At 62.1% G+C, this 46,174-nt stretch carries 33 protein-coding genes and 1 tRNA gene; 16 read left to right on the top strand and 18 right to left on the bottom strand.

Annotated features, from left to right (window positions below; genetic code table 11):
* From AB6O04_RS18985 to AB6O04_RS18960, 6 genes are all read right to left on the bottom strand, one after another.
* On the bottom strand, positions 1 to 203 hold a 203-nt coding region (locus AB6O04_RS18985; RefSeq protein WP_368565916.1), incomplete at its 3' end, for a transposase.
* 161 nt (positions 204 to 364) lie between these two features.
* Positions 365 to 670, bottom strand: coding sequence for a hypothetical protein (locus tag AB6O04_RS18980; protein ID WP_368565914.1), 306 nt, complete (start codon positions 668 to 670; stop codon positions 365 to 367).
* Positions 671 to 814: 144 nt separating this feature from the next.
* Positions 815 to 949 carry a hypothetical protein gene (locus AB6O04_RS18975; RefSeq protein ID WP_368565912.1) on the bottom strand — a complete coding sequence of 45 codons (135 nt, stop codon included), beginning with the start codon at positions 947 to 949 and terminating at the stop codon, positions 815 to 817.
* A 109-nt stretch (positions 950 to 1,058) separates the two neighbouring features.
* Positions 1,059 to 3,812: a TonB-dependent receptor gene (locus tag AB6O04_RS18970; RefSeq protein WP_368565909.1), complete on the bottom strand. Its 2,754-nt coding sequence runs from the start codon at positions 3,810 to 3,812 to the stop codon at positions 1,059 to 1,061.
* Between the two features lie 439 nt (positions 3,813 to 4,251).
* The gene (locus AB6O04_RS18965) at positions 4,252 to 5,154 is read right to left on the bottom strand and encodes an alpha/beta hydrolase (RefSeq protein ID WP_368565908.1); all 903 of its coding nucleotides are present in this window, start codon (positions 5,152 to 5,154) and stop codon (positions 4,252 to 4,254) included.
* A 118-nt stretch (positions 5,155 to 5,272) separates the two neighbouring features.
* Complete coding sequence (locus AB6O04_RS18960) at positions 5,273 to 6,889, bottom strand: alpha-glucosidase (RefSeq protein WP_368565906.1); 1,617 nt, start codon at positions 6,887 to 6,889, stop codon at positions 5,273 to 5,275.
* A 369-nt stretch (positions 6,890 to 7,258) separates the two neighbouring features.
* Here AB6O04_RS18960 and AB6O04_RS18955 point away from each other — a divergent pair, with 369 nt between their 5' ends.
* Together AB6O04_RS18955 and AB6O04_RS18950 are read left to right on the top strand one after the other, a co-directional pair.
* Positions 7,259 to 8,746 (top strand): MFS transporter, encoded by a 1,488-nt coding sequence (locus AB6O04_RS18955; RefSeq protein WP_368565905.1) that lies wholly within the window; start codon positions 7,259 to 7,261, stop codon positions 8,744 to 8,746.
* Positions 8,747 to 8,949: 203 nt separating this feature from the next.
* The gene (locus AB6O04_RS18950) at positions 8,950 to 10,611 is read left to right on the top strand and encodes an alpha-amylase family glycosyl hydrolase (protein WP_368565904.1); all 1,662 of its coding nucleotides are present in this window, start codon (positions 8,950 to 8,952) and stop codon (positions 10,609 to 10,611) included.
* Between the two features lie 90 nt (positions 10,612 to 10,701).
* Here the strand turns inward: AB6O04_RS18950 and AB6O04_RS18945 are convergent, their stop codons facing one another.
* The 7 genes from AB6O04_RS18945 to AB6O04_RS18915 all read right to left on the bottom strand — a co-directional run bounded on the left by AB6O04_RS18945 (position 10,702) and on the right by AB6O04_RS18915 (position 18,704).
* Positions 10,702 to 11,739 (bottom strand): LacI family DNA-binding transcriptional regulator, encoded by a 1,038-nt coding sequence (locus AB6O04_RS18945; RefSeq protein ID WP_368565902.1) that lies wholly within the window; start codon positions 11,737 to 11,739, stop codon positions 10,702 to 10,704.
* A gap of 268 nt (positions 11,740 to 12,007) precedes the next feature.
* Positions 12,008 to 12,496 carry an OsmC family protein gene (locus AB6O04_RS18940; protein ID WP_368565901.1) on the bottom strand — a complete coding sequence of 163 codons (489 nt, stop codon included), beginning with the start codon at positions 12,494 to 12,496 and terminating at the stop codon, positions 12,008 to 12,010.
* 19 nt (positions 12,497 to 12,515) lie between these two features.
* Positions 12,516 to 12,962, bottom strand: coding sequence for a thioredoxin TrxC (gene trxC / locus AB6O04_RS18935; protein ID WP_368565899.1), 447 nt, complete (start codon positions 12,960 to 12,962; stop codon positions 12,516 to 12,518).
* A gap of 317 nt (positions 12,963 to 13,279) precedes the next feature.
* The gene (gene thrC, locus AB6O04_RS18930) at positions 13,280 to 14,566 is read right to left on the bottom strand and encodes a threonine synthase (protein ID WP_368565898.1); all 1,287 of its coding nucleotides are present in this window, start codon (positions 14,564 to 14,566) and stop codon (positions 13,280 to 13,282) included.
* Positions 14,567 to 14,650: 84 nt separating this feature from the next.
* Positions 14,651 to 15,595: a homoserine kinase gene (locus AB6O04_RS18925; protein WP_368565897.1), complete on the bottom strand. Its 945-nt coding sequence runs from the start codon at positions 15,593 to 15,595 to the stop codon at positions 14,651 to 14,653.
* Positions 15,596 to 15,779: 184 nt separating this feature from the next.
* On the bottom strand, positions 15,780 to 18,287 hold the full coding sequence (thrA, locus tag AB6O04_RS18920; RefSeq protein ID WP_368565896.1) for a bifunctional aspartate kinase/homoserine dehydrogenase I: 2,508 nt from the start codon (positions 18,285 to 18,287) through the stop codon (positions 15,780 to 15,782).
* A 340-nt stretch (positions 18,288 to 18,627) separates the two neighbouring features.
* Positions 18,628 to 18,704, bottom strand: a tRNA-Arg gene (locus tag AB6O04_RS18915).
* Positions 18,705 to 18,925: 221 nt separating this feature from the next.
* On the opposite strand from AB6O04_RS18915, the gene AB6O04_RS18910 reads away from it, so the two are divergent.
* The 8 genes from AB6O04_RS18910 (at position 18,926) to AB6O04_RS18875 (ending at position 31,089) form a co-directional block, all read left to right on the top strand.
* Positions 18,926 to 19,771 (top strand): cyanophycinase, encoded by an 846-nt coding sequence (locus AB6O04_RS18910; protein ID WP_368565895.1) that lies wholly within the window; start codon positions 18,926 to 18,928, stop codon positions 19,769 to 19,771.
* Positions 19,772 to 20,426: 655 nt separating this feature from the next.
* Positions 20,427 to 23,216, top strand: coding sequence for a cyanophycin synthetase (cphA, locus tag AB6O04_RS18905; RefSeq protein ID WP_368565893.1), 2,790 nt, complete (start codon positions 20,427 to 20,429; stop codon positions 23,214 to 23,216).
* A 4-nt stretch (positions 23,217 to 23,220) separates the two neighbouring features.
* On the top strand, positions 23,221 to 25,530 hold the full coding sequence (locus tag AB6O04_RS18900) for a DUF559 domain-containing protein (RefSeq protein ID WP_368565891.1): 2,310 nt from the start codon (positions 23,221 to 23,223) through the stop codon (positions 25,528 to 25,530).
* Positions 25,531 to 25,751: 221 nt separating this feature from the next.
* Positions 25,752 to 27,284: an aldehyde dehydrogenase family protein gene (locus AB6O04_RS18895; RefSeq protein WP_368565890.1), complete on the top strand. Its 1,533-nt coding sequence runs from the start codon at positions 25,752 to 25,754 to the stop codon at positions 27,282 to 27,284.
* Between the two features lie 23 nt (positions 27,285 to 27,307).
* On the top strand, positions 27,308 to 28,057 hold the full coding sequence (locus AB6O04_RS18890) for a metallophosphoesterase (protein WP_368565888.1): 750 nt from the start codon (positions 27,308 to 27,310) through the stop codon (positions 28,055 to 28,057).
* On the top strand, positions 28,057 to 29,112 hold the full coding sequence (locus tag AB6O04_RS18885) for a quinone-dependent dihydroorotate dehydrogenase (RefSeq protein WP_368565887.1): 1,056 nt from the start codon (positions 28,057 to 28,059) through the stop codon (positions 29,110 to 29,112). Before AB6O04_RS18890 ends, AB6O04_RS18885 begins: the two co-directional genes overlap by 1 nt.
* On the top strand, positions 29,109 to 30,167 hold the full coding sequence (murB, locus tag AB6O04_RS18880; protein WP_368565886.1) for a UDP-N-acetylmuramate dehydrogenase: 1,059 nt from the start codon (positions 29,109 to 29,111) through the stop codon (positions 30,165 to 30,167). Before AB6O04_RS18885 ends, murB begins: the two co-directional genes overlap by 4 nt.
* Positions 30,168 to 30,180: 13 nt before the next feature.
* Entirely contained in the window at positions 30,181 to 31,089 is a 909-nt protein-coding gene (locus tag AB6O04_RS18875; RefSeq protein WP_368565883.1) for a DMT family transporter, read from the top strand.
* A gap of 209 nt (positions 31,090 to 31,298) precedes the next feature.
* Here the strand turns inward: AB6O04_RS18875 and AB6O04_RS18870 are convergent, their stop codons facing one another.
* Together AB6O04_RS18870 and AB6O04_RS18865 are read right to left on the bottom strand one after the other, a co-directional pair.
* Positions 31,299 to 31,565: a DUF2845 domain-containing protein gene (locus tag AB6O04_RS18870; protein ID WP_368565881.1), complete on the bottom strand. Its 267-nt coding sequence runs from the start codon at positions 31,563 to 31,565 to the stop codon at positions 31,299 to 31,301.
* Between the two features lie 342 nt (positions 31,566 to 31,907).
* Positions 31,908 to 34,640 carry a tetratricopeptide repeat protein gene (locus AB6O04_RS18865; protein ID WP_368565880.1) on the bottom strand — a complete coding sequence of 911 codons (2,733 nt, stop codon included), beginning with the start codon at positions 34,638 to 34,640 and terminating at the stop codon, positions 31,908 to 31,910.
* Positions 34,641 to 35,008: 368 nt separating this feature from the next.
* Between AB6O04_RS18865 and AB6O04_RS18860 the strand changes: the two genes are divergently transcribed.
* Positions 35,009 to 35,905 carry a GGDEF domain-containing protein gene (locus AB6O04_RS18860; RefSeq protein WP_337341320.1) on the top strand — a complete coding sequence of 299 codons (897 nt, stop codon included), beginning with the start codon at positions 35,009 to 35,011 and terminating at the stop codon, positions 35,903 to 35,905.
* 198 nt (positions 35,906 to 36,103) lie between these two features.
* On the opposite strand, the gene AB6O04_RS18855 is transcribed toward AB6O04_RS18860, so the two are convergent.
* The gene (locus AB6O04_RS18855) at positions 36,104 to 37,087 is read right to left on the bottom strand and encodes a DedA family protein/thiosulfate sulfurtransferase GlpE (protein ID WP_368565878.1); all 984 of its coding nucleotides are present in this window, start codon (positions 37,085 to 37,087) and stop codon (positions 36,104 to 36,106) included.
* A 183-nt stretch (positions 37,088 to 37,270) separates the two neighbouring features.
* Here AB6O04_RS18855 and AB6O04_RS18850 point away from each other — a divergent pair, with 183 nt between their 5' ends.
* Positions 37,271 to 37,960 carry an aspartate/glutamate racemase family protein gene (locus AB6O04_RS18850; RefSeq protein ID WP_368565877.1) on the top strand — a complete coding sequence of 230 codons (690 nt, stop codon included), beginning with the start codon at positions 37,271 to 37,273 and terminating at the stop codon, positions 37,958 to 37,960.
* Positions 37,961 to 37,968: 8 nt separating this feature from the next.
* Here AB6O04_RS18850 and AB6O04_RS18845 read toward each other — a convergent pair whose 3' ends face one another.
* Positions 37,969 to 38,664 (bottom strand): phosphatase PAP2 family protein, encoded by a 696-nt coding sequence (locus tag AB6O04_RS18845; protein WP_368565918.1) that lies wholly within the window; start codon positions 38,662 to 38,664, stop codon positions 37,969 to 37,971.
* 69 nt (positions 38,665 to 38,733) lie between these two features.
* Positions 38,734 to 39,999 carry a flavodoxin-dependent (E)-4-hydroxy-3-methylbut-2-enyl-diphosphate synthase gene (ispG, locus tag AB6O04_RS18840; protein WP_368565875.1) on the bottom strand — a complete coding sequence of 422 codons (1,266 nt, stop codon included), beginning with the start codon at positions 39,997 to 39,999 and terminating at the stop codon, positions 38,734 to 38,736.
* A 273-nt stretch (positions 40,000 to 40,272) separates the two neighbouring features.
* On the opposite strand from ispG, the gene AB6O04_RS18835 reads away from it, so the two are divergent.
* The 4 genes from AB6O04_RS18835 to AB6O04_RS18820 all read left to right on the top strand — a co-directional run bounded on the left by AB6O04_RS18835 (position 40,273) and on the right by AB6O04_RS18820 (position 46,025).
* Positions 40,273 to 41,505, top strand: a complete 1,233-nt coding sequence (locus AB6O04_RS18835; protein WP_368565874.1) for an ATP-binding protein — start codon at positions 40,273 to 40,275, stop codon at positions 41,503 to 41,505.
* Positions 41,502 to 42,044, top strand: a complete 543-nt coding sequence (locus tag AB6O04_RS18830; protein ID WP_368565873.1) for a response regulator transcription factor — start codon at positions 41,502 to 41,504, stop codon at positions 42,042 to 42,044. The genes AB6O04_RS18835 and AB6O04_RS18830 overlap by 4 nt, the downstream gene beginning before the upstream one ends.
* 186 nt (positions 42,045 to 42,230) lie before the next feature.
* Positions 42,231 to 43,559 carry an exodeoxyribonuclease VII large subunit gene (gene xseA, locus AB6O04_RS18825; protein WP_368565871.1) on the top strand — a complete coding sequence of 443 codons (1,329 nt, stop codon included), beginning with the start codon at positions 42,231 to 42,233 and terminating at the stop codon, positions 43,557 to 43,559.
* Positions 43,560 to 44,252: 693 nt separating this feature from the next.
* Positions 44,253 to 46,025, top strand: a complete 1,773-nt coding sequence (locus AB6O04_RS18820; RefSeq protein WP_368565870.1) for a von Willebrand factor type A domain-containing protein — start codon at positions 44,253 to 44,255, stop codon at positions 46,023 to 46,025.
* The last annotated feature ends 149 nt before the right edge of the window (positions 46,026 to 46,174 follow it).

Raw genomic sequence — 46,174 nt, 5'->3', positions numbered from 1 at the left:
CGCTTGAGCTTGGCGTTTTCGGCTTCCAGCTCCTTCACCCGCCGCAGGTCCGACGCCTCCATGCCACCGTACTTTGACTTCCATTGGTAGTACGTGGCGACACTGATGCCGGCTTGGCGGCAGATGTCTTTCACCGGCACTCCGGCATCGGCTTGCTTGAGGATCGAGACGATCTGGGTCTCGCTGAACTTCGACTTCTTCATGGAACCTCCTGGTGGTGAAAACATGCCAGAAAGTTCTACTTATTGGGTGTCTACCAGGTGGGGAGGCTTACGATTTTGATTGACACAGAGCATCCCGCCAGCATAACGCCAACGGACCTTCGCACGTGTTGCGGTCGTTGTTTAGAACTTGTAATTCACACTCAACAGATAAGCACGCCCCCCCGCTCAATGTGCTCAAGTGGACGATCCTTCGCTTCGGCATAAGTCTGATAGGCCTCGCTGGTCAGGTTGCTGATCTGGAATAGTGAGCTCAAGCCGGCCAGGCTGCTGCTGTCGGAGAACGCGTAGCTGACTTGCGTGTCGGTGATGTCTTTGTCGACGAGGTAACGCAGTGTGCGGTTGCCGGCGAAGCTGCCATTCGCCGGTGAAGTCCGAACGCCTACGTTGGCTGACGCATGCTTCGAAGCCGCTGCGTTCGTAGTAGACAGTGAGGTCGTAGGCCTCATCCGCCAGGCTGATGTCGCCGCTAACGGCACTGGAGGAACTTTCCGAATCGCGGATCTTGATGTCACTGTCATTGAAGCTGGCGCTGACTACGATGCCGAAACCCTCAAACACATCAGTGAACAGGTCCAACGGCAACGATGTCGTTAGTTCCAGGGCATCAGCGAACCTGCCTCATCGTTCTCCGACGTGGTGTAGTTGCTGACGTTCTGAGCCGGCTGCGCTCCTTCTGGCGGCACATAGTTGATAACGGAGTCGGTGAAATCGTAGTCGTCGCGCATCTCCTGCTAGCGCCGATCGGAGGCCATTTCAGGCAAGCGATTCATCGACACCGAAAAAACCCGCCGGCATGATACCGGCGGGCTTTGAAGCGTATTGTGATCGCTATTTTTAGAACTTGTAGTTCACACCCACCAGATAAGTACGCCCCCACTCGATGTACTCAAGCGGACGGTCCTTCGACTCGGCGTAGGTCCGGTACGATTCATCGGTCAAGTTGCTGACCTGGAACAGCACGCTCAGCCCAGCCAATGCGCTGTCATCGGCAAACGTATAGCTGACCTGTGCATCGGTGATTTCTTCACCTACCACGTAACGCAGTGACCGGTTGCCGTTGAAGTTGCCGATTTCACCGATGAAGTCGGAGCGCTTGCGCTGGCTGACTCGCGCCTCGAATCCGCTGCGCTCGTAGTAGGCGGTCAGGTTGTAGACGCGGTCCGACAGGCCTGGCAGGCTGATGTCGCCGCTGCCGACGCTGGATGCGCTTTCCGGGTCTCTGATCTTGATGTTGCTGTCGCTGAAGCTGGCGCTGGCCACCACGCCGAAACCGGCAAGCGGCTCCCAGAACAAATCCAGCGGCAGCGATGCCGTCAGCTCAAGGCCTTGCAGCGTGCCGCCCTTGCCGTTGGCCGGCGCGGAATAGCTTCCGGTTTGGGAAACACCGACGCCAGGAAAGTCGGGATTCTCAGGAACGCCGGCGGTGAACTGCGAGAAATCGAAGAACGGGTCGGTCTGCGTGTAGATGTAAGAACGCAAATCCTTATAGAAATATGCAGCAGCGACATAAGCCTTACTGCCGAAGTACTTCTCGTAGGAAATATCGAACGCATACGCGCGCCACGGGTCCAGCTGTGGATTACCGCCGCTACCGGTGACCACGCGTTCGCCGCTTGAATCCGGCGCGTCCGACACGTTCACTTCAATCGATGCCCGCAGCTGGTCCACGCGCGGACGCGCTACCTGCTTCGCCATCGCCACGCGAAGCGTCTGGTCGTTCGCAAACGAGAATGACAGGTTCATGCTGGGCAGCACATCGGTCATGGTCTTACCCAGAGTCACCAGCTCCGGTGCTGCGCCGTTGGTGAGTTGAACCGCCTCGGAGGATTGCTCCGTACGCTGTACCTGTACGCCGAAATTGCCGCGTACCGCTACGTCACCCCAATCGGTGTTGATGTTGCCTTTGATGAAGGCCGTGGTGGTTTCCTCGTCCACGTCCCAGGACTTCGCTATCAGATGCGGAGCCAGGGAGTTCGGCGCGAAGATCATGTAGCGAGCGACCGCTTCCGGGACATTCCACGAAGGGATATAGCCCAGGCCGGCGAAACCGAGATTCACCGGACGATACTGCAGATCCGCAGCGATAGCGGTCTCGCCTTGCGGGCCAACATCGATGTTGCCTTCGGGCTGACGCTTCGACTTTGCGCGGTCGGCGTAGTTCAGGCCGACGTCGATGCCCGAAAGCCAGCCCAACATGGCAGGCGCCGGCAGTTCCGCTGCCAATTTGAAGGTCTTCAACTCATCTTCAACGCTTGGCGTCTTGCCGTAGCCCGAGCCATAGATCGTGCCGCGAAGGAACAATTGCGACGGATCGGAATAATCGAGCGTGGGCACCATCTGCGAGAAGCCGTTGTTCCGGTAGCTCAACTGCACGGTGTCGTACTGCGGGCTTGGCACAAGCTGGGTGTTGTTCTCCAGATTGATCTCATCGCGCTTGGCTTTGGAGTAGCCGAGGTCAGCAACGACGCGCACCTGACCTACATTGAACTCGTTGTTCCAGCCAAACGCGTTGATCTCGTCCTCGCGCTTGTTGTACATGCCTCGCACCAGCGGGTAGACACCGGTCAGCGTACCGCCCGTGAATGTGCCGTTGTCGTTGACGGTGACATTGCTATAGACGCATTCCGGATTGCATGGGAAAGAACCGTTGTACTGGGTGTTCATTTCCCACTGGTTTGCGGTGTCTATCTGTGTCGCTTCGGAGTGGAACAGGTCCAACGTGCTGGTCCAGGCATTGGAAGGACGGAACTGGACGGTGGCCAGCACGCCATCGCGTTCGGTGTTGCCCGTGCGGCGCAACGCCTTGATGCCGTCGCTGGCGAAGGTGCCGGCCGGCAGGCCCGGACGCGCATCTGTCTTCCACGGCTCATACAAGCCAACCTGGTTTTCCTGGATGGGCGTATCCGAGTGCGAGTAACCAATCGAGAAGCCGAACCGGCGGTCTTCGGACTGGGTGATATAGCTGACGTTTATGCGCTCGCCATAGGCGGAAGCGTCGGCTGCCGCGCCCAGGGAATTGCGCTGACCGCGGACGCCGATGGTGCCGACGGGGCCGTCGAAGCTCAACGGGCGAACCGTCTGCATGTCCACCGTGCCCGACAAGCCCTGCCCGACCAAGCCGGCATCAGGCGTCTTGTAGACGGTCACGCCGTTCACCAGCTCGGAAGGATATTGATCGAATTCCACGCTGCGGTTGTCGCCGGTGCTGACCATCTCGCGACCATTAAGCAGGGTCGTGGAGAAATCGGGCGACAGGCCGCGCACGCTGATGACCTGCGCACGGCCCGCAACGCGCTGCGCCGCCAGACCTGGCAGGCGTCCTAGCGATTCGGCGATGCTGACGTCGGGCAGCTTGCCGATGTCTTCGGCCGAAATGGCCTCGACGATGGAAGTGGAATCGCGCTTGACCGCGATGGCGCTCTCGATGCCGCGGCGGATGCCGGTCACCACCACCGTATCCAGTTCAGTGGCTTGCGGTCCGGTCTGTTCGGGTGCCGGTTCGGCGGTTTGGGCCTGTACACCCGTCGTGGTCAGCGTCATGGCGGACGCCAGCGCCGCGCTCAGCAGATTGCGCTTGAATTGCAACATATTCCCCTCTCCAAGGATGTTGTGTGCGGTGACCCGGGTACGTCGCCAGATGGCGATCGCCCGGATCTACTACGTCAGGGCAAGGGCCCTGAAACGTGCGGCAATGGTAGTCGCGGCAAGCCCTGCACAAATCGCACTGCATACGTATTCATCGGTGAGAAATGGCGCCCGGTGACTTGGATTTGAAGCATCAGATGATCAGGCCTTTGCCACTAAGAGCGGCCGTCTAACGAATATGAATAGATCTTTGCCCATAGCGTTGTCGTATCAATGGGGCTGGCAGGCGCAGGGTGGTCGCTTGCGACTCTGGCAATCTGGAGCAAGACGAGCCAGCCGCGCTTGGGCATAGCCTCCTTGTGGGAGCGACGTAAGTCGCGACGTTGAAGTTTCCGGTCGCGACTCACGTCGCTCCCACAGGGGATTCATTCGTAGTTTTTTATCAGGGCGACAACAGGAATGTCAGCGGCACTTCTATGCGCTCGCGCCAGGCGGCTTCGTTGTGGTCGGCGCCGAAGAAGCGCCGCGTGACCCAGTTGCCTCCGGCTGTGTAGCCGGCTTTCTGCATCAGGGCATCGGCGCGCTGCTGGTACGGCTCGTACTCCACATCTACTCCGGCGCTGCCGTAGTCGAAATACCAGCGATGGTTGCCCGGTGGCGGGAGTTTTTTCGCCAGATAGTCGATGACGATGCCTTGGCCGACCGGCCAATGCGTGGACACGCAGCCGGCACTGCCGAATACATCGGGGTATTCCGCCACGGCGTAGGCGGAGATCAGGGCGCCCATGCTGGAACCCATCACGGAAGTGTCCTGCGGACCGGTCAGCGTGCGATATCGCCCGTCCACGAACGGCTTAAGTTCTTTGACCAAAAAGCGTAGATACTCGTCAGAAGCTAAGTCACTGACCGGTATCGGCGCGCCGTCCCCACCTGGGTGGAGAGACGCACCGGTGACTGCCTTCGCCGGCATGTACTCCTGGAGCCTCCGTGGCGTGTTCCATATGCCGACGACAATGGCTTCGCGAACCTGACCGGTTTCGATCAGCCGAGTCATCGCCTCATCCACGCTCCAGTCGATCTTGGTGTAGGAAGTGGCTGGGTCGAGTACGTTCTGGCCGTCGTGCATGTACAGCACCGGGTAGCGCTTGTCTGGGTTCTCGGCATAGCCAGGCGGCAGCCAGATGTCTACGTTGCGCGGTGTAACGTGGTCTGACGGGAACGCTTCAAAGCGTTCGAGATGGCCAGTGATTCCCGGGCCGGTGATGGGGACTGGCGAAAGTGGTGCGGCTTTTGCGATCAGCGGCGAAAGCAGGCACATCACCACCAACATCAATACTTGTTTCATGCTTGAAGTCTCAGACGTGGGAGTGATGATTGTGGGAGCGACGTGAGTCGCGATGAGGCTTTACCGGTGAAGCTTCGTCGCGACTTACATCGCTCCCACAAGGAAGGAATATCGCGCTTCAGCCAATCCTTGCATATAAAACACTACGCGCCGGCAAATGCACACTGCGATCGACCAGGACACCCGAAAAGAGCCCGTGGTCTTCAAGCGTCTGCACTATCAATCCCTCCGGCAAGGCCCATTCCACCGCCTGCGCTGACAGATTGAACACCGCCAGCAGCGATTCGTCTTCTGTATCGCGACGGAGCGCCAGCACGGGTTCCGGTGCATCGAAGAACACGATGCGTCCGTGTTGCAACGCAGGGTGGCGTTTGCGCCAGGCCAGGAAGCTACGCACTACATTCAAGACGGAGTGCGGATCCGGTTCCTGCGCGGCGACGCTGATGGCGCGGTGGGCATCGGGAATCGGCAGCCACGACGGACCATCGCTGAAGCCGGCGGTATCTTCCCCACTCCACGGCATTGGCGTTCGGCATCCATCACGGCCCTTGAATTTCGGCCAGAACACCTTTCCATAGGGGTCCTGCAAGGCTTCGAACGGCACGTCCGCTTCCGGCAGGCCCAGTTCTTCGCCCTGGTACAGGCAGACCGATCCCCGTAGGGAACACACCAACGCCACCAGCTGCGACGCGAAATCGTGTGCGGTATCGCCATTGCCCCAGCGCGTCACCGCGCGTTGCACGTCGTGATTGGATACCGCCCAGCACGGCCAGCCATGCGTCATCGCAGCCTCGAGCTTTTCCACCGTGCCGCGGATATACGTCGCGCTGAAATCGTCGGTCAGCAGTTCGAAGCTGTAACCCATATGCAAGCGCTGGTCGCCAACGTATTCGGCCGTGGTCGCCAGCGAGTCTTCCGATGAGATTTCGCCTAGTGCCGCGGCGTCGGGATACCGGTCCAGCAACCGCCGCAGGTCCTCCAGGAAACCGAGATTCTCCGGCTGCGTGTTGTTGTAGTAGTGATATTGGTAAGCGTAGGGATTGTCGGGACTAAATCCGCGGCCGACCCGCATTTCCTTGGGCTTGGGCGGATTGTCGCGCAGTTGTGCGTCGTGGAAGCAGAAGTTGATGGCATCCAGGCGCAGGCCATCCACGCCCTTGTCCAGCCAGAACTTCACGTTGTCCAGTGTGGCTTGGCGCACCGCCGGATTATGAAAGTTCAAATCAGGCTGAGAGGCCAGGAAATTGTGCAGGTAGTACTGCTCGCGGCGCGGTTCCCAGCGCCAGGCCACGCCGCCGAACAGCGACATCCAATTATTGGGCGGTGTACCGTCTTCTTTCGGATCTGCCCAGACGTACCAGTCGGCCTTGGCATTGTCGCGGCTCTCGCGGCTTTCCTTGAACCAGGGATGTTCGGCCGAGCAGTGGCTCAGCACCTGGTCGATCATCACCTTGATACCCAGCGAATGCGCCTTGGCCAGTAGCCGGTCGAAGTCATCCACTGTGCCGAACAACGGATCGACGTCGCGATAATCGGCGATGTCGTATCCGAAATCGGCCATTGGCGACTTGAAGAACGGCGATATCCAGATGGCGTCCACGCCCAGGCTGGCGATGTAGTCCAGCTTGCGGACGATGCCCGGCAGATCGCCGACGCCGTCGCCATTGGTATCCAGGAAGCTGCGCGGGTAGATCTGGTAGATCACCGCACCACGCCACCAATTGGTTGTCGTCATCGCTCCCTCGCACCCATGAATCGCGTGCCGACCTGGCACGCACAGCGGGCGCAACTATTCCATGCTTGACGCTCGTGCGTGGCGGCAGTTGGTCAGGTCATGCCATGAATACGTATGCATATCGTCCCGCGACAGCGGTGCTCCCGCTTGTGCGCCTGCCGCCATTTCTTGCCGCATCCGTTGTAAAGCTCAACAGTGACAAGGGTTTGGCAGCGGCATCGATATCTTCACGCCAAAATCCGCTAGTCATCGGTGACGGGATTATGTTTGCAGTGCAGCATGGAATCAGCCGAACTTCCCTGCAAGATGCCGCCCACGACGCCCATGCATGGGGCTGCGCGTCGCCTTTAGCAACCAGGACTCATCCGGATGACCCAAAAGCCGCAACTGTCTTTCTGGCAGATATGGAACATGTGCTTCGGCTTTCTGGGTATCCAGTTCGGCTTCGCGCTGCAGAACGCCAATGTCAGCCGCATCTTCCAGACATTGGGGGCGGAGATAGATGACATCCCGATGCTGTGGGTGGCGGCGCCGCTGACCGGACTGATCGTGCAGCCCATCGTCGGCTATTTTTCCGACCGCACGTGGACGCGCCTCGGCCGTCGCCGGCCCTATTTCCTATACGGAGCATTGCTGGCTTCGCTGGCGTTGCTGTTCATGCCCAACTCGCCGGCGCTTTGGGTAGCCGCAGGCCTGTTGTGGATACTGGATGCATCCATCAACGTCTCGATGGAACCTTTTCGCGCTTTTGTCGGGGACCAGCTTCCACCGCAGCAACGCCCTGCCGGGTATGCGATGCAGAGCTTCTTCATCGGTGTGGGTTCGGTGATCGCCAGCATGCTGCCTTGGTTGTTGACCCAAGCCGGAGTGAGCAATACCGCCGCTGCCGGCGGCATTCCGGATACCGTGAAGTACGCTTTCTATGCCGGTGGCGCGATTCTGTTCCTGGCGGTCGGCTGGACCGTATTGCGCACTCGTGAGTATCCGCCGGAAGTGCTGACGTCATTCGACGATGCCGGCACCGTCGATGAAACCCACGCCGATCTCGACACCGCCCGCGCGCGTCGCGAAGGATTGCTGTGGCTGCTGGTGGGTAGCGCCGGCATCGCGTCGATCTTCTGGTTCGCGCTAGACAAACAATTATTCGTGCTGGCGGGTGGTTTGACGGCCTATGGAGTAATCCTCCTCCTGGTCAGCCTTACCCGCTCACGCAATATGTTCAGCACCATCGCCGCCGATCTGCACGCCATGCCCGACACCATGCGGCAGCTGGCGGTGGTGCAGTTCTTCTCGTGGTTTGCCCTGTTCGCGATGTGGATCTACACCACTTCGGCGGTCACCCAAGTTCATTATGGAAGCACCAACACCGCATCGGCTGCCTATAACGAGGGTGCCAACTGGGTCGGTGTGCTGTTCGCCGCTTACAACGGTTTTGCTGCACTGGCTGCCGTCTGCATTCCGTTGATGGTACGGGCACTTGGCCTGCGCATCAGCCATATGATCAACGTGTGGTTGGGCGCCGCCGGTTTGCTATCGTTCCTGGTCATCCGTGACCCGCAATGGCTGCTGCTGTCGATGGTTGGCGTCGGCTTTGCCTGGGCCTCCATCCTGTCGCTGCCTTATGCGTTGCTATCCGATAGCGTTCCCGCGAAGAAAATGGGTATCTACATGGGCATATTCAACTTCTTCATCGTCATTCCCCAACTGATCGCCGCTAGTATTCTGGGATTCCTGTTGAAGACGTTCGCCGGTGGTCAGCCCATTTATGCCATGGTGATCGGCGGCGCCAGCCTGCTGATCGCCGGCTTGTGCGTGTTGCGCGTCAAAGAACCCCTTTCCGCTTCGCAGGTCATCTGATGCGCTTAGAAAATTTTCACAGTCTCTTCGGGCAACGTAGAGCGGAGCTTGCTCCGCTGCTTCTCGCAGACCGCCCCCGGACGCGATCAGCGGAGCAAGCTCCGCTCTACCTAGAGCGCCTGCGGCTATTCCTTATCGTCTGCCGTTGCGACGGCCTCATTGCTACTGACTCAGGGATGTCGCGGGGCGCAGCTCCGCTCTACATGAGTGCCGCTCTGGCGTTGGCGTTGTGCAGCGCGTCCGCTTTCGCCGCTACGCCGAAAATCGACCAGTTCTACGGCACCGAAGAACCCTTCGCCAGCGAAGCGGTTTATTTCGTGCTGACGGATCGTTTCGTCAACGGCGATCCCTCCAACGATCATCGCGACCAGGGCGGTGCGTATCCCACGTTCGATCAACGCGTGCCCGGCCCCGATGGCGATACCGATAATATCGGCTATCTCGGTGGGGACTTCAAAGGCATCGTCGATAATGCGGACTATATCCGCGGCATGGGATTCAGCTCGGTCTGGATCACGCCCATCGTCGACCAGCCGGACGAACCCTTCACCGGCGGCAAGCCGGTCCATTGGGGCAGTTTCTGGACGGACCAGGGCAAGACCGGCTATCACGGCTACTGGGGCGTCAATTTTTACAAGCTGGACGAACACCTGCCTAGCCCGGGGCTGGATTTCGCCGGCTTCACCCAGGCCATGCGCAAGCAGGATCTGAAGATCGTGCTGGATATCGTGGGTAATCACGGCTCCCCTTCCTACACCATGCCGAAGGATCAGCCGAAATATGGCGAGATCTATGACCGCAACGACAAGCTGCTGGCCGATCATCAGAACCTGCCGCCTGGGAAATTGAACCCGGCGAAGAATCCACTGCACCGTTTCTACAACACGAAGCCCGGCGTGGCCGAGCTGTCCGATTTCAACGAGAACAATCCGGCGGTGCTCGACTATCTGACTGGCGCCTATCTGCAATGGGTTGACCAGGGCGCTTACGCTTTCCGTATCGACACCATCGGCTGGATGCCGCACAGCTTCTGGAAAGCCTTTGCCGACCGCATACGCGAAAAGAAGCCGGACTTCTTCATGTTCGGCGAGAACTTCGAATATGACGCCGCGAAAATTGCCGCGCACACCTGGAAGCGTAACGGCAACATCAGCGTTCTGGATTTCCCCTTGCGCGCCAAATTGGTGGAAGTGTTCGAGAAGCCCGACAGCGACTACGGCGCGCTGGCGGGTGCGCTGTATCTGGAAGATGGCCCGTACGCTAACCCGTATGAGCTGATGACTTTCTATGACAATCACGATATGCCGCGCATGGACGCAACCGATGATGGCTTCATCGACGCACACAACTGGCTGTTCACCGCACGCGGCATACCGGTCATCTATTACGGTTCGGAAACCGGCTTCATGCGTGGTCGCGCGGAACACGCTGGCAACCGCAACTACTTCGGCCAGGAAAACATCGACGCTGCTCCACACAGCCCGATCTATCGCAATCTTCAACGCATCGCCAAATTGCGCCAGACCTCACCAGCGTTGCAGCGGGGCCTGCAGCTCAACGTGCGACTGAAAGGCGACGAAGCAGTGTTCTATCGCGTGTACCAGGAGAAAGGAAAGGCGCAAACCGCGCTGGTGCTGTTGAACAAGAGCGACAGGGCGCGGCGCATTACGGTGGACGAATACCTGCAAGCGGGTCAATGGCGTGATGGGTTCACCGGCAAGAGACAACGAGTGAAAAATCGCCTGACCGTAAGCGTACCGGCGCACGGCGTTCGGGTGTTTTTCCTGGATCAGCCGGTGACGCGGCAAGACATGCGTAAGCGCTTGGCCGAATTGATGGCGCGCAAGTCGCCGGATCCGGGTTGATCTCGACGCCCTGTAGGAGCGCCGTCTCGGCGCGAGCTCTTCGTTTCAGATCGCGATAGAAGCGAAGAGCTCGCGGCGGGGACGCCGCTCCTACACCGCGCCGGAAGAACGGCGCAACGCCAGTTTGACCGGGATGGTCTGGCTTTCCACCGGCTCGTCGTTGATCAGCTTCAACAGGCTTTCCACCAGCATCACACCGGCCAGCTTGGTGTCCTGCTGCACCGTCGACAGGCTGGGATTGACGAAGCTGGCCATGGGAATATCGTCGAAGCCGGCGACGGCGATGTCTTCCGGCACGCGCAGTCCTCTTTCGTGCAGTGCCTTCATGGCGCCGATGGCGATCAGGTCGCTTGCGGCGAAGATCGCGTCGAAACGTACCTTCCGCCGCAGTAGTTCCAACGCCGCCTCGTAGCCGGATTGCTCGGTGGTGACCGCATCCACCTGCAGCGATGGTTGTGCTGTGGCGCCGGCGGCCTGCAGCGCCTGGGCGTAGCCGCGGTAACGCTCGAAGAACTCCGGGTAGTGATTGGAGGCGTCGCCCAGGAATGCGACGTCGCGCCGTCCTTGTTGGACCAGGTGGGCAGTGATGTCCTGCCCTCCCTGGAAGTTGTCGCAGCCCACCGAAATGCCCGGCTGCCCCGGCAGCACGGCGCCCCAGCGCACAAAGTGCGTGCCCTGCTGCACCAGCTGTTCCAGCCGCGACTGCGCCTGCAGGTAGTCGCCGTAACCCAGCAGGATGATGCCGTCGGCCTTGTTGCTGTCTTCGTAGTCGGCCTGCCAGTTGGTGGATAACTGCTGGAACGAGATCAGCAAGTCGTAGCTTTGCAGCGCGCAGGCGCGGGTGATGGAACCCAGCATGGACAGGAAGAACGGATTGATCAGCGAGTCGTCCGGCGTCGGGTCCTCGAAGAACAGCAGCGCGATGGTGCCCGAGTGTTGCCGGCGCAGATTGGAGGCATTCTTGTCGACCTTGTAGTTCAGCTCGGCCGCGATCGCCTGGATGCGCTTGCGCGTCTCCTCATTGACCATCGGGCTGCCGCGCAACGCGCGCGAGACGGTGGGCTGGGAAACCCCGGCCAGGTGAGCGATGTCCAGCGAGGTGGCTTTACCCTTGATCGGTGCGGTCACGGACGGCTTCTGCAGCAAACGCTAGGACCGCGATGATGCCATGCTGGGCGGCGGGCTTCGACTGGTGGAGGTGGTAACCGGTTACCGGGGGCAACTTTCGCGCCAACGCTCCTTGTGGGAGCGACGCGAGTCGCGATTGGAACGCAAAAAAACTTAGACACAGATCAACACGAATGAACACGGATGAACACGGATGAAGATCATTGGTTGCTTTATCCGTCTTTTCTGCGTTTATCCGAGTCTGAAGCCTTTGATTTTCGGTCGCGACTCACGTCGCTCCCACAAGGGTGGCACTCCGAGCCGCACCATGCACGCGCACGCCTTCGGCATCGGTGATGCTGACCGATACTTCGATGCCGTGGCGGACGCTTTCGGTGACCACGCAAAAGTTTTCGAACTGGGCGAGGACTCGCTCCAAAGAGGCGTGCGCATCGGCGGGTTCGGCCAACTGGATATCGGCCTGGATATGGCTCACCCGAAAACGGCCCTGTTCGTTGCGGGCCAGTTCCGCGGTGGCCGTGGTCACCAGTTTGCCGGGCTGGTTCTTGAACTTCCGCAGTGCGAATAACAGGCTGGCGGACAGGCAATTGGCAACCGCTGCGGCGAGCATCCGGGAGGGATTGGGGCCGGCGCCGTGACCAAGCGGTTCGGGCTCATCGGTCAGCAAGTCCGGAATGCTGGTTTCATCGAAATGGATGCGGAACGAGTAGTCGCTCTCTTGTTCCAGGGTAAGGACGATCTTCTGGGTATCGCTCATGTGGAAGGATCTCTGTGCTTTAGGAAGGAAGATGCTGGCGCGCCCACTGCACGATGCCCTGCATCGGCATGGCGCCGGACTGCCGGGCCAGCTCTCGGCCGTGATGGAACAGCACCAAGGTAGGAATACTGCGGATTCCAAAACGCGCACCTAAAGAAGGTTGCGCTTCAGTGTCCACTTTCGCCAGATGCAGGCGCGGTTCCAGCAATCTCGCCGCTTGTTCGTACGCCGGCGCCATCGTCCGGCAAGGCCCGCACCAGGGCGCCCAAAAATCCACCAGCAATGGGATATCGGACCGACTGGCGTGGACGTCGAAATGAACGGTGTCCAACGCAAATGGCGCGCCGGCGAATAATCGGGACTTGCAGCGCCCGCACACCGGGCTTTCATGCAGGCGTGCGCCGGGCACCCGGTTAATAGCGTGGCAATGCGGACAGGCGATTTGGAGCGTTTCTGCGGCGCTCATGTGGCTGCCTCCTTCCAACGTTGAATGCGCGACAGCATGGCGGAATATCCACTTGGAATCACCATCAAAGTTGGAACGTTGCCCCCGTAGAGCCGAGATCCTACGTTGACTGTCAAGACGTCATGGTGACGGTGTCGACATAGCATTTTTGTGGGAGCGACGTGAGTCGCGACCGGAAACATCAACGTCGCGACTCACGTCGCTCCCACAAGGAATTTATCCGCGCGTTTGTAGAGCCAAGCTTGCCCGGCTGCTCTTAGGTCCGCCCACAATCTAGAGCAGCGGAGCAAGCTCCGCTCTACGAGAACACGGGCCTTCTACACAATACGCTCGCGCAGCACTTCATACTGCGCCGGAATGAGATCGGCATGAGCCGGCCGTTGCAGCAACGCAGCCAACGACGACGGCACTTCCACCGGCCTGCCAATCAACGGTTCGACGACGCTTTCAAACTTGGCCGGATGCGCGGTGGATGCCACCGCCCAATCCCCGTCTTCACCGCTCGCCCGTAGCCCCTCCAGCACCTTGATGGCCGTGGCGGTATGCGGGCAGAACACTTCGCCATATTGTGCATCCCGGCGTTGGATAGTTTCGCGAATGGCGGCGTCGTCGACGCTGGCAGAAACGAACGCGGCACGTATCGCCGCGTCATCGCCGCGATACAACCAATGCAGGCGTTCGAAGTTGCTGGGTGCGCCCACATCCATCGCATTGGCGATGGTAGGGATACTGGATTGCGGCGCGTAATCACCGCCGGCGAAATAGTCCGGCAACACCCGATTGGCATTGGTGGCCAACACAATGCGACCCAACGGCACGCCAAGCGCCCGCGCCAGGATGGCGGCCAATGCGTTGCCCAGGTTGCCGGTGGGGATGACGAAGTTGAGCGGCTCGCCAGTAGCTGCGTGGTGACGCAATGCGGCGTCGGCGTAGTAGCTCATCTGCGGCAGCAAGCGACCCAGGCTGATGCTGTTGGCCGAGCTGAGCGGCGCTTCGGCCTGTAACGCCTGGTCGTTCAATGCCCGCTTGACCAGCGCCTGGCAATCATCGAACGAACCGGACACACGCAGCGCCGTGACGTTATCACCGAAACAACCCAGCTGGTGCGCCTGGCGGGGCGAGACCCGGCCATCCGGATACAGCACGATGACGCGCAATCCTGGTTGCTGGTGGAATGCCGCCGCTACGGCCGCACCAGTATCACCCGAGGTCGCCACCAGGATGGTTAATGGCCGCGAAGCACCTTTGCGCAACCGCGTCAGGCATTCGGCCAAGAAGCGCGCACCGAAATCCTTGAAAGCCGCGGTGGGACCATGGAACAGTTCCAGCACATGATCGCGCGGCGTGGCGAGCGCCTTCAGTGGCGCGGGAAAATCGAAGGCTTCATGGCAGATGGCCGACAACTCCGACGCCAAGACATCGCCTTCAAAAAACGGTGCCAACAGATGCCCTGCGGTTTCCGCAAGATCTGCGCCGGCTTCCAGTTCCCGCGATGCAGGCAGTTCCGCAGGAACGTAGAGTCCGCCATCGGGCGCCAGACCGGCGGCAATGGCTTGACTGAGCGTGGCGGAGAGTGATGGGTCGCGGGTGGAGATGAACTTCATGTGGGTTCCGGAATTCGATTAATGACGAGATTCTTTGTCGTCATCCCAGCGAAAGCTGAGATGACGACCGTTGACGCATGCACCTCACTCCACCGACAACACTTCCGCACCCGTAGCGTTGATCGGCGACACCCAGGCTTGACTGTCGAAGCCCGCCACGCGGAAGGCCGCCTGTATACCCGCAATCGCCGCGTCGGCCGCGGCGCGCGATTCGAACCAGGCGAACACGCTGGGGCCGGCACCGGAAATGCTGGCGCCCATCGCGCCGGCTTCCAGTGCCGCTTGCTTGGCTGCGGCAAACCCTACGATCAAGGACGAACGGCGCGGTTCGACCAATACATCGCTCAGACCGGCGCGTACCAGCTCGGCGTTCCCGGTATAGCAACCCGATAGCACCAGCGCGAGGTTCGCGCTTTGTGCGACGAATTCGCTCAACCGATAGTCGCCCTGCAGCGCGGCGCGCGCGCGGCGGGTTTCCAGAATGGCCTCAGGGTGCACCAACACGCTGTGCCATGCATCGGGCACCGGGATCCTGAGCAGATGGTCGGCAGTGGCCAATACCAGACCGCCCAACAACATCGGCCCCAGGTTGTCGCCATGGCGTCCACCGCTGGCGACTGCTTCACCGATCAGGGCGAAGGGATACAGCGCCTCGCGCGGCAACGGCTGTTCCAGCAGCTCGTTGGCCGCCACCAGCGCCGCCACGCAGGATGCTGCCGAGCCGCCCATGCCAGATCCCAGCGGGATGCCTTTTTCGATCTCCAACTCAAAGCCGAAGGTGAGGCCCAAAGCTTCGCGCATGGCGATCAACGCGGCGCCCGCCGTATTCCCCGGCGCGTCCAATGGCAGGTCCACCGTAGCACCGCGGATCGCGGCGATACGCACCGCGGGTTCGTTTTCATCAGGAGCATCGATGCGGCGCACCGTCACCGTATCGCCGGCGCCTTCGATCACATGGCCCAGAATATCGAACCCGACCCCCACGTTACCGACGGAGGCCGGCGAGAAAGCCGTCGCCTTCTGCTTCATGCGCGCACCCCAATACGAACAGCATTTGGACGCGGATTAACAAGGATATGAGCGGATAAAGCCAATGTGGATAAAGGCGAGAGCTCGGGGCGACGCCGCCGCTCCCACGGTATTCGAGCAATTTGTTGCTTTTTATCCGTGGTTATCGGCGTTGATCCGCGTCGAAAAGCTTTTCTCTGAACTCTCACAGCTTGGCCCCCTGCCCCGCGGCCACTCTCAGCAAGTCGGCGAACACACCGGCAGCGGTCACTTCCGGACCCGCGCCAGGTCCCTGCACGATCAACGGATTGTCGCAGTAGCGACGCGTAGTGAACTGCACGATGTTGTCGGTCAAACGCAGATGGGCGAAAGCATGCGTGTCCGGCAGTTCCACCAAGCCGACGCTGGCACGGCCGTCGCCATCCAAGCGCGCGACGTAGCGCAATACCTTGCCAGCCGCTCTCGCCGCGGCCAGCCTTTGCGAAAAGGCGGCGTCCACTTCCGGCAGGCGTACCATGAACTCATCGACGCTTCCCTGGCGCAACGATTCCGGCACCAGGCTTTCTACTACCACATCGTCCAACGTCAATTCGCGACCGGCCTCGCGTGCCAGGATCACCAGCTTGCGAGCGACATCGGTACCGGACAGGTCGTCGCGCGGATCCGGTTCCGTGTATCCCATTCCGCGCGCTTCGCCCACCAGCGTGGAGAACGGTGCGCTGCCATCGAACTTATTGAACAGCCACGCCAACGTGCCGGAGAAGATGCCCTCTACCGACATCACCGCGTCGCCGGTATCGAGCAGGTCGCGCAGCGTGGAAATCACCGGCAACCCGGCGCCCACGGTGGCCTCGTAGCGGAAACGCGCACCGCTGACCCCTGCGGCATCGTGGATGGCACGGAATCGCGGCATTGGGCCGGCGCCCGCCTGTTTGTTCGGCGTCACCACATGGATGCCTGCTGCCAGCCATTCGGCATAACGGTCGGCGACCTCCGCGCTGGCGCTGCAATCAACGATGACGGCATGCGGCAGATGCGCGGACAGCAGGTGCGCAGTGAAGCGATCCAGGTCGGCCGCCAACCGGCTGCCGGTCAGGCGTTCGCGCCAGTCGCCGCCGATGCCGCGTTCGTCCAGCAGCATCTTGCTGCTGGAGGCGATCGCGCGTAGCCGCAGATCAAGATTGGCTTTACCCAAGAGCTGTGGCTGCGCGGCGCGGAGTTGCTCGATCAATGTGGCGCCAACGTTGCCCGGGCCTATCACACCGACCGAGAACGTCTGCGGCGACAGCCAGAACCCGGCATGCGCCGCACGCAACGCCTTGGTCGCATCGGCACTGTCGATGGCGACGGAAATATTGCGTTCGGAAGAACCCTGCGCGATGGCCAGGATATTGACCCGTGCGCGACCCAGCGATTCGAACAGGCGCGCGGCCACACCCGGCTGGCCAGCCATGCCGTCGCCCACAGCGGCCAACACACTGATGTTGTCGGTGCGCTGTATGCGCTGCACCTGACCGATATTCAGCTCGTGGGCAAAAGCATTGAGTAAAGCCGCCTGCGCGCGCGTCGCCTCGGCATGCCGCACCACGCAGCAGATCGAATGTTCGGACGAGCCTTGCGAGATCATGACCACCGATACACGCGCATCGCGCAACGCGGCAAACACGCGCTCCGCGGTGCCGGGTACGCCGATCAACCCAGTACCTTCCAGATTCAACACTGCCAGGTCCGGGCTGAGTGTCAGGCCCTTCACCGGACCGGCGACATCGCGTTCGGCGGTGATGCGGGTACCGGGGTGTTCGGGATGGAAAGTGTTGCGGATGATGATGGGCAAACCGCGTTCGATTGCCGGTGCCATGGTCTGCGGATGCACGACCTTGGCGCCGAAATAGGCGAGTTCGCAGGCTTCGTCGTAGCTGAGCGCGCTCAGCTGCACCGCCTCGGGCACCACGCGCGGATCAGCCGACAGTACGCCGTCCACGTCGGTCCAGATATGCAGTTCAGCGGCATCGAACAACGCCGCGAAGATGGCGCCCGAGTAATCGCTGCCGTTGCGCCCCAGCGTGGTGACGCGATTGGCGCGGTCGCGCGCGACAAAGCCGGTCACCACGATGCGGCGCTGCTGATGCTGTGCGCGCCAGTCGGCGAGCCGGCTGGCACTGATGGCCCAATCCACTTCCACGCCCAGGTCGCTACGGTCCACTACCAGCACATCGCGCGCATCCAGTACCGCGCAATCGTCGCCTTGTGCGCGGAAGTAGTCGCCCAACAGGCGCGCGGAACAGACTTCGCCCAGCCCCTGCACGCGGTCCAGCACTTCCCGCGGCAACTCGCCGATGACCGCCAGCGCGCCGAGTATCTCGGACAGTTTGGCGAAGCGTTCGTCCAGCCACTCCAGCGTCGGGCCGGCATTCTCGTTCAACAGCGCTACAGCCGCGCCGCGGTGCCGGGCGCGTAGTTCGTGCCAGCGGTCGCGCCACTCGTCCTGATTGCGCGAAGCCAGCTCGGAGAGATCGATCAAGGCGTCGGTGACGCCTCTCATGGCCGAGACGACGGCGACCTGGATATCTTCGTCGCGCGCCCGCAGCAACTGCGCGACATGGCGGTAGCGCTCGGCATCGGCCACCGAAGTGCCACCGAACTTGTGCACGACAGTGCGTAGCGGTGAGGGTTCTATGGCTTTTTGTTCTTGTGCGGCAACGCTGGACGGCATGGAACGGAACCTCTGTTGTGAGGCCCGGCGCGCATCAGGTTTGGGGTCGCCCCGCATCCTGATCCGGGTGCGGGGCCGTGGTTTGCGAAATTACGCGAACACAACCAACCGCACCCGACGAATCGAGGTGCTAATGGTGGTAATGGTACCGAGGCCGCCGGCCGCGCCAACACGGCGCGCTGGCGAAAGAGCCAGAGCGGAACCGTTCGACGGGGAGAGGGCGACGTTGTGCATACCCCGTAGAGAAACCGAAGCCGAGGGGTGCTGTCAAGCGCTGCATCGCAACATCGGAACTGATCGCCGTCTGGAAGCGGTTCCACCGTGACCAGACGGCAGGAGGTGGTGACCCCGGCGCGATTCGAACGCACGACCTGTCCCTTAGGAGGGGACCGCTCTATCCAGCTGAGCTACGGGGCCTTGGGCGGGATTGTCTCATGAACGGCCAGCGCGTCGCAGCGGGCCTCTCCAGGCATTCAGCCGTGCTACCTTTGACAGGTGCCTGGCGTTGTTGGTTGTGCCGGGCCGCCGGGGGTTCTTGGGGGAATCGGGCTATGGGCCGCAGGATTGCGCGGCCTGGCGAATGTCCCGTCGCGGCGGCGTTGCGCAATACCGAACATGTTTGCCAGGAGTTGTGTCGTATGTGTCCAAGCAAGGTTTCCGCCGGCGACGAGCGGGGATGGATCGTCCCGATTGGCGGGGCCGAAGATAAAGAAAACAGCCCCAGGATTCTGGAACGCTTCGTTGGCCTGTGTGGCGGCCGCGATGCCGATATTGTGGTGATCCCCACCGCCAGCCGATTGGTTGACACCGGACTGCGCTACGAGAACATCTTTGCGCGTTTGGGCGCGGGACGCGCTGAGTCGCTCGAGTTCGACAGCCGGGACGATGGCCAGCGCGACGACTGGCTGCGCCGGATCGAGGAATGCAGCGGCATTTTCTTCACCGGCGGCAACCAGTTGCGCATATCCACCATCTTGGGCGGCACCGAAGCGGCACGGATGATCCGCCAGCAAAACGCACGTGGAGTGACGGTGGGCGGCACCAGTGCCGGCGCCAGCATCCTCAGCGAACACATGATCGCTTTCGGGGAGGAAGGCTCTTCGCCGAACGCCAGCAGTGTCCGTTTGGCTCCTGGCTTGGGTCTGACCAATCGCTTCGTGATCGACCAGCACTTCCGTCAGCGTGATCGTTTGGGCCGTTTGGTTGCTGCGCTGGCGTACAACCCGTTCGCGATCGGCATCGGTTTGGACGAAGACACCGCCGCTTTCATCGGGCCGGACAACACGCTGGAAGTCGAAGGCAGCGGCGCAGTGACCGTTGTCGATGCCGGTGGTCTGCAGTTCTCTTCGATGGCACAGGTTTCGGAAGACGAACCGGTTTGCCTGCTGGGTCTTATGGTGCACATCCTGACCGCTGGCGCTACATTCAATTTGCATACCCGGCAGGCTTCTGCGGGGAGTTTGGATCGGCCTCGTACGGCTTAGCTTGCGTTGCTGATTTGTTTTGGGATAGTCGATTTCACTGCCGGGGACCTCATTCGAACGTAGCGCACGCTACGTATACGGCTTTGATCTCGCATTTTGGCACTATGACGCTGCTAGCTTTGCTGAAGAAGTGTTCGCGTTTTTGCTTTTGCTTGTTCTTGTGATGGGTTACTGAAGCGGATAGTTTCCGCGCTGCCGCGGGCGTTACTTGTTCTTTGCTCGTGCAAAGAGGCGCTTCTCAACAGCCGAATGGCTGGTCAACACGCCCCTGGCGGCGCGCCCTTCGGGTACGTGTCGCCGGTGGGAATTTTCGGAAGGCACATCCATGTGCCTGCCGAAAACGCCGCGCGTCCTGCGCGGCGCCCCAAGGGGTTGTACCCACCGGCGCCACCGCGCCTTAAAGGGGACCCAAAACTAAGAGCAAGGGCTTAAGAGCAAGAACACAAAAGCACAAAAGCAAATGCACCTAGCTTCCGCACCGCTTTCGCCTTTGAAGCTGCTTTTGTTCTTGGTTTTCCACACTGAGCCAGCGCCCTTACTGGTGAAGCCAACAATCAGCTATTCACGAAGCCGATAACGCTTTTGCTGTTACGTTATTCCCCAGGCACCACCCGCCGGCACCGTCGGGCCGACCAAAACCACCTCAAGGTAAAGCATGCGCATTCTCGAACGCTCTGTTTTCGTCGGCCCCTCTCAGTACGCCCATTTCCCCGTCATCCGGCTGGAACTGGACCTGCAAGCGCTGGAAGCCTGGCCAACAGCGCGGCTGGGCGCCGCCTACGTCGACGGGCTGGTCGCCGCCCTGCCCGGCTTGGCCGAACACGGGTGTTCCTATCGCGAACCCGGTGGGTTTATCCGCCGTATGCGCGAAGGTGAAGGCACCTGGCTGGGACACGTTCTGGAACACGTCGCCATCGAACTCCAGAACGTCGCCGGCGAAGACGTCACCTTCGGCAAGACCCGCAGCATCAGCGACGACCGCCCCGGCGTTTACAGCGTGGTCTACGAATACGCTCAACGCGAAGAAGGCATTGCGGCGGGCGACCTCGCGATCAAACTGCTGTGCTCGCTATTGCCTGTGGAACTGCAGCCGAAGAAGAGCGTGCCTGAAGACTGGGATTGGAACACCGCGCGCGACGATTTCATCCGCTACGCGCAGCGCCGCGCGCTGGGCCCTTCCACCGCCTCGCTGGTACGCGCCGCCGAAGAGCGCGGCATTCCGTGGTTCCGGCTCAACGAACAATCGCTTATTCAGTTCGGCCACGGCAAGTATCAGCAGCGCATCCAGGCCACGGTGACGGGCAAGACGCCGCACATTGCAGTGGAGCTGGCCAGCGACAAGGAAGAAACCAACAAGATCCTGGGTTCGCTGGGCCTGCCGGTTCCGCGCCAGGAACTGGTCACCGACGCCACGGGCGCGTTGCGTGCGGCCAAGCGACTGGGCGGGTCGGTAGTAACCAAACCGTACAACGGCAATCACGGCCGCGGCATCACCATCGATATTTCCAGTGATGACGAGATCCGCGAAGGCTTCGCCGCAGCACGCGAGCACTCGCGCTCGGTCATCGTGGAAACCTACATTGCGGGCGACGATCACCGGCTGTTGGTGGTCAACGGCGAACTTATCGCCGCCACCCGTCGCACTCCCGGTCACGTGGTGGGCGACGGCGTGCATGACATTGCGGACCTGGTCGACATGGTCAATACCGATCCCCGCCGCGGCGTGGGGCATGAAAAAGTACTGACCCGGCTGGAGTTGGATGCACAGGCCGACCTGATGCTGGAGCGTGTGGGCTACAACCATTTCTCCGTGCCCAAAGCCGGTGAAGTGGTCTATCTGCGTTCCACCGCCAACCTGTCCACTGGCGGCACGGCCACCGACGTCACCGACGTCATTCACCCCGACAACCGCGACATGGCCGTGCGTGCGGTGCGCGCTATCGGATTGGACGTGGGCGGTGTGGATTTCATTTCGACCAACATCGCCGAAAGCTACAAGCTGGTGGGCGGCGCCATCTGTGAAGTCAACGCCGCGCCCGGCTTCCGCATGCACGTGGCGCCCAGCGAGGGCACTCCGCGGGATGCTGCCGGGCCGGTGATAGACATGCTGTTCCCGCCGGGCACACCGTCGCGCGTGCCGATCGCCGCCATCACCGGCACCAACGGCAAGACCACCACCGCCCGCATGCTGGCGCATATCACCAAGATGGCCGGCTATACACCGGGATTGACCACCACCGAAGGCGTCTACATCGACGGCCAGCGAACGGTGGAAGGCGACATGACGGGTCCGGTGTCGGCGCGGATGGTGTTGTCGGATCCGCAGATCGATATCGCCGTGCTGGAAACCGCACGCGGCGGCCTGCTGCGCGCGGGCATGGGTGTGCCGGAAGTGAACGTGGGCGCGGTGCTGAACGTGCAGGCCGACCACCTCGGCCTGAAAGGCATCGACACGTTGGAGCAACTGGCTGAGATCAAACGCATCGTGGTGGAAGTGGCAAGCGATTGTGCGGTTTTGAATGCAGACGACGCGAACGTGCTGAAAATGTCGGCATACACCGACGCCAAGACCATCTGCTACGTCACCATGAATCCTTCGCACACGCTAGTGCGCGAACATATCCGCGCCGGCGGCCGTGCCTGTGCGCTGGAAGCGGGCATCAACGGCCACATGATCACGCTGTACGACAAGGGCAGCCACATTCCGCTGATGTGGACGCACCTGATTCCCGCGACGATGGAAGGCCGCGCCCTGCACAACGTGCAGAACGCGATGGTCGCCGCTTCGATGGCGTTTTCGCTGGGTATCAAGCTGGATGCGATCAGCCAGGCCCTGCGCACCTTCGACACCACGTTCTTCCAGGCACCCGGCCGGATGAATGTGTTCAATGAACATCCGTTCAAGGTATTGATGGACTACGCGCACAACGCGCACGCGGTTAGCGTCATGGCGGACCTGGCACAACGGTTGGACGTAACCGGTCGACGCATCGTGGTGGTTGCCGGCCCCGGCGATCGCCGCGACGACGACTTACGCGCGATCGCTGCGGCCATTGCAGGCAGGTTCGATCATTACGTGGTTCGTCGCGATGATTCCTTGCGCGGCCGCGATGGCGACGAGGTACCGCGTATCATCGCCAAGGCATTGCAGGCCGATGGCGTGCCGGATGATGCGATCACCATCATTCCCGATGAACAGCAGGCAGTGGACGCCGCACTGCGACTGGCCCAACCCGGCGATCTTCTGCTGATCTTCGCCGATGCACTGACGCGCACCTGGAAGCAGATCACCAAGTTCCAGCCAGCCGGCGACGCACCGCGGCCGGCTGCCCGCATCGAGATTCCATTGCCGCTGGCTGCTCCGGATGAAGCCGCTTTCGCAAGCCTGGAAGGCGTGGTGCGCGACGAACGCGGACTGGTGTTCGAACGCGAGCAGAACGACTGAACCGATGAGTCTGGAACCTTACGAAGACTCGCGCCGGCTCACTGGCTGCAACGTCTATTTCGCCGCCACGGGCGCGGCATTGGAAACCGCCCGCGGACTGGAGCATGACGACGCGGCGATAGATCGTTGGCGCGCCAGTATCACCATCGCACGCGAAGCGCTTGGCTGGCCACACGGCGACATCGTTATTCACCGTCACCGCTCCGGCGCCTCTCTCGCGTTCGCCGCGCCAATGGATCAGCTGTACACCGCTACCGAAGTCAACGAATGGGCTTGGTGGTCGGCGTTGTGGGCGAAGGGCTCTGGCGCTCCCTTCTCCCCTCGGGAGAAGGTGCCCGAAGGGCGGATGAGGGAGGGAGCCTTGACCGCCAGCTCAAGCTCCAGAAAGAAGCTGCCCTTCGATCCAGAAACACAGGACTTCATACGCCTGCTGAGAAAGAACTCAACAGAACCAGAACAATTGCTCTGGGGCTTCCTTCGCGACCGCCGTCTCCACAATCAAAAATTTCGCCGCCAGAAATCGCTTGGTCCTTACGTACTCGATTTTTACTGCCACGAGCTGAAACTAGCTGTAGAGCTGGATGGCGGGCAGCATAATGAGCCGGCTCATTTGGCTAGCGACGCCAGACGTGATGCTTTCGTAGCCAGCTACGGGGTCACCACGCTGCGGTATTGGAATCATGATGTGCTTACACACACGGACGATGTGCTAGCAGATATCTGGGAGCGGGTGCATGCGCTTGTAAAAGATGGCGCTGGCGACGGCGAGTCCATTCCCTCATCCGCCCTTCGGGCACCTTCTCCCGGGGGGAGAAGGGAGCAAGAGCCGGAGCTTTACCACGCCCCCGGACATCCCGCAGTTTGGGACGCCGATTCCGCCGTCCATACGTTGACGCTAGTCGCCAAAGCCGAAGCCCGCCCTGAACTGATCGCTCTGCAACAACAAGCCGATGCCCACGGTCTACCGCTGCTAGCCGACGATGACGAAGTCACCATCGGTGAGGGTACCGGCAGCCGCACTTGGTTTGCCGAGGGCCTGCCGTCGCCGGTCGTGGTGCCATGGGCGCATTTGCACAAGATTCCCACGGCGCTGGTCACTGGCTCCAATGGCAAAACCACAACAGTACGCCTGCTGGCGGCAATGGCCACGGCCCATGGTTGGCGTACGGCATATAGCTGCACGGATGGTGTCTTCTTCGACGGGCATGCATTGGAGGCTGGCGATTTTTCCGGCCCTACCGGCACCCGCACTGCGTTGCGCCAGAACGGCGCGGAAGCGGCCATTCTGGAAACCGCGCGCGGCGGCATGCTGCGGCGTGGGTTGGCGCTGTGCCATGCCAATGTCGCGATCGTCACCAATATCGCCGCCGATCACTTCGGCGAATACGGCGTGCATGACCTCAATGACTTGGCCAGGGTCAAGCTGACCGTGGCGCGCGCGATCCGCCATGACGGACAGCTGGTGCTGAACGCCGATGACCCAACGCTGGTGGCGCACGCGAAAGCGCTTACCGTTCCGCTGGCGTGGTTCGCATCGAACTTCGATCATCCGCTGCTGCAACAACACCGCGAACAAGGCGGCGCGACGTGCGGCGTGCGCGACGGCCGGTTGCTGTTGTATGTCGACGGTGTCAGCAACGATCTTGGCGCCGTGGCATCCATGCCGCTGACGGTGCAAGGGCGAGCGTCCTACAACATCGCAAATCTCGCCGGCGCCGCGCTGACCGCAAGCACGCTGGGTATTCCTCCGGCCACCATCGCCAGCATCGCAGGGCATTTCGGCAGCGGACGCGACGACAACCCGGGGCGACTGCAACGTTGGTGTTTCGGCGATATGCAGGTGTATGTCGACTACGCGCATAACCCCGATGGCTTGCGCGGCTTGCTGGAAGTCGCGCTATTGGATCGCGGCACAACGCAGCGCTTCGCCCTGCTGCTGGGGCAGGCGGGCAATCGCGAAGACAACGACATTCGCGAACTGGTCGCCACGGCCATGGAGTTCCATCCTAGCCATGTGGTGCTGAAAGACATTGGCGAAGGCTACATGCGCGGACGCGCCCCGGGCGAAATCGCCGCGCTGATGCGTAGCTCCCTGATTTCGCTTGGCATGCCTGAATCGGCCATCGTTACCTGCCTGGACGAAGCCGAAGCCGCTCGCCAGGCGCTGGCCTGGGCTCGTAGGGACGACGTGGTGGTGCTGCCGCTGCATGAACCCACCGCCCGGACCCAAGCGATAATGCTGCTGGACCAGATGGAGGCGGCAGGTTGGCTGCAGGGCATGCCCGTTCCGCCTCTTCCTGCCGCAGATGCTTAGCTGATTTGCCTGAAAGTTGAAGATTTAGGGCAAAAGCAAATCCCCCTCAAATGCTTTTCAACCGCCGAATGGCGGGTCAAGGGGGAGGCAAAGCAAGAGCCTTCCCATTCCCCATTCCCAGCTCCTGCCAGCGGCTCTGCTAAAATTCCGGTTCCTCTGGCGCGCGCCCGCGTCCCCTCACCAGGGACTTCCGCGCTGAACCCGATTCCCTGGAGCTCTACATGCCCGCAGACATTCTCAAGGCCCTCGGCCTTGATCAGCGCAATTCCGGCACCTACCTCGGCAGCGGCGAATGGTCCGCCACCACCGATGCCGGCCTGCTGCAGTCGATCAACCCGACCACCAACGAAGTGATCGCCGAGGTATACGCGACCAGCCAGGCGGACTACGAGACCGTCGTTGCGCGTGCGCAGGAAGCCTTCAAGGTCTGGCGTACCACGCCGGCCCCGCGCCGCGGCGAAGCCATTCGGCTGTGCGGCGACGCGCTGCGCAAGCACAAGGACGCGCTGGGTTCGCTGGTCGCGTTGGAAATGGGCAAGAGCAAGCCCGAAGGCGACGGCGAAGTGCAGGAGATGATCGACATCGCGGATTTCGCGGTGGGCCAGAGCCGCATGCTCTACGGCTACACCATGCATTCCGAGCGGCCCGGCCACCGCATGTACGAGCAGTACCACCCGCTGGGCCTGGTTGGCATCATCAGCGCGTTCAATTTCCCGGTGGCGGTGTGGGCGTGGAATTCGTTCCTGGCCGGTATCTGCGGCGATATCTGCCTGTGGAAGCCATCCAACAAGACGCCGCTGACTGCCATTGCATCAATGAAAGTCTGCAACGACGCACTGAAGGCCGGTGGCTTTCCGGACATCTTCTTCCTGATCAACGATGCCGGCGTGGAGTTGGCGCAGCAGTTCGTCGATGACAAGCGCATTCCGCTGATCAGCTTCACCGGCTCCACCCAGGTCGGCCGCACCGTCGGCGAACGCGTTGCGCGTCGCATGGGCCGCAGCCTGCTGGAATTGGGCGGCAACAACGCCATCATCCTGGACGAAAGCGCCGATCTGAAGCTGGCGATTCCTGGCATCGTGTTCGGCGCAGTCGGCACCGCCGGCCAGCGCTGCACTACTACGCGCCGGCTGATCGTGCACGAATCCATCTACGACACCGTGCTGTCCACGCTGATCAAGGCGTACAAGCAGGTGGAAGGCAAGATCGGCGACCCCACCGATCCGGCCAACCTGATGGGCCCGTTGAACAGCCAGGGCGCCGTGCAACAGTTCCTGGCTTCGATCGAAAAAGCCAAGGCCAGCGGTGGCAAGGTCGAAACCGGCGGTAGCGCCATCGACCGTCCCGGCAACTTCGTGTTGCCAACGATCATTACCGGCCTGAAGAATTCCGATGAAGTGGTGCAGCACGAAACCTTCGCACCCATCTTGTACGTGATGAAGTACAAGACGCTGGACGAGGCCATCGATATGCAGAACGCGGTCCCGCAAGGCCTGTCTTCGTCCATCTTCACTCAGAATCTCAGGGCGGCCGAGCAGTTCCTTTCCGCGGCGGGTTCGGACTGTGGCATCGCCAACGTCAACATCGGCACCAGCGGTGCCGAGATCGGCGGCGCGTTTGGTGGCGAAAAGGAAACCGGCGGCGGTCGCGAATCCGGATCGGATGCGTGGAAGGTCTACATGCGCCGGCAGACCAATACGATCAACTACTCGGATTCGCTGCCGCTGGCGCAAGGCATCAAGTTCGATCTCTGATCTTTCAGCCCTGACACCCACGGATGCGCATCGCCGTCATCTCCGACATCCATGGCAACCTCGGTGCGTTGTCGGCGGTTCTCGCCGACATCGGCACACGGGATTGCGATAGCGTGGTGAACCTGGGCGACATCCTGTCCGGGCCGCTGCAGCCGTCGGAAACCGCCGATCTGTTGATGCCCCTGGCACTGCCCACCATTCGCGGCAACCACGAGCGGCAACTGCTGGAAATGCCGCTGGCAACGATGAGCGCGTCCGACGCTTATGCGCATGCACACCTGCGGCAGGATCAGCGCCAGTGGCTGGCACAACTTCCGGCCAGCCTGGTGTTGAATGACGGCGTCTTGCTTTGTCATGGCACACCGGCGAACGATCTGGAGTATTTCCTGGAGCACGTTGACGCCGACGGCGTCCGACCGGCGACACATGATGAGGCGCGGGAGAAAGCCAGTGATGCGGCCTATCCCGTCATCCTGTGCGGACATACGCACGTGCCACGTGCGATGCATCTGGCGGATGGTCGGCTGATCGTCAACCCGGGCAGCGTCGGCTTGCCGGCGTATCACGCCGAGCACCCTTTGCCGCACAACATCGAAAACAACAGTCCGAAGGCACGCTACGCCGTGCTGGACGATGCCGGCGGACGTTGGAATGCCGAACTGATCGCGGTCGACTACGACCATGAAGCCGCCGCCCGGCTGGCGATGAAACACGGCAGCCCGGAATGGGCGTACGCATTGCGAACGGGCCGCGTCGCGCCCCAGGAGAACTGATGTATTCGTTGGCTCGCCCCTTCCTGTTCGGTCTGGACGCGGAACGCGCCCACGGACTGGGTCTCAATGCGCTGGAACTGGCTTACCGCACCGGCACCACCGGATTGCTGGCCCGTTCCATCGCGCCGATGCCTACCAAGTTGTTGGGCCTGACCTTCCCGAATCCGGTCGGCCTGGCCGCCGGGCTGGACAAAAATGGCGCGCACATCGATGCCTTGTTCGCGCTTGGCTTTGGCTTTGTCGAGGTGGGCACGGTCACGCCGCGACCGCAGTCGGGCAATCCCAAGCCACGCATGTTTCGCCTACCCCAGCGCCGCGCCATCATCAATCGTCTCGGCTTCAATAACGAAGGCGTCGAGGTGCTGGTGCGCAATGTGGAGCGCGCGCGACGCAAGGGCGGATTGCTGGGCATCAACATCGGCAAGAACAAGGACACCTCCAACGAGCGAGCCGCTTCTGATTATCTGTACTGCCTGGAACGCATCTATCCGCTGGCCGACTACATCACCATTAATATTTCCTCGCCCAACACCGCCGGGTTGCGCGAGCTGCAGGAAGAGCAAGCCCTGCGCCACCTGATCGGCACGCTGCGCGATGCGCAGGAAGAACTCGGGTCGCAGCACGGCAAGCGCGTGCCGATGCTGGTGAAGGTAGCGCCCGATTTATCCGACGACGACATCGATGCCGTGGCACGCGTATTGGCTGACCTGTCGGTGGATGGCGTGATTGCCACCAACACAACAGTGTCCCGCATCAATGTGCAGCATCATCCGCTGGCTCACGAAACCGGAGGCCTGTCCGGTGCACCGTTGCTGGGCCAGTCGACCACGGTGCTGCGCCGTCTGCGTGCCCGCCTGCCAGACAACATCCCGCTGATCGGCGTCGGCGGCATTCTTTCGGGTGCCGATGCAGTGGCGAAGATGTCCGCAGGCGCCTCGCTGGTGCAGTGCTACACCGGTTTGATCTATCGCGGACCGGAACTGGTGGGCGAGTGCGTGGAGGCGATCCGCCGCCGCCGTGAAGCGCCCAGTCGCGGCGCGGTTGCGCCGGAATGAGCAACGCTTCCCAACTGAGCGATGCGTATCTTCTGAGAGAAGATGCCCCACTGGACGACCGCAACACATTCGGTATTGCCGCGCGGGCGCCTTGCCTGGTCGAGATCGCCGACACCGCGGCGTTGCCGGAAGTACTCGCCCTTCCCCAGCTGCAGGACGCGCCTGTCCTGATTCTCGGCGCTGGTAGCAATCTGCTGTTTGCTGGAAATCCGGAAGGCGCCGTGGTGTCGTTCGACTGCCGCCGCGTGATCGTGCTGCACGAGCACGATGATCACGCGGTAGTGCGCGCGGACGCCGGCGCCCAGTGGCATGCGCTGGTGCTGTGGACGCTGCAGCAAGGACTGTCCGGGCTGGAGAATCTGGCATTGATTCCTGGCACGGCCGGTGCGGCACCCATCCAGAATATTGGCGCCTATGGCTGCGAAGTAGGCGAATACGTGCATGCCGTGGAAGCGTTCGACCGAACCAGCGGTGAGCTGCGTCGGCTGGACCGCGCAGCATGTGCGTTCGCTTACCGCGACAGTTTGTTCAAGCGCGAGCCGGACCGCTATGTGGTGACGGCGCTGGAGTTGTCGCTGCCGCGCGTCCCGGCGTTGCGCTTGGACTACGCGGGTATTCGCGAAGAGCTGTCAGTGATGGACGTGGCCACGCCCGACGCACGCAGCGTAGCCCAGGCGGTAATCCGTATTCGGCAGCGCAAGCTGCCCGACCCCGCCGTGGTCGGTAACGCCGGCAGCTTCTTCAAGAATCCCATCGTCCCGACTGCTCTGGCTGAAGATCTGCTGCAGCAGCATGCGGGCCTGCCGATGTTCCGCGGCGATGCCGTCGATAACCGCAAGCTTTCCGCTGCCTGGATGATCGAGGCCTGCGGCTGGAAAGGTTTCCGCGAAGGCGACGCCGGCGTGTCGGCGCAACACGCGCTGGTGCTGGTCAATCACGGCAGCGCGACAGGCGTGCAGCTACTCTCGCTGGCGCGTCGCATCGCCGAATCGGTGCGGGCGCGTTTTGGTATCGCGATAGAGCCGGAGCCGAAAGTGATCGGGGCACGTTGGTAGAGATGAGCGTTTGATGCCCACCATTCCCCACCATCTTCGTGCAGCGTCGTTGATGCTCGGCAGCACGATGTTCTTCGGCTTGATGGTGGTGGCAATCCGGCTGGCATCGGAAACGCTCCACACGTTCGAGATCGCGTTCTTCCGCAATTTTTTCGGCCTGATCGCCGCGCTGCCGCTGCTGATCCGGCACGGGCCGGGACTGCTGAAGACCACACAGTTTCCGCGCTATGTGTTCCGCTGCGTGATCGGCATTTGTTCGATGCTGGCTGGCTTCTGGGCTATCGGCCATTTGCCGCTGGCGCAAGCGGTGTCGCTGTCCTACTCCACTCCGCTGTTCGTTACGTTGGCCGCGGCTGCGCTATTGAACGAGCAGGTTCGTGCGCGGCGGTGGACGGCGGTGGGGCTGGGTTTCCTGGGGGTGTTGATCATCGTGCGCCCAGGCAGTACGGAATTCAGCATCGGGGCTGTGGTGGCGGTGCTGGCGGCCGTGCTCAGCAGCATCGTCGCCATCCAGATCAAACAGCTGTCGCAAACCGAACCGGCGGATCGCATCGTCATCTACACCACACTTTTGTGGGTACCGATGTCGCTGCTGCCCGCGCTGGCGGTGTGGCAATGGCCGCAAGGCATCACCTGGCTGTGGGTAATCGCCGCGGGCATCATGGGCACCGGCGGCCACATGCTGTGGACGCGCGCGTTGAAGTTGGGCGAAGTCTCGGCGCTGACCCCGATCAGCTTCATGCAGTTGCCTATCGTGGCGGTATTCGGCTGGTGGTTGTTCGACGAAAGCCTGGATCGCTGGACCTTGCTGGGTGCGGCGATCATCTTCGGCGCCAATGCCTACATCGCCCATCGCGAAGCGGTACTCGCGAAGCGAGCCGCGAGCGAGTCGCCGACTTCCGCCGCGAAGCCAGGCGAATAAGCGTTGTTGGCCGGGATTACACCCACGACGCAAGGGAACGCGGGTGTGTCATGAGCGTCGGCCGCATGGGGCCGACCTATGGATGCGTTGCCTTGCGTAGAGCGGAGCTCGCTCCGCTGCTTTTTGACGCATCGCCAAGAGCAGCGGAGCAAGCTCCGCTCTACATCGTCGACGCCGGGCCGAAATCTTTCGTTAGTGGCACTCAACGTCTAACGGGTTTCGCTGATCGTAGTGACCTTGCCGTTGACGATCGTGAAAGTGATCGTCTTACCATCGCGGTAGTACTGCCAGCGCTGTCCACGCGTGGCGCCATACTCGTTTTCGATCTGCTCAACGGCATCCGGTTCGCCGGCGACCTGCTTGACCTTGGCGGCACTGTCGCCGTCGGTCAACAACCTGTCTCCGAATCGAATGGAGTCCGCCAGTGCAGGTTTGGCGAGAAGAACCAGCATAGCGGCCAAGATAATCGTTCGCATCGCGCCCTCACTCCTTATGGTTGGCTTCGTGGAGTATATCGGGCAAACGAGTTGCCGAGTTCGGCGGCCACGCCGGGCGAATGAGCATCGTAGGTCGGGGTTACACCCCGACGGACGGGAACCGGGGCGTGTCATGGCGTCGCCGCATGGGCCGACCTACCGAAGCGTTGCCTTACGTAGAGCGGAGCTTGCTCCGCTGCTTTTTGGCACACCGCCCAGGGCAGCGGAGCAAGCTCCGCTCTACATCGGCATCCAATCGTCGGCGACCCTCATAGGTCGGGGCTATACCCCGTCGCACGGGAACAACGGGCGTGCCATGGATCTCGGCCGCGAGGGGCCGACCTAGCGCATCGCCACCTTTCCGGGGCGCCGATCGGCACGGATCGCATCAGCCATCGCGCGCTGCGGCTCGCTGAGTTGGGCCGGGTCCGCCGCGATCAGCGGCGCCATATAGCGGTCGCGCAGTTCGGCTGCCTCGGTTTTTCGCCCTAGTTGTTCATAGGCTTCCACCAGATTCCAGGCCCCCGCCACGGTTTCGGTATGGTCCTCGCCCAGCAGGCGGCGCCGCACTTCGAACAACTCCTGAAGCGACGCTATGGCAGTGGCGCTGTCTCCCACCTGCAGGGACGCGTCGCCGCGGATCAGCATGGCGGCCTGCGTTTGCGGGTGTTTGACGTCCAATACCTGTTTGGCCAGCGGCAGGGCCTCTTCCAATAATTCCAGTGCCGCTCCCGCCTGCCCGTCGCGGAACAAGGTACCGGCGTGATTGACCAGAATGGAAACAGTATCCGGGTGCGAGCGACCGAACAGCCGCGTGCGCATTTCGATCACCTGCTCCTCCAGCGGCAATGCCGACGCATAGTCGTCCAGGCGCGCGAAGGCCGTTGCCAAATTCAGACGCGCGCGAATGGTTTGCGGGTGTTCGCCGCCCAGCACACGCACACGCGCTTCCAGCACGGACTTCATCATCGGCAGCGCCTCTTCGGCTTGTCCGGAATCCGTCAGCATGTTGGCCAGCGTGCCACGTGCGTGCAGGGTTATCGGATGTTCGGCACCCAGCCGGCGCATCTGTATGGCGACCAGCTGACGCTGCAGTTGCACGGCGCCTTCTTTTTCACCCGTGATCATGCGGACGATGGCCAAGTTGGTGGTGGCGCTCAACGTGTCCTCGTGATCCGGCCCGAGCACCGCCGTGCGCAACGGCACCAGTTTCTCCATGTTCTCGCGCGCCTGCTTCAATTCACCGACGGCGCGCTGTTGATCGGAGAGATCATTCAACGCATCCATGGCAGCCGGATCGCGTTCGCCGACCGTCGCAACCAAACGGTCGTACAGCGCCTGCAACATGTCCTTGGCGCGCTCGCGGTCCCCCTTGGCCGCTATCGCGCGTGCCTGTGCCAGCTCCAACTTGACCCGTGTGCGGTCGTTGACTGGCAACGCATAGGCGCGGGGCAAGGACTGCTCCAGCACTTTGATCGCCTGATCGATCCGCGCCGCAGTCAGCAGCGAACTGGCCTGCTCCTGGCGAGCCATCAGTGTGGCGGCATCGCCTTCGCCCAAGGTGCGGCTACGGTACTCGGCGACTTGCCGGAAGTTTTCCACGGCCTTGTCATTGACACCCAATGCCGCCTGCACGCGCGCCACCGATTCGCGCAGTTGGCTGGCTAGCTCAGGCTCATTGGCGAAGTCGCGGCCGATGGCGGCTTCCGCACTGGCGAGCAGATGGAGATCGATCAACTCGCGTGCCAGATCGGCGGTACTGGCGCGTGCCAGCGTCATATCGAAGGCCTCACTGGCACCTGGGTCGACGCTGGCGATCTGCTTGCGCAGTCCGTCGGCCATACCGATACCCATCGCTTCGATCTCGATGCCTTCCAGCATCGATTGTTGGAAGGCGACTACTTTTTCCAACTCCGCGCTGCGCTTTTCCGCTACCGCCCGTTGCGTACGCGCCTGCATCAAACCGTAGACCGACAGTGTCAGGCCACTCAGCAGCGCGAACAGCACCAGACTTGCGGCGACGAAGGCCACACGGTGCCGACGCACGAACTTGCTCCACACGTAGCGGCGACTGGCGGGTACTGCCGACAGCGACCGACCTTCGAGAAAGCGGCGCAGATCTTCGGCCAACTCCGCGACGGCGGCGTAACGCTCTGCGCGGTCGTGGCGCATCGCCTTCAGCACGACCCAATCCAGCTCACCGCGCAGTGCACGCCGCATCCCGCCCAGGCTGAGTCCGTGCTTTCGCGCGAGCTTCTCTGCGTCGGCATGCGGCAACGTTCCCAGCTTTTCGGAAGGCGCACGCAAGGTAGTGGAGGTGGACAGCAAGGTTTCACCCGCCGCGGTGGGGCGACTTCCGGTCAGTAGTTCGTACAGCACGACGCCCAGCGAATAGATATCACTGCGCGTATCGATCGCCGTGGTGTCTCCGTCCGCTTGCTCCGGACTCATGTACTCGGGTGTTCCGGCGCGCTCCTGGCTGGCAGCTCCGATGGCGCGCGAAGCAACCGTGGCGATGCCGAAGTCGATGATCTTCGGCGACGGGCGCCCGTCGATTTCATCCACCAGGATGTTGCCTGGCTTCAGATCGCGGTGGACCACACCTTTGTGGTGGGCATGTTGCACGCCTTCACAGATACGGATGAACAGCTCGATACGCTGACGGAGCGTCAATGCGCGGTCTTCGCAGAAACGTGTGACCGGGCTGCCCTCGATGTACTCCATCGCAAAATAGGGAAAGCCTTCGGCGGTCGCGCCGGCATCGTAGATCTGGGCGATGGACGGATGTCGCATCTGCGCCAGCAGTTGCCGTTCGATCTCGAAATAAGCCAGATGCCGCGCGTCCAGCCGTTGCGCACGCAGCAGCTTCAAGGCGACCGTTCGCCGTACCGGTTCCAACTGCTCGGCGCGGTAGACATCACCCATGCCGCCGCGGCCCAGGATCGATTCGATTCGGTAACGCCCAAGCCGGGCGCCGGGCGCCAAGGCATCGACTTGAACCGTACCGGCATCCGACGTGCGGGTGGCGAGGCTTTCGGTTGGGCCCAGATCATCGTGCGGGTGCTGCGTCGTCATCTGCCACTCCCCCTGTGGACTGCCCGTCATGTTACCGGATGCGCCTGCGGTTGCAGGGTATTCCAGCTACACTCCGCATCTAGGGCCTGTTAACACTATTGGGATAGGCCACGCCGCAATCCAGTGCGTGCGGGGCAAGGAAGAATGAGGAAATGTATGCCGATACATGCCCGAGTGATGACGCTGGCCCGTGCGCACTGGGTTGCGGCCCTTCGGGTTGCTTCCCCGCTTTGCCAGGAACTTGCGCGTGGCTTGAACAGGCGGCCAGCCTGCCGCTACGCCACGCACAAGCCCCTGGCAAAGCGGGGAAGCAACGTGACCTATCCCAATAGCATTAACAGGCCCTAGGGGCCCACGATCACCGGCGCATGTCTCCAGCCAATAAAGATCCTCACACCACTCAACGTACGGTACTCAGCGGCGGTCCTAATGAGGATTCGTCTCGTTCGGCTTGCGTGGTGGTGATCCATGGCGAGGGATTGGGCCGCCGTGTCGATGTCGAGGACAAGCCCGTGGTGGTGGGCCGATCGCAGGAAGCGGACCTGCACATTCCGCACAAGAGCGTTTCCCGCCAGCACTGCCAGATATGGCGCGACGGCGACCAATATTGGGTGCGCGACCTGGGCGCCACCAATACCACCAAGCTCAACGAAAAACCCGTCCACGAAGCGGCGTTGAACGACGGCGACCATCTGACGCTGGGTGAAAGCATCCTCAAGTTCATCAGCCACTCCAGCGTGGAAGCCCGCTATCACGAAGAGATCTACCAACTCGCCACGCACGACGCGCTGACGGATCTATACAACCGTCGCCATTTCATCGAAGTGGCGGAGAAGGAAATCGCCCGCGCAATGCGTCACCAGCGTCCGCTGACGATGTGCATCATCGATGTGGATCTGTTCAAGCCGGTCAATGACCGCTACGGCCACATTTCCGGCGACAACGTGCTGCGCCAGATCGCCGGCCTGCTGCACCGGCACGTGCGCAACGACGATGCCGCCGCGCGTATCGGCGGCGAGGAATTCGCGGTGTTGCTGCCGGAGTGCGATGCGGACGCCGCGTTCCACTTCGCCGAACGTCTGCGCGAAGCCGTAGCGGAGACTGTCTTCAAGCCAGGCGGCGAGGCACAACAAATCACCGTCAGCATCGGCATCGCGCCGATGACGCCAGAGCGCGACACCTGCAGCCGCATGATGGCCGCCGCCGATGCGGCGCTCTACCGGGCCAAGAGCGAAGGGCGCAACCGGGTATGCGTCGAACGCTGAAGCCGTTTCAGCTCCTGCCTGCCAGGCCGAACAAGGCCGTCACGGCAGGATAGCAGTAACCGTGAAGGCGCCTCTCGTAGAGCGGAGCTTGCTCCGCTGCTCTTGGATTTCGGTGCGAAGAGCAGCCGAGCAAGCTCGGCTCTACCGAGGCGCCGATCAGTACCCACCTTGCTTCGCGAGGGATCGCAAACTGGCTTTTTAGGCTGGTCCGGCGAGCGGGCCTTCCATCGAGCCGCTCACATCCTGCCGTATCGCATGCACTTCGAAGCCGCGCTCACGCCAGGCGTCGATACCACCCCGCAACGGCATGACGTCGACGAACTGGTGTTTGCGCAGCTGAGCGGCCATCCATGCGGCGGAGACTTCGTCCGGACAAGCGCAATAGATGACGATCTTCCGTTCGCGCGGGTACGCCGACACGATCTCATCCAGCTTGCGCTCGTCGGCGAATACCGCGCCAGGAATGACGAACGGATCCATATCTCGAAAACCAGGGGCACGAATGTCGAACACAATCGGGGTGGATTCCGATCGCATCAGCGCATGCAAGTCATCCGGCTCGATGCGGGCGGATTCCAATGCCTTGAGCAACACGCGCCGCCGGCGCCACCGCACCGCGATATACGCGGCCAGTACCAGGCCGATCAGGACACCGGCGCCGGTACCCAGTTGGCTCAGTGTCTCCAGCACGCTTTCCACCTGATTGGCGAACACCGCCCCCAGCGCCAATCCCACGCTGGCCCAGAGCGCGGCGCCCAGGCCGTCATAGCGCAGGAACGCAGATGTCCGTGCCTGCATGGCGCCCGCCAGCGGCACCGACACCATCGACAAGCCGGGCACGAACTTGGCCACCGACAGCACGCGCACGCCGTAGCGGCCGTAAAAGCGCTCGGTCTGCTTCATGCAACTGTCGCGCGACAACGACAGCCGGCACAGTGACTGCATGGTGCGGTTGCCATAGCGCCGGCCGGCCAGGTACCAGACGCTGTCGCCTATCAGGCTGGCCAGCACCGACACCGCCAGTACGCCCAGCAACGGCAGCCACATGGGTTCGGCAGCCAACGCCACGCTCGCGCCCACCAGGATCAAGGTCGGCATCGCCGGCACCGGCAGTCCCAGCGAAAGCGCCAGGACATTGGCGAACACCAGCAGTACGCCATAACGTTCGACCAGCTCTTGCATGTCTGTACCTGTTCGCCGGGTGTCCGGCATGGGCGCCCACATGGCTATGGTGTGACCGCGCCAGCTCCACGGCAAGCGCGAGCACTGCAACGATGCGTTTACGTATCCGGCCTATGGTGTGCACTGGACACGGGACGGAGCGCCGTCCAATCTGCTCGGAGTACTCGGAAATCAAGAACCCCCATGAAAACCATCGGCATGATCGGCGGCATGAGCTGGGAATCCACCCTGCCCTATTACCGGCTGGTCAATGAAACCGTCCGGGAACGTCTGGGCGGGCTGCATTCGGCCAGGCTGGTGCTGTACAGCGTGGATTTCCAGGAAATAGAACGGCTGCAGCACAGCGGCGATTGGGAGCGCGCCGGCGAGGCGATGGCGCACGCAGCACGGGCGCTGCACGCGGCCGGCGCCGACTTCCTCATCCTGTGCACCAACACCATGCACAAAGTCGCCGCCGCCGTCGAAACCGCTGTACCGATCCCCTTCCTGCACATTGCCGACGCCACGGCCGACGCGATCACCCAGGCCGGCATGCGCCGCGTGGGCCTGCTAGGCACCCGCTTCACCATGGAGCAGGATTTCTACCGCGAGCGGTTGCAGCGCCACGGCATCGAAGTGGAGGTGCCCGCACCGGACGAACGCGACGAGATCCATCGGGTGATTTACGAAGAACTCTGCCAGGGCCGGGTACTCGACAGTTCCCGAGACAGCTACCGCCGCATCATCGCGGGGCTGCAGGCGCGCGGTGCGGAGGCGGTGATTCTCGGCTGCACCGAGATCATGTTATTGATCGGTCCGGAAGACGCCGATGTTCCGTTGTTCGATACAACGGCGCTGCACGCGCGGGCGGCGGCGTTGGCCAGTCTTGATTGACGATTGCCCTAGACGGCGTTATCAGCAATGCCCGATCGTTTCCAAGGCCGCGCACCCCACCTGAACATCACGAAGTAGACACCGACCACCCAGGCCATACCGGCGAACCATCCGCCCAAAATGTCGGACGGATAATGCACGCCCAGATAGATGCGCGATGCGCCAACCTGCAACACGAACGCCAGCGCCACTACCAGCACCGGCCAGCGCCAGCGCGTGTGCCAGCTCAACAGGATCGCCGTCATCGCCAGCGTCATCGATCCCATGGCATGGCCGCTAGGAAAGCTGAAAGTGGCTTCCGGCGCCAGCGATTCCCACAGTGTTGGGCGATCACGCCGAAAGAACTGCTTGGTCGCCAGGTTGAGCAATGCCGAACCGACGAACGATGCCGCCGCGAACGACGCTTCCCGCCAACGCCGTGCCCAGAGCAGCGCCAGCACCAGCAGGATATCGATCGGAATCACGCCGTACCGGTAACCCGCGGCGGAAACACCGATGAACCATTGGTCCAGGCCGGGTGTGGCCGACGTGTGCGCTCTGAGCAGAAGCAACTCGTCGTAGAAGAACGCTTCCTGTTCATGCACTTCGTCGGCCAGCTCAACGAAGCCCCACAGCGGCAACAGCAAGCCGACGAAAAGCCAGATCAAGCGCCCGGCATGCTGGCGCAAAATGTCGGCGACGATACGCGCGCCTTGCGTGGCGATCTCGGACCTGCTCACGGTTCGTCGCATGTCGAGGGCACCAGGAGATTCAATAGAACCTGGAACAGGTTCTCAGCCAACGCTTCGCGCATATTTGGTTTCGACATAATTGTCGATCAGTGCGACGAATTCCTGGGCGATGTTCTCGCCACGCAGCGTCACCGTCTTTTCGCCATCGACGAATACCGGCGCGGACGGTGCTTCGCCGGTGCCGGGCAATGAGATACCAATGTTGGCGTGACGCGATTCGCCGGGTCCGTTGACCACGCAGCCCATCACCGCCAGGGTCATGTTTTCCGCACCTGGGTGGCTGATCTTCCATTCCGGCATCTTGCCGCGCACGTGGTTTTGCACCACCTTGGCCAGCTCCTGGAAGAACTCCGAAGTAGTGCGCCCGCAACCCGGGCACGCGGTGACCATTGGCGTGAAAGCGCGCTGGCCGGTGGTCTGGAGCAACTCCTGCGCGACGATCACCTCCGCCGTGCGCGATTGACCAGGCTCGGGCGTGAGCGAAATACGGATCGTGTCGCCAATACCTTCCTGCAGCAGCACCGACAACGCGGCCGCCGACGCCACAATACCTTTGCTGCCGATGCCCGCTTCGGTCAGCCCCAGGTGCAGCGCGAAATCCGAACGCTGGGCCATGTCGCGATAGACGGCGATTAGTTCTTGCACGCCGCTTACCTTCGCCGAAAGCACGATGCGATCGCGTGGCAAGCCGATCTCCACTGCGCGTTCGGCCGAATCCAGCGCGGATCGGATCAACGCTTCACGCAATACGTGGCCGGCGTCCCAGGGATCGGACCGCTGCGCGTTTTCGTCCATCAGCTGCGCGGCCAGCGATTGATCCAGCGAACCCCAGTTGGCGCCAATGCGAACCGGCTTGCCGTAGCGGATGGCGAATTCGATCAATTGCGCGAACTGGGTATCCCGCTTCTTGCCGAATCCGACGTTGCCCGGATTGATGCGGTACTTGGCCAGGGCTTCCGCGCAGGCCGGTTCGTTGGTCAGCAACTGGTGGCCGTTGTAGTGGAAGTCGCCGATCAGCGGTACATCAATCCCCATCATCCGCAGCTTGTCGGCAATGCGCGGAATAGCGGCGGCGGATTCGGGATTGTTGACCGTCAGGCGGACCATTTCCGAACCAGCGCGCCAGAGTTCGGCCACCTGCTTCACGCTGCCGGCGATGTCGGCGGTGTCGGTGTTGGTCATGGATTGCACCACCACCGGATGTCCCCCGCCCAGCAGCACACCGCCAATCTTGACGGTCTGGGTGATGCGGCGGGGCCAGGCGGTGGCGTTGGCGGGAGGCGTGGGGCGAGTGACGGCGTCGTGCATGGCGCTATTTTAGACCGGGATGGGGATCAGGGATCAGGGATCAGGGATCAGGGGCAAGGGATCAGGGATCGGAGGTCAGAGGCCAGGGATGGGGTCGGCGACACACAGTGCGCATGGATTCAACCGAGAAAGTTCATTGACCTAGCCCATCGGCTTGCGACTGCGATAACAACAACAGGCAAGAACTGCTTCCTTGCCCCCTGCCTCTGGCCTCTGGCCTCTGATCCCTGACCTCCGGCCTCCAGCCCCCGTCCCATGCTCTAGCATGTACCCATGTCCCTGATCGATTCATCGCCCTCTTTCCTGCGCACGCTGTGCAATCTGCGCTGGGTCGCCATCGTGGGCCAGGCGGCGGCGGTCCTGGTAGCGCTGGGCCCCATGCGGCTCGCTTTGCCGCAATGGCCGCTATGGTCGGGTATTGGCCTTTTGGCGGCGTTCAACCTGTACGCCACCTGGCGCAGTCGACGGCGTCCGGAAGAATCGCCCCGCGAAGCGTTCTGCCACATCCTGGTGGACGTGGCGGTATTGGCCTGGCTGGTGGGCTGGAGCGGCGGTGCCGGCAATCCGTTCAGTTCGATGTTCCTGCTGCTGATCGTGGTGGCTGCCTTGGCACTGCCGCTGCGCTGGGTATTGGGTACCGCCGCGGCTTGTCTACTGGCGTATGCGTTGATGGCGGTGTTCGGGCGGCCATTGCCGCACCTGCGTGACAGCGGCATCGACCTGCATACCGTGGGTATGGCGGTGAACTTCGTACTTTCGGCAGGCGTTGTCCTGTTTTTCTCCACCCGGATGGTCACCGCGCTGCGCCAGCGCGAACGCGAACTGGCGGCGCTGCGCGAACGGTTCGCCCGCAACGAAGGCATCGTAGCCTTGGCCACCCACGCGGCGGCAGTCGCCCACGAACTGAATACGCCGTTGGCCACCATGACGCTGCTAGCGGAAGACATCCGCGAACAGTCGCCTTCCGTCGAAGTGCGCGAGGACGCCGCGACATTGCGGCAGCTGATCGATCTCTGTCGCGACCGGGTACGCGCCTTGGCCGATTCCGCCGACTTGGACACGGACACCGCGGTCGACCTGGACCAGGTAATCCAACGCTGGAAGCTGGTCCGCCCCGCCATCGAACTACACCGCGAAGGCGAGCTGCCGCCTGGTCTTCTGGTCGACCCATCGGTGGGCCATCTGCTGCAAGCCCTGCTCAACAATGCCGCCGACGCCAGCCAGCAGGCGGGTTCTTCGCGCGTGGATCTGACACTGCGCTGCGAAGGTGAGCAACTGATGGGCGAAATCCGCGACTACGGCAATGGTTTCCATGGTTCGCTGCCGTTCCATTCCGACACGTTGTTCCGCAGCAGCAAGCCCGATGGCATGGGCGTGGGACTGGCGTTGTCGCACGCCACGGTGGAGCGCTTGGGTGGCTCACTGACCATGCAGACGCTCAAGCCGCGCGGAGTACGCGTCCAGTTCCGCCTGCCATTGCCCACGCTTCCCGGGGAGGCACGATGAAAGGCCTGCTGATCGACGATGACGAACTGTATGCGCGCACGCTGCAGCGCAGCCTGGCGCGCCGCGGCATCGAAACGGAGATCGCTTCGAATGCGCACAACGCACTGCTCCTGGCGCGTGCTTCGCTTCCTGATTTCGCTCTAGTGGACTTGAAGCTGGGCGAAGATTCCGGCTTGAGCCTCATCCAACCTTTGCGCGAAATACGTGCGGACATGCGCATCCTGTTGGTCACTGGCTATGCCAGCGTCGCCACCGCGGTGGAATCGATCAAGCGCGGCGCCGACGACTACTTGCCCAAACCCGCTTCGCTATCAACCATCCTCGGTGCGCTGGGCGTGGAACAAAAGCCTGAGTCGGCCGAACCAGAAGAAACGATGACGCCGCTGTATCGCTTGGAATGGGAGCACATTCAACAGGCGCTGGCGGAAACCGATGGCAACATTTCCGCCGCCGCACGCCTATTGGGCATGCACCGCCGTTCATTGCAGCGCAAACTGCTGAAGCGCCCCGGACCGGAACGTCGACAAATAGACGAATAACGTAGGGTGGGCCCGGGCCCACCATTGCCATGTCTCAGCAACGATGGCAATAAACGAAATCATTTCGCGGCGCGATGAGAACGCTTGATGTGTTCTTTGCGTCAACGTCCAGATGGCAATGGCGGGCCGGGGCCCGCCCTACGTTCTTTGCTTTATGAAATCCCTTGGCTGCGCTACGGTATCGCCATGACCGATCCCGCCCGCGATGTCCTCACTCCCAGCCAGCTCAACACACTGGCGCGCGATCTGCTGGAAAGCGCGTTTCCCCTGATCTGGGTAGAAGGCGAATTGGGCAACGTCACCCGCCCCGGCTCCGGCCATTTGTATTTCACGCTGAAGGACGCACGTGCGCAGGTGCGCTGCGCCATGTTCAAGCCCAAGAGCCAATGGCTGAAGTTCGTCCCGCGCGAGGGCCTGCGCGTGATGGCGCGCGGCCGGCTGACGCTGTACGAAGCGCGCGGCGACTACCAGTTGGTCATCGATCATCTGGAGGAATCCGGCGAAGGCGCATTGCGCCGCGCCTTTGAGGAACTGAAGGCGAAGCTGTCGGCCGAAGGGCTGTTCGACACTGAACGCAAGCGTCCGCTGCCTGCACATGTTCACCGATTGGCAGTGATTACTTCGCCCACCGGCGCCGCGGTACGTGATGTCCTGAGTGTGCTGTCGCGGCGTTTTCCGTTGCTTGAAGTCGACGTGCTGCCGGTGCAGGTACAAGGCGAATCCGCACCGGCACAGATCGTCGCCATGTTGAAGCGAGCGGCTGCCTCAGGCCGCTACGACGCCGTGTTGATCACGCGCGGTGGCGGTTCGCTCGAAGATCTGTGGGCCTTCAATCAGGAGCCGCTGGTACGCGCGATTGCTGCCACGCCAATGCCCGTGGTTTCCGCGATTGGCCACGAAACCGACTTCACGCTTGCTGATTTCGTCGCCGACCTGCGTGCGCCCACGCCGTCGGCGGCAGCGGAATTGTTGGTGCCGGATCACCGCGATCTGCAGGCGCGCCTGAATGCGTTGGAACGCCGCCTGCGCATGTTGCATACGCACCGCCTGCGGCAGGCGATGCAGCGCGCGGACCGCGCCGCATTGCGGTTGAATGCGCTACATCCTCAAACCCGACTGTCGATGCTTAAACGACGTCACCAGGAAGCGGTGCGCCGCCTCAACGCACTCTGGCGCGATCAACAGCAACGCCGTAACGCCGCGCTACGGCATGCCGCTGCGGTACTGCGTTCGCATCAACCACAACGCCGATTGGCGGTGCTACGCGAGCGCCTGCGCGTATTGGGTGTCCGTCCACAGGCCTGTGTCGCCCGCACACTGCAGCGCGATGCCTTGAAATTGCGTGGACTGGCGCGCTCGCTGGAGGCGGTCAGTCCATTGGCGACCGTTGCCCGCGGCTATGCCATCGTCACGCGCGAAGACGGCACGTTGGTCCGCTCGATTGCCCAAGTGGACACAGGCGACGCCGTAAGCGCGCGCCTGGGCGATGGCGAGATCAAGCTGCGGGTCCTGTAGGAACAGCCGCTGCTTCTGTAGGAGCGGCTGCCTTGTAGGAGCGGCGTCCCGCCGCGAGCTCTTCCCGTCAGATCGCGATAAAACGACGAGCGATTGAAGCCAATTGCTCACCATCCGGACGCGCTGCGGCGCGCTCTTGATCGTGTTCACTGAGCGGCTACCGGGGCGCGGAGCGGCGTCCCGCCGCGAGCTCTTCCCGTCAGATCGCGATAAAACGAAGAGCGATTGAAGCCAATTGCTCACCATCCGGACGCGCTGCGGCGCTCTCGATCGTGTTCACTGAGCGGCTATCGGGGCGCGGAGCGGCGTCCCGCCGCGAGCTCTTCCCATCAGATCGCGATAAAACGAAGAGCGATTGAAGTCTATTGCTCACCATCCGGACGCGCTGCGGCGCGCTCTCGATCGTGTTCACTGAGCGGCTATCGGGGCGCGGAGCGGCATCCCGCCGCGAGCTCTTCCCATCAGATCGCCATAACAGCAAAGAGCTCGCGCCGAGACGGCGCTCCTACAGAATCAAGAGCGGTTGCCTTTGTAGGAGCGGCGTCCCGCCGCGAGCTCTTCCCGCCAGATCGCGATAGAAGCGAAAAGCTCGCGCCGGGACGGCGCTCCTACCACAAGGAAGCTCTGCCGCAGCCTTAACCCCACTCCTCAAACCGGCGCGTTCGACTTCTTGTCCACCACAGGAGTCCCGCCATGCATCACCATCGCCTTTGCTTCACCCTGCTGGCCGTCGCCATCCTGGCCGGCTGCCAGTCCAGTCCTTCCAGCGAAGAAGCCGCCGCATCCTCCGCTGAGTATCCGCAAGAAGTAGTCGCAACGACCGCTGCCGACCAGCAGGCGGTTCTAAGCGAAGCGCAGGCCGTGGATACGTATTTGCAGCGCGAAGCTTCCAACGCCCAGCACCGCGTTCTCCACGCTCCGCCCCCGCCTCCGGCGCCTGCGCCGGCGGCCATGAAGGCGATGATCAGTGCACAGGGTTATGCAGGCTCACCGCCAATGGCCCCGCCTGCCTGGGTCAACCCCGCCAACACCGAAAAATACGCCGAGCGCGACGACAACCCGGTCCATCGCACCAGCGAGCAACCGGTATCGACCTTTTCTGTCGATGTGGACACCGGCAGTTACAGCAACGTACGCCGCATGTTGCGCGACGGCGTCCGGCCGCCCGCGGATGCGGTGCGGGCTGAAGAATTCATCAACTACTTCAGCTATCAGCACCCCGCACCTGCCGACCGCAGCCGCCCATTCCGAGTCACCACGGAGTTGGCGCCAGCCCCTTGGAACAGCAAACGCCAGTTATTGATGATTGGCATCAAAGGCTACGACGTGCCGAAAGCCACGCTGCCGCCAGCCAACCTGGTCTTTCTGTTGGACACCTCCGGCTCCATGGAATCGCCGGACAAGCTGCCGCTACTGAAACACACCCTGGCGCAGCTGGTGCCGCAGTTGCGCGAACAGGACCGCGTTTCCATCGTGGTCTACGCCGGTTCCGCAGGCTTGGTCCTACCACCTACGCCGGGCGATCGTCACCAGGACATCCTGGGCGCGTTGGAGCGTTTGCAAGCGGGCGGTAGCACCAATGGTGGCGACGGCATCCGACTGGCCTACGCCATGGCGCGGCAGACCTTCATCAAGGACGGCGTCAATCGGGTGATCCTGGCCACCGATGGCGATTTCAATGTCGGCACGGTCAGTCAGGACGCATTGGAAACACTGGTCGCCGATCAGCGCCAGTCCGGTATCGCGCTAACCACACTTGGATTCGGGCAAGGCAACTACAACGACGCGCTGGCCGAGCGGCTGGCCGACGTCGGCGACGGCAACCACGCCTACATCGACACACTGCAGGAAGGCCGCAAGGTGCTGGTGGAGGAGATGCAGGCGACGCTGATGACCATCGCACGCGACGTGAAGATACAGATCGAGTTCAACCCCGCCGTCGTTGCCGAGTACCGCTTGATCGGGTACGAGAATCGCCTGTTGAATCGCGAAGACTTCGCCAACGACAAAGTCGATGCCGGCGACATCGGCGCGGGCCATGAAGTCACCGCGCTCTACGAAATCACGCCGGCCGGTACCGGTGCGGATCGGCTGCCGCCATTGCGGTACGCCGAAGGCAAGCCGGAAGTGCGCACTGCCGGCGATGAACTCGCGCACCTGCGTCTGCGCTACAAGCGGCCCGGCCAGGACAAGAGCGAACTGATAGAAACCTCGGTGCTGCGCTCATCGCTTACGTCCAGTCCCAGCGCATCGTTCCGTTTCGCCAGCGCGGTCGCTGCTTATGCGGACTTGCTGCGTGGTGGCACGCACGTCGAAAGCTGGACTTGGAACGATGTGGCCGCTGCCGCTCGAGCTACCAGCGGAGAAGATCGTTATGGATTGCGACGGGAATTCGTTGAGCTGGTAGAGCAAGGTCGGCGATTGGTGGCTGGTGAGAACAATAACCCGGTCATTGCTGGCGAATAGCCAAGTTTATGCCCGCACAAGGATGTGCGGGTTCTTCAATGTTCAAAACTTGTGGGAGCGACGTGAGTCGCGACCGGAAATCCGCAGAACCCAGTGCTCTCAATGGGGCGCATGATCGAGATGCACTAGTCATTTTGGCTTTCCGGTCG

Origin of the sequence: Pseudoxanthomonas sp. UTMC 1351 (genome assembly GCF_040948865.1) — a bacterium.
GTDB lineage: Bacteria > Pseudomonadota > Gammaproteobacteria > Xanthomonadales > Xanthomonadaceae > Pseudoxanthomonas_A.
Note: the sequence above shows the minus strand (reverse complement) of the source record. Positions and strands in the feature narration are given on the sequence as shown.

Bases quoted from the DNA above. Each gene is read 5' to 3' on its own strand.
- AB6O04_RS18925 (WP_368565897.1), bottom strand. From the start codon at position 15,595: ATGAAGCAGAAGGCGACGGCTTTCTCGCCGGCCTCCGTCGGTAACGTG.
- murB (WP_368565886.1), top strand. From the start codon at position 29,109: ATGAGCAACGCTTCCCAACTGAGCGATGCGTATCTTCTGAGAGAAGAT.
- AB6O04_RS18940 (WP_368565901.1), bottom strand. From the start codon at position 12,496: ATGAGCGATACCCAGAAGATCGTCCTTACCCTGGAACAAGAGAGCGAC.
- thrA (WP_368565896.1), bottom strand. From the start codon at position 18,287: ATGCCGTCCAGCGTTGCCGCACAAGAACAAAAAGCCATAGAACCCTCA.
- AB6O04_RS18980 (WP_368565914.1), bottom strand. From the start codon at position 670: ATGAGGCCTACGACCTCACTGTCTACTACGAACGCAGCGGCTTCGAAG.
- AB6O04_RS18855 (WP_368565878.1), bottom strand. From the start codon at position 37,087: ATGCAAGAGCTGGTCGAACGTTATGGCGTACTGCTGGTGTTCGCCAAT.
- AB6O04_RS18870 (WP_368565881.1), bottom strand. From the start codon at position 31,565: ATGCGAACGATTATCTTGGCCGCTATGCTGGTTCTTCTCGCCAAACCT.
- AB6O04_RS18895 (WP_368565890.1), top strand. From the start codon at position 25,752: ATGCCCGCAGACATTCTCAAGGCCCTCGGCCTTGATCAGCGCAATTCC.
- AB6O04_RS18975 (WP_368565912.1), bottom strand. From the start codon at position 949: ATGCGCGACGACTACGATTTCACCGACTCCGTTATCAACTATGTGCCG.
- trxC (WP_368565899.1), bottom strand. From the start codon at position 12,962: ATGAGCGCCGCAGAAACGCTCCAAATCGCCTGTCCGCATTGCCACGCT.
- AB6O04_RS18820 (WP_368565870.1), top strand. From the start codon at position 44,253: ATGCATCACCATCGCCTTTGCTTCACCCTGCTGGCCGTCGCCATCCTG.
- ispG (WP_368565875.1), bottom strand. From the start codon at position 39,999: ATGCACGACGCCGTCACTCGCCCCACGCCTCCCGCCAACGCCACCGCC.
- cphA (WP_368565893.1), top strand. From the start codon at position 20,427: ATGCGCATTCTCGAACGCTCTGTTTTCGTCGGCCCCTCTCAGTACGCC.
- AB6O04_RS18865 (WP_368565880.1), bottom strand. From the start codon at position 34,640: ATGACGACGCAGCACCCGCACGATGATCTGGGCCCAACCGAAAGCCTC.
- AB6O04_RS18960 (WP_368565906.1), bottom strand. From the start codon at position 6,889: ATGACGACAACCAATTGGTGGCGTGGTGCGGTGATCTACCAGATCTAC.
- AB6O04_RS18900 (WP_368565891.1), top strand. From the start codon at position 23,221: ATGAGTCTGGAACCTTACGAAGACTCGCGCCGGCTCACTGGCTGCAAC.
- AB6O04_RS18970 (WP_368565909.1), bottom strand. From the start codon at position 3,812: ATGTTGCAATTCAAGCGCAATCTGCTGAGCGCGGCGCTGGCGTCCGCC.
- AB6O04_RS18850 (WP_368565877.1), top strand. From the start codon at position 37,271: ATGAAAACCATCGGCATGATCGGCGGCATGAGCTGGGAATCCACCCTG.
- AB6O04_RS18955 (WP_368565905.1), top strand. From the start codon at position 7,259: ATGACCCAAAAGCCGCAACTGTCTTTCTGGCAGATATGGAACATGTGC.
- AB6O04_RS18835 (WP_368565874.1), top strand. From the start codon at position 40,273: ATGTCCCTGATCGATTCATCGCCCTCTTTCCTGCGCACGCTGTGCAAT.
- AB6O04_RS18890 (WP_368565888.1), top strand. From the start codon at position 27,308: ATGCGCATCGCCGTCATCTCCGACATCCATGGCAACCTCGGTGCGTTG.
- AB6O04_RS18875 (WP_368565883.1), top strand. From the start codon at position 30,181: ATGCCCACCATTCCCCACCATCTTCGTGCAGCGTCGTTGATGCTCGGC.
- xseA (WP_368565871.1), top strand. From the start codon at position 42,231: ATGACCGATCCCGCCCGCGATGTCCTCACTCCCAGCCAGCTCAACACA.
- AB6O04_RS18950 (WP_368565904.1), top strand. From the start codon at position 8,950: ATGAGTGCCGCTCTGGCGTTGGCGTTGTGCAGCGCGTCCGCTTTCGCC.
- AB6O04_RS18860 (WP_337341320.1), top strand. From the start codon at position 35,009: ATGTCTCCAGCCAATAAAGATCCTCACACCACTCAACGTACGGTACTC.
- AB6O04_RS18965 (WP_368565908.1), bottom strand. From the start codon at position 5,154: ATGAAACAAGTATTGATGTTGGTGGTGATGTGCCTGCTTTCGCCGCTG.
- thrC (WP_368565898.1), bottom strand. From the start codon at position 14,566: ATGAAGTTCATCTCCACCCGCGACCCATCACTCTCCGCCACGCTCAGT.
- AB6O04_RS18910 (WP_368565895.1), top strand. From the start codon at position 18,926: ATGTGTCCAAGCAAGGTTTCCGCCGGCGACGAGCGGGGATGGATCGTC.
- AB6O04_RS18885 (WP_368565887.1), top strand. From the start codon at position 28,057: ATGTATTCGTTGGCTCGCCCCTTCCTGTTCGGTCTGGACGCGGAACGC.
- AB6O04_RS18830 (WP_368565873.1), top strand. From the start codon at position 41,502: ATGAAAGGCCTGCTGATCGACGATGACGAACTGTATGCGCGCACGCTG.